Annotated in this window: 50 protein-coding genes (2 of these 50 running past the window's edge); 15 read left to right on the top strand and 35 right to left on the bottom strand. The window is 72.7% G+C overall.

What is annotated here, in order from left to right; all coding sequences use genetic code 11:
* Positions 1–243: the start of an RNase adapter RapZ gene (gene rapZ, locus AB0D28_RS01505; protein WP_262014426.1), read on the bottom strand. The gene continues 681 nt to the left of window position 1, outside the view; the window shows 243 of its 924 coding nt (coding positions 1–243); the start codon lies at positions 241–243; its stop codon lies off the left edge, out of view.
* Between the two features lie 172 nt (positions 244–415).
* On the opposite strand from rapZ, the gene recQ reads away from it, so the two are divergent.
* Positions 416–2,272, top strand: a complete 1,857-nt coding sequence (gene recQ / locus AB0D28_RS01500) for a DNA helicase RecQ (RefSeq protein ID WP_357381015.1) — start codon at positions 416–418, stop codon at positions 2,270–2,272.
* Positions 2,273–2,374: 102 nt separating this feature from the next.
* Here recQ and AB0D28_RS01495 read toward each other — a convergent pair whose 3' ends face one another.
* The 5 genes from AB0D28_RS01495 to rsgA form a co-directional block, all read right to left on the bottom strand.
* Positions 2,375–3,031 (bottom strand): C39 family peptidase, encoded by a 657-nt coding sequence (locus AB0D28_RS01495; protein ID WP_357381013.1) that lies wholly within the window; start codon positions 3,029–3,031, stop codon positions 2,375–2,377.
* A gap of 699 nt (positions 3,032–3,730) precedes the next feature.
* On the bottom strand, positions 3,731–5,674 hold the full coding sequence (gene uvrC / locus AB0D28_RS01490) for an excinuclease ABC subunit UvrC (RefSeq protein WP_357381011.1): 1,944 nt from the start codon (positions 5,672–5,674) through the stop codon (positions 3,731–3,733).
* Between the two features lie 83 nt (positions 5,675–5,757).
* The gene (locus AB0D28_RS01485; protein ID WP_357381009.1) at positions 5,758–6,246 is read right to left on the bottom strand and encodes a Rieske (2Fe-2S) protein; all 489 of its coding nucleotides are present in this window, start codon (positions 6,244–6,246) and stop codon (positions 5,758–5,760) included.
* Between the two features lie 100 nt (positions 6,247–6,346).
* A complete protein-coding gene (gene uvrA, locus AB0D28_RS01480; protein WP_357381007.1) occupies positions 6,347–9,289 on the bottom strand; it encodes an excinuclease ABC subunit UvrA in 2,943 nt (980 codons plus the stop codon).
* 209 nt (positions 9,290–9,498) lie between these two features.
* Complete coding sequence (gene rsgA, locus AB0D28_RS01475; protein ID WP_357381005.1) at positions 9,499–10,578, bottom strand: ribosome small subunit-dependent GTPase A; 1,080 nt, start codon at positions 10,576–10,578, stop codon at positions 9,499–9,501.
* A gap of 223 nt (positions 10,579–10,801) precedes the next feature.
* Here rsgA and AB0D28_RS01470 point away from each other — a divergent pair, with 223 nt between their 5' ends.
* Together AB0D28_RS01470 and AB0D28_RS01465 are read left to right on the top strand one after the other, a co-directional pair.
* Positions 10,802–11,518, top strand: a complete 717-nt coding sequence (locus tag AB0D28_RS01470) for a maleylpyruvate isomerase family mycothiol-dependent enzyme (protein WP_357381002.1) — start codon at positions 10,802–10,804, stop codon at positions 11,516–11,518.
* Between the two features lie 8 nt (positions 11,519–11,526).
* On the top strand, positions 11,527–12,180 hold the full coding sequence (locus AB0D28_RS01465; protein WP_357381001.1) for an MBL fold metallo-hydrolase: 654 nt from the start codon (positions 11,527–11,529) through the stop codon (positions 12,178–12,180).
* A 45-nt stretch (positions 12,181–12,225) separates the two neighbouring features.
* On the opposite strand, the gene AB0D28_RS01460 is transcribed toward AB0D28_RS01465, so the two are convergent.
* Entirely contained in the window at positions 12,226–12,834 is a 609-nt protein-coding gene (locus tag AB0D28_RS01460; RefSeq protein WP_357380998.1) for a VTT domain-containing protein, read from the bottom strand.
* Between the two features lie 89 nt (positions 12,835–12,923).
* Complete coding sequence (locus tag AB0D28_RS01455) at positions 12,924–13,598, bottom strand: 50S ribosomal protein L11 methyltransferase (RefSeq protein WP_357380996.1); 675 nt, start codon at positions 13,596–13,598, stop codon at positions 12,924–12,926.
* A 181-nt stretch (positions 13,599–13,779) separates the two neighbouring features.
* Between AB0D28_RS01455 and AB0D28_RS01450 the strand changes: the two genes are divergently transcribed.
* On the top strand, positions 13,780–13,983 hold the full coding sequence (locus tag AB0D28_RS01450; RefSeq protein WP_184686822.1) for a cold-shock protein: 204 nt from the start codon (positions 13,780–13,782) through the stop codon (positions 13,981–13,983).
* A gap of 50 nt (positions 13,984–14,033) precedes the next feature.
* On the opposite strand, the gene AB0D28_RS01445 is transcribed toward AB0D28_RS01450, so the two are convergent.
* The 5 genes from AB0D28_RS01445 to AB0D28_RS01425 form a co-directional block, all read right to left on the bottom strand.
* A complete protein-coding gene (locus AB0D28_RS01445) occupies positions 14,034–15,308 on the bottom strand; it encodes an MFS transporter (RefSeq protein WP_357380994.1) in 1,275 nt (424 codons plus the stop codon).
* A 22-nt stretch (positions 15,309–15,330) separates the two neighbouring features.
* Complete coding sequence (locus AB0D28_RS01440; protein ID WP_357380992.1) at positions 15,331–15,906, bottom strand: metalloregulator ArsR/SmtB family transcription factor; 576 nt, start codon at positions 15,904–15,906, stop codon at positions 15,331–15,333.
* Positions 15,907–16,003: 97 nt separating this feature from the next.
* Positions 16,004–16,912 carry a hypothetical protein gene (locus tag AB0D28_RS01435; protein ID WP_357380990.1) on the bottom strand — a complete coding sequence of 303 codons (909 nt, stop codon included), beginning with the start codon at positions 16,910–16,912 and terminating at the stop codon, positions 16,004–16,006.
* A gap of 169 nt (positions 16,913–17,081) precedes the next feature.
* Positions 17,082–18,737, bottom strand: a complete 1,656-nt coding sequence (locus tag AB0D28_RS01430) for a CocE/NonD family hydrolase (protein ID WP_357381180.1) — start codon at positions 18,735–18,737, stop codon at positions 17,082–17,084.
* Complete coding sequence (locus AB0D28_RS01425) at positions 18,734–19,249, bottom strand: MarR family transcriptional regulator (RefSeq protein WP_357381178.1); 516 nt, start codon at positions 19,247–19,249, stop codon at positions 18,734–18,736. Before AB0D28_RS01425 ends, AB0D28_RS01430 begins: the two co-directional genes overlap by 4 nt.
* 136 nt (positions 19,250–19,385) lie before the next feature.
* Here AB0D28_RS01425 and AB0D28_RS01420 point away from each other — a divergent pair, with 136 nt between their 5' ends.
* Positions 19,386–21,512, top strand: a complete 2,127-nt coding sequence (locus AB0D28_RS01420) for an MMPL family transporter (RefSeq protein WP_357380988.1) — start codon at positions 19,386–19,388, stop codon at positions 21,510–21,512.
* A 65-nt stretch (positions 21,513–21,577) separates the two neighbouring features.
* On the opposite strand, the gene AB0D28_RS01415 is transcribed toward AB0D28_RS01420, so the two are convergent.
* Together AB0D28_RS01415 and AB0D28_RS01410 are read right to left on the bottom strand one after the other, a co-directional pair.
* Positions 21,578–22,450 (bottom strand): transglycosylase SLT domain-containing protein, encoded by an 873-nt coding sequence (locus AB0D28_RS01415; RefSeq protein WP_357380986.1) that lies wholly within the window; start codon positions 22,448–22,450, stop codon positions 21,578–21,580.
* 31 nt (positions 22,451–22,481) lie between these two features.
* Positions 22,482–24,005: a DedA family protein gene (locus AB0D28_RS01410; RefSeq protein WP_357380984.1), complete on the bottom strand. Its 1,524-nt coding sequence runs from the start codon at positions 24,003–24,005 to the stop codon at positions 22,482–22,484.
* 131 nt (positions 24,006–24,136) lie between these two features.
* On the opposite strand from AB0D28_RS01410, the gene typA reads away from it, so the two are divergent.
* Positions 24,137–26,005 (top strand): translational GTPase TypA, encoded by a 1,869-nt coding sequence (gene typA / locus AB0D28_RS01405; RefSeq protein WP_357380982.1) that lies wholly within the window; start codon positions 24,137–24,139, stop codon positions 26,003–26,005.
* Positions 26,006–26,390: 385 nt separating this feature from the next.
* Here typA and AB0D28_RS01400 read toward each other — a convergent pair whose 3' ends face one another.
* On the bottom strand, positions 26,391–27,056 hold the full coding sequence (locus AB0D28_RS01400; protein ID WP_357380979.1) for a class I SAM-dependent methyltransferase: 666 nt from the start codon (positions 27,054–27,056) through the stop codon (positions 26,391–26,393).
* A gap of 73 nt (positions 27,057–27,129) precedes the next feature.
* On the opposite strand from AB0D28_RS01400, the gene AB0D28_RS01395 reads away from it, so the two are divergent.
* Positions 27,130–27,999, top strand: coding sequence for a serine hydrolase (locus AB0D28_RS01395; protein WP_357380977.1), 870 nt, complete (start codon positions 27,130–27,132; stop codon positions 27,997–27,999).
* 4 nt (positions 28,000–28,003) lie between these two features.
* Here AB0D28_RS01395 and AB0D28_RS01390 read toward each other — a convergent pair whose 3' ends face one another.
* Positions 28,004–28,801, bottom strand: a complete 798-nt coding sequence (locus AB0D28_RS01390; protein ID WP_357380975.1) for a tyrosine-protein phosphatase — start codon at positions 28,799–28,801, stop codon at positions 28,004–28,006.
* Between the two features lie 44 nt (positions 28,802–28,845).
* Here AB0D28_RS01390 and AB0D28_RS01385 point away from each other — a divergent pair, with 44 nt between their 5' ends.
* Positions 28,846–29,943 carry a dipeptide epimerase gene (locus AB0D28_RS01385; protein ID WP_357380973.1) on the top strand — a complete coding sequence of 366 codons (1,098 nt, stop codon included), beginning with the start codon at positions 28,846–28,848 and terminating at the stop codon, positions 29,941–29,943.
* A 99-nt stretch (positions 29,944–30,042) separates the two neighbouring features.
* On the top strand, positions 30,043–30,912 hold the full coding sequence (locus tag AB0D28_RS01380; RefSeq protein ID WP_357380971.1) for a C40 family peptidase: 870 nt from the start codon (positions 30,043–30,045) through the stop codon (positions 30,910–30,912).
* A gap of 57 nt (positions 30,913–30,969) precedes the next feature.
* On the opposite strand, the gene AB0D28_RS01375 is transcribed toward AB0D28_RS01380, so the two are convergent.
* Positions 30,970–31,968 (bottom strand): TerC family protein, encoded by a 999-nt coding sequence (locus tag AB0D28_RS01375; RefSeq protein ID WP_357380969.1) that lies wholly within the window; start codon positions 31,966–31,968, stop codon positions 30,970–30,972.
* Between the two features lie 394 nt (positions 31,969–32,362).
* Here AB0D28_RS01375 and AB0D28_RS01370 point away from each other — a divergent pair, with 394 nt between their 5' ends.
* On the top strand, positions 32,363–32,656 hold the full coding sequence (locus AB0D28_RS01370; RefSeq protein ID WP_357380967.1) for an antibiotic biosynthesis monooxygenase: 294 nt from the start codon (positions 32,363–32,365) through the stop codon (positions 32,654–32,656).
* A gap of 99 nt (positions 32,657–32,755) precedes the next feature.
* Here AB0D28_RS01370 and AB0D28_RS01365 read toward each other — a convergent pair whose 3' ends face one another.
* The 4 genes from AB0D28_RS01365 to uvrB form a co-directional block, all read right to left on the bottom strand.
* Positions 32,756–33,649 (bottom strand): DUF5753 domain-containing protein, encoded by an 894-nt coding sequence (locus AB0D28_RS01365; RefSeq protein WP_357380964.1) that lies wholly within the window; start codon positions 33,647–33,649, stop codon positions 32,756–32,758.
* A gap of 85 nt (positions 33,650–33,734) precedes the next feature.
* Positions 33,735–34,103: a VOC family protein gene (locus AB0D28_RS01360; protein ID WP_357380963.1), complete on the bottom strand. Its 369-nt coding sequence runs from the start codon at positions 34,101–34,103 to the stop codon at positions 33,735–33,737.
* Positions 34,104–34,128: 25 nt separating this feature from the next.
* Complete coding sequence (locus AB0D28_RS01355; protein ID WP_357380961.1) at positions 34,129–34,965, bottom strand: helix-turn-helix transcriptional regulator; 837 nt, start codon at positions 34,963–34,965, stop codon at positions 34,129–34,131.
* Between the two features lie 16 nt (positions 34,966–34,981).
* Positions 34,982–37,087: an excinuclease ABC subunit UvrB gene (uvrB, locus tag AB0D28_RS01350; protein ID WP_357380959.1), complete on the bottom strand. Its 2,106-nt coding sequence runs from the start codon at positions 37,085–37,087 to the stop codon at positions 34,982–34,984.
* 295 nt (positions 37,088–37,382) lie between these two features.
* Between uvrB and AB0D28_RS01345 the strand changes: the two genes are divergently transcribed.
* Positions 37,383–38,987, top strand: coding sequence for a hypothetical protein (locus AB0D28_RS01345; RefSeq protein ID WP_357380957.1), 1,605 nt, complete (start codon positions 37,383–37,385; stop codon positions 38,985–38,987).
* Positions 38,988–39,028: 41 nt separating this feature from the next.
* Here AB0D28_RS01345 and coaE read toward each other — a convergent pair whose 3' ends face one another.
* Both coaE and rpsA read right to left on the bottom strand, forming a co-directional pair.
* A complete protein-coding gene (gene coaE, locus AB0D28_RS01340) occupies positions 39,029–40,207 on the bottom strand; it encodes a dephospho-CoA kinase (RefSeq protein ID WP_357380955.1) in 1,179 nt (392 codons plus the stop codon).
* A 160-nt stretch (positions 40,208–40,367) separates the two neighbouring features.
* A complete protein-coding gene (gene rpsA / locus AB0D28_RS01335; RefSeq protein WP_357380953.1) occupies positions 40,368–41,897 on the bottom strand; it encodes a 30S ribosomal protein S1 in 1,530 nt (509 codons plus the stop codon).
* A gap of 312 nt (positions 41,898–42,209) precedes the next feature.
* Between rpsA and AB0D28_RS01330 the strand changes: the two genes are divergently transcribed.
* From AB0D28_RS01330 to AB0D28_RS01315, 4 genes are read left to right on the top strand one after another with little or no spacing between them, the layout of a single operon-like run.
* Positions 42,210–43,013 (top strand): methyltransferase domain-containing protein, encoded by an 804-nt coding sequence (locus tag AB0D28_RS01330; RefSeq protein WP_357380951.1) that lies wholly within the window; start codon positions 42,210–42,212, stop codon positions 43,011–43,013.
* 56 nt (positions 43,014–43,069) lie between these two features.
* Positions 43,070–43,672 (top strand): Uma2 family endonuclease, encoded by a 603-nt coding sequence (locus tag AB0D28_RS01325; RefSeq protein ID WP_357380949.1) that lies wholly within the window; start codon positions 43,070–43,072, stop codon positions 43,670–43,672.
* Positions 43,673–43,713: 41 nt separating this feature from the next.
* A complete protein-coding gene (locus AB0D28_RS01320) occupies positions 43,714–43,932 on the top strand; it encodes a DUF2945 domain-containing protein (RefSeq protein ID WP_135241212.1) in 219 nt (72 codons plus the stop codon).
* Positions 43,919–44,266: a DUF3140 domain-containing protein gene (locus AB0D28_RS01315; RefSeq protein WP_073830920.1), complete on the top strand. Its 348-nt coding sequence runs from the start codon at positions 43,919–43,921 to the stop codon at positions 44,264–44,266. The genes AB0D28_RS01320 and AB0D28_RS01315 overlap by 14 nt, the downstream gene beginning before the upstream one ends.
* A 458-nt stretch (positions 44,267–44,724) precedes the next feature.
* Here AB0D28_RS01315 and polA read toward each other — a convergent pair whose 3' ends face one another.
* The 11 genes from polA to AB0D28_RS01260 form a co-directional block, all read right to left on the bottom strand.
* Entirely contained in the window at positions 44,725–47,424 is a 2,700-nt protein-coding gene (polA, locus tag AB0D28_RS01310; protein WP_357380946.1) for a DNA polymerase I, read from the bottom strand.
* Between the two features lie 72 nt (positions 47,425–47,496).
* A complete protein-coding gene (locus AB0D28_RS01305) occupies positions 47,497–48,300 on the bottom strand; it encodes an amino acid ABC transporter ATP-binding protein (protein WP_357380944.1) in 804 nt (267 codons plus the stop codon).
* Positions 48,297–49,271 (bottom strand): amino acid ABC transporter permease, encoded by a 975-nt coding sequence (locus AB0D28_RS01300; RefSeq protein ID WP_357380942.1) that lies wholly within the window; start codon positions 49,269–49,271, stop codon positions 48,297–48,299. The genes AB0D28_RS01305 and AB0D28_RS01300 overlap by 4 nt, the downstream gene beginning before the upstream one ends.
* Positions 49,272–49,273: 2 nt before the next feature.
* A complete protein-coding gene (locus AB0D28_RS01295) occupies positions 49,274–50,185 on the bottom strand; it encodes an ABC transporter substrate-binding protein (RefSeq protein ID WP_357380940.1) in 912 nt (303 codons plus the stop codon).
* 32 nt (positions 50,186–50,217) lie between these two features.
* Complete coding sequence (locus AB0D28_RS01290) at positions 50,218–50,928, bottom strand: ABC transporter ATP-binding protein (protein ID WP_262014660.1); 711 nt, start codon at positions 50,926–50,928, stop codon at positions 50,218–50,220.
* On the bottom strand, positions 50,918–51,700 hold the full coding sequence (locus tag AB0D28_RS01285; protein WP_357381176.1) for an ABC transporter ATP-binding protein: 783 nt from the start codon (positions 51,698–51,700) through the stop codon (positions 50,918–50,920). The genes AB0D28_RS01290 and AB0D28_RS01285 overlap by 11 nt, the downstream gene beginning before the upstream one ends.
* 55 nt (positions 51,701–51,755) lie before the next feature.
* The gene (locus AB0D28_RS01280) at positions 51,756–52,895 is read right to left on the bottom strand and encodes a branched-chain amino acid ABC transporter permease (RefSeq protein ID WP_357380938.1); all 1,140 of its coding nucleotides are present in this window, start codon (positions 52,893–52,895) and stop codon (positions 51,756–51,758) included.
* Positions 52,892–53,842 (bottom strand): branched-chain amino acid ABC transporter permease, encoded by a 951-nt coding sequence (locus AB0D28_RS01275; RefSeq protein ID WP_135241219.1) that lies wholly within the window; start codon positions 53,840–53,842, stop codon positions 52,892–52,894. The genes AB0D28_RS01280 and AB0D28_RS01275 overlap by 4 nt, the downstream gene beginning before the upstream one ends.
* Before the next feature lie 105 nt (positions 53,843–53,947).
* Positions 53,948–55,108: a branched-chain amino acid ABC transporter substrate-binding protein gene (locus AB0D28_RS01270; RefSeq protein ID WP_357380935.1), complete on the bottom strand. Its 1,161-nt coding sequence runs from the start codon at positions 55,106–55,108 to the stop codon at positions 53,948–53,950.
* 257 nt (positions 55,109–55,365) lie between these two features.
* Positions 55,366–56,577 (bottom strand): hypothetical protein, encoded by a 1,212-nt coding sequence (locus AB0D28_RS01265; RefSeq protein ID WP_357380933.1) that lies wholly within the window; start codon positions 56,575–56,577, stop codon positions 55,366–55,368.
* A gap of 37 nt (positions 56,578–56,614) precedes the next feature.
* A protein-coding gene (locus tag AB0D28_RS01260) for a response regulator (protein WP_013287522.1) crosses the window boundary here: on the bottom strand, positions 56,615–56,663 show its end. The gene runs 572 nt beyond the window's last position; the window shows 49 of its 621 coding nt (coding positions 573–621); its start codon lies off the right edge, out of view; the stop codon is at positions 56,615–56,617.

Here is a 56,663-nt window from a genome sequence, read left to right as displayed (position 1 = left end):
CAGCACCATCGCCGTACGCCGGGCCGCGCCGCCGGCCTTGAACGCCAGCTCGGCCATGTCGAGAAGCAGTGCCTGCGGCAGGTTGTCGACCACGTAGTAGCCGACGTTCTCCAGTGCCCGGGCCACGGTGCTGCGCCCGCCGCCGGACAGGCCGGTCACCACCACCAGTGAGGTGTCCGACTCGGCCGGCGCCGTCTCCCCCTCGGTCCGTCCCAGGTCACCCGCTGTACGCGCCTCGCTCACCCGCTACCCCCAGCCGTGGCGCCGCGGCCGGTCGGCCGCGCATGGTCAATCAGCGACTCTAACGGCTGCGACCCGGCCCGGGATTCCACGGGGTGACGACCGGAACATGTCGGCGGCCCCAGCACGGCTCGCCGGGACGGGCGGTGTCGGGGGACGCTCGTAGACTGCGCGGATGGTCTCCCCCACCGACGAGCGGACCACCTCCGCACCGGCCGGCGACGCGCTCGACGTGTTGCGGCGGGTCTTCGGGTACGACGCCTTCCGCGGCTTCCAGCAGGAGGTCGTCGACCACGTGGTGGCCGGCGGCGACGCGCTGGTGCTCATGCCCACCGGTGGCGGCAAGTCGCTGTGCTACCAGATCCCCGCGCTGGTCCGCGACGGCGTGGCGGTGGTCGTCTCGCCGCTGATCGCGCTCATGCAGGACCAGGTCGACGCGCTGACAGCGGTCGGCGTCCGGGCCGGGTTCCTCAACTCGACCCAGGATCCCGCGCAGCGGCGCCGGGTCGAGGCGGCCTACCTCGCCGGTGAGCTGGACCTGCTCTACCTCGCCCCGGAAGGGCTCGCCGTGCGGTCCACGCTCGGCCTGCTGGAACGCGGCCGGATCGCGCTGTTCGCGATCGACGAGGCGCACTGCGTCTCGCAGTGGGGGCACGACTTCCGCCCCGACTACCTCAACCTGTCGATGCTGCACGAGCGCTGGCCGGACGTACCGCGCATCGCGCTGACCGCCACCGCGACCCGGGCGACGCGCACCGAGATCGCCACCCGGCTGCGGCTCACCGAGGCGCGGCACTTCGTGGCCAGCTTCGACCGGCCCAACATCCAGTACCGCATCGTGCCCAAGCGGGAACCGCGCCGCCAGCTGCTGAGCCTCCTGCGCGACGAGCACCCGGGCGACGCCGGCATCGTCTACTGCCTGTCCCGGGCCTCGGTGGACAAGACCGCCGAGTTCCTGGTCGCCAACGGCATCCCCGCGCTGCCCTACCACGCCGGGCTGGACGCCGCGACCCGCGCCGCCAACCAGCAGCGGTTCCTGCGCGAGGACGGCCTGGTCATGGTCGCCACCATCGCGTTCGGCATGGGCATCGACAAGCCCGACGTACGCTTCGTCGCCCACCTGGACCTGCCGAAGTCGGTCGAGGGCTACTACCAGGAGACCGGCCGCGCCGGGCGCGACGGGCTGCCGTCCACGGCCTGGCTGGCGTACGGGCTCCAGGACGTGGTGCAGCAGCGCAAGATGATCGAGACGTCCGAGGGCGACCTCGCGCACCGGCGCAACCTGGCCGCCCACCTGGACGCGATGCTGGCGCTCTGCGAGACGGTCCGCTGCCGCCGCGCCCAGCTGCTCGAATACTTCGGCGAGGCCGGGGTGGCCGACTGCGGCAACTGCGACACCTGCCTCGAACCGCCGGAGTCCTGGGACGGCACCGTCGCCGCGCAGAAGCTGCTGTCCACCGTCTACCGGCTCGACCGCGAGCGCAACCAGCGCTTCGGCGCCGGGCACAGCATCGACATCCTGCTCGGCAAGCACACCGACAAGATCGACCAGTACGGCCACGACGCGCTGAGCACCTTCGGCATCGGCACCGAGCTGCGCGAGGCCGAGTGGCGTGGCGTGGTGCGGCAACTGCTCGCCGAAGGGCTGCTCGCCGTCGAGGGCGACTACGGCACGTTGGCGCTGACCGAGGCCAGCGCGGACGTGCTCGGCCGCCGCCGTACCGTCACGCTGCGCAAGGAGCCCGAGCGTCAGGCGGCCGGCCGGTCCGCCAAGCCCCGGGGCGCGGCCACCGTTGTCGCCGACCTCTCCCCCGCCGCCGCGCCCGTCTTCGAGCGGCTCCGCGCCTGGCGCGCGGCCACCGCCAAGGAGCAGGGCGTCCCGGCGTACGTCATCTTCCACGACGCGACCCTGCGGCAGATCGCCGCCGAGCCGCCGGCCTCGCTTGCCGAGCTGTCCAGGGTCAACGGCGTCGGGGAGAACAAGCTCGCCAAGTATGGCGAGTCGATCCTGGCCGTGCTCGCCGAGTCCTGACACGCACGCGCGGAAGGGCCCGGCCCCCTGTGGTGGGGGTCGGGCCCTTCCGATGTGCGTGCTGCGTGTTCTTGCTCTGCGGCCATGGGTGCGGCGGATTGGTCAGCTGGTGCTGTAGCCGCGGGTGGCGATCCAGTCGGCGAGGTTGTCGATGCTCATGCGGTAGGTGGCGGTGTTCGGGTCGGCGCTGTCGGCGATGGTGACGGTCTTACCGTCGTCGCGGTAGCCGATGACGCTGATGTAGTGGCCGCCCTCGAAGGAGTGGGTGGTGCCGTCGGTGTCGGTGGCGGTGCCGGCGATGTTGGCGACCACGGCCCGGCCGGCGTCGACGGTCTTGACCACGTCGGCGCGCAGGGTGTCGGTCTGCTTGTCGTCGGCCTTGGGGGTGCTGATCTCGACGGACTTGTAGGCGTCCTTGGCGCCGGTCTCCTTGTTCAGCACCGGGGTGATGTCGTTGATGGAGTCGGTGCCGGACTCGGTGGTGCCCATCTCCTTGGCCATGGCGTGCACGTCGATGTTCTTGCCCTGCACGCTCAGCGCGTTACGCGCGGCGGCGGGGCCGCAGAAGTAGAAGTTGGGCTGGGCTTCGTAGCGCACGTCCAGCTCCCGCTCGCCGTGCTTGCGGTCGGTGGTGACGACCTGGGCGGCGCGCTCGGCCGGGGTGGCCTGGGCGGCGATGGCGGGGCCGGCGATGCCACCGGCGGTGGCGGCGATACCGGCAGCGGTCAGAGCGGTCTTGCGCAGCAGAGTGGTAGCCATGATGGTTGCCTCCCTGAAGTGGGGGATGACGCGGCGGGGGGTGCCGCGAAAGGGGGGAAAGTCTTCGGGGTGCCCGTCGAAGGGCTGGCACGCGGGCGGCCATGGGGGCCTGCTGTCCGCGGCTCGGGGATGTAACGACCGGCGGGCCGGGGCCATTCCCTGACCTGGCGATCCGCTCGACGCCCCGGTGGGCGTGTGCGCGGCGCTCGACCCGGTGCCTCGGCGGCCAGTCATGTACAACGCCCCGCGCCCGCCACCGATTCCACCCTCACGATGGCACCGACCACAGCCCGTCAGGGCCACCGCAGCCGAACCGGACACCACTTCCCAGACCACCCGCCCGGACGCGGACGGACCCGCGAAACACCGGCCTCGGAACAGCGGCCACCATGATCCACCCCGCCCGCCCGCGGGGCGCTCCGACCGCGATCCTGCACGTCGTGCCCGGCCAGCCCGCGATCTTGCACTTTGGTGCCCGGCAAACCTCGCGAATCCGGCATCCCCGGGGCACTAACTGCAAGATCGCGTGGGGCGTGGGGCGTGGGGCGGGTGCGGGTGCGGAGCGGGGGGCGGCGGTACTCGCGTCCGAGGAGTGAGCTTCCGTCTCACCACCCATCGGGGCACGGGCACCCACGGGTTCCTGACGGGGCTGACGGTGACGTGCCGGTAAGCCGGGCGGCGGACGAACCCAGGAAGAGGTCAGGAGCGGGGGGCGGCGTCCGCTGTCGAGCCGTCCAGCGCGGCCAGGATCGCCTCGGCCGTACGCCTGCCCACCCCGGGCACCTCGCTGATCTCCTCCACCGTGGCGGCGGACAGCCGCTTCAGTGAGCCGAAGTGCCGCAGCAGCGCCTTGCGGCGTACCTCGCCGAGGCCGGGGACGTTGTCCAGCGCGGATTCGGTCATCCGCTTGGAGCGCCGCTGCCTGTGGAACGTGATGGCGAAGCGGTGCGCCTCGTCGCGTACGCGTTGCAGCAGGTAGAGCGCCTCGGAGGTGCGCGGCAGGATCACCGGGAACTCGTCGTCGGGCAGCCACACCTCCTCCAGCCGCTTGGCCAGCCCGCACAACGCCACGTCGTCGATGCCCAGCTCGGCGAGCGCCTTCGCGGCGGCGGCGACCTGGGGCGGGCCGCCGTCGACCACGACGAGCTGCGGCGGGTACGCGAACTTGCGCGGCCGCCCGGTGGTCGGGTCGATGCCGGGGCGGTCGGGGTCGGAGGCGGTCTCCTCGCCGAGCTCACCGGTCTCGGCGCGGGCGTCGAGGTAGCGGGCGAAGCGCCGCCGCAGCACCTCGGACATGGCCGACAGGTCGTCGGTCGCGCCGCGCACGATGAACCGCCGGTATTCGCTCTTGCGGGGCAGCCCGTCCTCGAACACGACCATGCTGGCGACCACGTCGGTGCCCTGGATCTGGGAGACGTCGAAGCACTCGATGCGCAGCGGCGAGGTGTCCATGCCGAGCGAGTCGGCGATCTCGTCGAGCGCCTGGCTACGGGTGGTCAGGTCGCCGGCCCGCTTGAGCTTGTGCCGGGCCAGCGCGTCCTTGGCGTTGCGCTCGACGGTCTCCAGCAACGACCGCTTGTCGCCGCGCTGCGGGACGCGCAGCGACACCCGGCTGCCCCGCCGGGCGGTGAGCCAGTCGGCGAGCGCGTCGGCGTCGCCGGGCAGCTCGGGGACGAGCAGCTCGCGGGGCACGTCGGCCTCGCCCTGCTCGCCGCCGTACACCTGGGTGCAGAAGTGGTGCACGAGGTCGCCGGTGGTCAGTTCCTCGGTCTTCTCCACCACCCAGCCGCGCTGGCCCCGCACCCGGCCGCCGCGGACGTGGAAGACCTGCACGGCGGCTTCGAGCGGGTCGTCGGCGAAGGCGACCACGTCGGCGTCGGTGCCGTCGCCGAGCACCACAGTCTGCTTCTCCATCGCCCGCCGCAGCGCCGCGACGTCGTCGCGCAGCCGGGCGGCCCGCTCGAACTCCAGTTGCTCGCTGGCGTCGAGCATCTCCTTCTCCAGCCGGCGGACCATGGTGTCGGTGCGGCCGGCCATGAAGTCGCAGAAGCCGTCGACGATCTCCCGGTGCTGATGCGCGGTGACGCTGCCGACGCACGGCGCCGAGCACTTGCCGATGTAGCCGAGCAGGCAGGGCCGGCCGACCTGGCCGGCCCGCTTGAACACCCCGGACGAGCAGGTCCGCGCCGGGAAGACCCGCAGCAGCAGGTCGAGCGTCTCGCGGATCGCCCATGCGTGCGAGTAGGGCCCGAAGTAGCGCACGCCCTTGCGCTTGACCCCGCGCATCACCTGCAACCGCGGGTATTCCTCGTCGAGCGTGACAGCGAGATAGGGGTACGACTTGTCGTCGCGGTAGCGGACGTTGAACCGGGGGTCGTACTGCTTGATCCAGGTGTATTCCTGCTGGAGCGCCTCGACCTCGGTGGCGACGGTGATCCAGTCGACCGACTCGGCGGTGAAGACCATCTGCCGGGTGCGCTGGTGCAGGCCGACCGGGTCGGCGAAGTAGGAGTTGAGCCGGCTGCGCAGGTTGCGCGCCTTGCCGACGTAGATCACCCGGCCGGTGCCGTCGCGGAAGCGGTAGACCCCTGGCGACTCCGGGATGGTGCCGGGCGCGGGACGGTAGGTCGAGGGGTCAGCCACGGCGCCAAGCCTAGTCCGCACCCCTGACACCCGGCCGCCGCCGCGCCCCCGCCGGCCACCGGGCGACGGGGGCGCCGACGCGGTCAGGCCAGGCGGATCTGGTCGCCGTCGACCTTGATCTCCTTGGCCGCGAGCGGCTTGGTGGCCGGGCCGCCCTTCACCGAGCCGTCGGTGATGGAGAACCGGCTGTTGTGGCAGGTGCAGTTGATCGTGCCGCCGTCGACGTTCGACACCGGGCAGCGCTGGTGCGTGCAGATCGGGTCGAACGCCTTGAACTGGCCGGCCTCGGGCTGCGTGATCACCACGCCCTGGCTGGCGAAGACGGCGCCGCCACCGACCGGGATGTCCGAGGTGCGGGCCACGGCGTTGCTGCCGGCGCGGTCGCCGCCGCCGGCATCCCCGGTGGCGGTGGCACCGGGCGGGCCGCCGCTGGTCGGGGCGAGCCCGGGTGACGCGTCGTCGTCGCTGCCGCAGCCCGCGAGCACCACTGCCGCCCCCACCGCGCCGGCTCCGGCGAGCAGGGTACGGCGGCTCTGGGTGACCGGTCGGGTCAGCGCCTGATCATCACTCATCTCCGGCCTTTCTCTCGACTTACTGCGGAACACGCACAAGCTTGCGGCACGGTTCATATTGACGCGTCAACGAACCGGGCGCCGCGGTGGAGGACGCCGGTCAGCGCGCACCGGCGGGCACCTTGCGGGCCCGCTGCTTGGCGCTGCCGTTGGCCTTCGCCGCCCGGGTGGTGGCGGCCTTGGCGCCCTTGGCCTTGCCGTCGAGCTTGAGGATCGGCCGCAGGAACTCCCCGGTGTGGCTCTCCGGCACCTCGGCGACCTCCTCCGGCGTGCCGGTGGCGAGCACGGTGCCGCCCCGGTGGCCACCCTCGGGGCCCATGTCGATGAGCCAGTCGGCTGTCTTGATCACGTCGAGGTTGTGCTCGATGGTGATGACCGTGTTGCCCTTGTCGACAAGGCCCTCCAGCACCATCAGCAGCTTGCGGATGTCCTCGAAGTGCAGGCCGGTGGTGGGCTCGTCGAGCACGTAGACGGTGCGGCCGGTGGAGCGCTTCTGGAGCTCGGAGGCGAGCTTGACGCGCTGCGCCTCACCGCCGGACAGCGTCGGCGCGGGCTGGCCGAGCCGGACGTAGCCGAGGCCGACGTCGACGAGCGTCCTGAGGTGCCGGTGGATGGCCGGGATGGCGGAGAAGAACTCGGCCGCCTCCTCGATCGGCATGTCCAGCACCTCGGCGACCGTCTTGCCCTTGTAGTGCACCTCAAGGGTCTCGCGGTTGTAGCGCGCGCCCTTGCACACCTCGCAGGGGACGTAGACGTCCGGCAGGAAGTTCATCTCGATCTTGATGGTGCCGTCGCCGGAGCACGCCTCGCAGCGCCCGCCCTTGACGTTGAACGAGAACCGGCCCGGGCCGTACCCCCGGACCTTGGCCTCGGTGGTCTCGGCGAAGAGCTTGCGGACGTGGTCCCAGACCCCGGTGTAGGTCGCGGGGTTGGAGCGCGGGGTCCGCCCGATCGGTGACTGGTCCACGCCGACGACCTTGTCCACGTGCTCCAGGCCGGTGACCCGGGTGTGCCGGCCGGGCACCAGCCGGGCGCCGTTGATCTGGTTGGCCAGCACGGCGTAGAGGATGTCGTTCACCAGCGTCGACTTGCCCGAGCCGCTGACCCCGGTGACCGCGATGAGCTGGCCGAGCGGGAAGCTCACGGTGAGGTTGCGCAGGTTGTGCTCGCGTGCGCCGTGCACCACCAGCTCCCGGCCGGGCGTCTGGGGCCGGCGGGTGGCGGGCGTCGGGATGACCTTGCGGCCGGCCAGGTACGCCCCGGTGACCGACTCGGTGTTGTCGAGCAGCGCCGGCACCGACCCGCTGTGCACGATCTTGCCGCCGTGCTCGCCCGCGCCCGGGCCGATGTCGACGATCCAGTCGGCGACGCGGATGGTGTCCTCGTCGTGCTCGACCACGATCAGCGTGTTGCCCAGGCCGCGCAGCCGCAGCAGCGTCTCGATGAGCCGGTGGTTGTCCCGCTGGTGCAGGCCGATCGACGGCTCGTCGAGCACGTAGAGCACGCCGACCAGGCCGGAGCCGATCTGGGTGGCCAGCCGGATGCGCTGGGCCTCGCCGCCGGAGAGCGTGCCGGCCGGGCGGTCCAGCGAGAGGTAGTCCAGGCCGACGTCGAGCAGGAACTTCAGCCGGGCGTTGATCTCCTTGAGCACCCGCTCGGCGATCATCTTCTGCCGGTCGGTCAGCTCGATGCCGGCGAGCAGGTCGGCCGCCTCGCCGACGGAGAGGTTGCAGACCTCGGCGATGCTCTTACCGGCCAGGGTGACCGCGAGCACCTCGGGCTTGAGCCGGGTGCCGCCGCAGGCCGCGCAGGGCACGTCCCGCATGTAGCCCTCGTACTTGTCCCGGGACCACTCCGACTCGGTGTCGGTGTGCCGGCGCTCGATCCACTGCACCACGCCCTCGAAACCGGTGTAGTAGGAGCGCTCGCGGCCGTACTTGTTGCGGTAGCGCACGTGCACCTGGTCGTCGGAGCCGTGCAGGATCGTCTTCTGCGCCCGCGACGGCAGCGCCCGCCACGGCGTGTCGATGTCGAAGTGCTCGGCCTCGCCGAGCGCCTCCAGCAGCCGCAGGAAGTATTCGAGGTTGTGCCCGGTGGCCCAGGGCTGGATCGCGCCCTCGCGCAGCGTGCGCTCCGGGTCGGGGATGACCAGCTCCGGGTCCACCTCCTTCTTCGTGCCCAGGCCGGTGCACTCGGGACAGGCGCCGTACGGGGCGTTGAAGGAGAAGACCCGGGGTTCCAGGTCCTCGATCGCGAGCGGGTGGTCGTTCGGGCAGGCCAGGTGCTCGGAGTAGCGGCGCTCCCGGGCCGGGTCGTCCTCGGGCAGGTCGACGAAGTCGAGCAGCACCAGGCCGCCGGAGAGGCCGAGCGCGGCCTCGACCGAGTCGGTAAGCCGCTGCTTGGCGCTCGGCTTGACGCTGAGCCGGTCGATCACCACCTCGATGGTGTGCTTCTCCTGCTTCTTGAGCTTCGGCGGCTCGGTCAGCGGGTGCACCACGCCGTCGACCCGGGCACGGGCGTAGCCCTTGGCCTGGAGTTCGGCGAACAGGTCGACGTACTCGCCCTTGCGGCCGCGCACCACGGGCGCGAGCACCATGAACCGGGTGCCCTCGGCCATGGCCAGGACCCGGTCGACGATCTGCTGCGGGCTCTGCTTGGAGATCCGCTCGCCGCAGATCGGGCAGTGCGGCTCGCCGATGCGGGCGAAGAGCAGGCGGAGGTAGTCGTAGACCTCGGTGATGGTGCCGACGGTGGAGCGCGGGTTGCGCGAGGTGGACTTCTGGTCGATGGAGACGGCGGGACTGAGGCCCTCGATGAAGTCGACGTCGGGCTTGTCCATCTGGCCGAGGAACTGCCGGGCGTACGACGACAGCGACTCGACGTAGCGGCGCTGCCCCTCGGCGAAGATGGTGTCGAACGCCAGGCTCGACTTGCCCGAACCGGAGAGCCCGGTGAAGACGATCAGGGCGTCCCGGGGCAGGTCGAGACTGACGTCACGCAGGTTGTGCTCGCGCGCGCCACGGATGATCAGTCGGTCGGCCACGGTGCGTGTGCTCCCGGAAGAAGAATATGAGGCGGATCTGTGCACCAGACGCCGGGTCTGGATGGTTTTCACAGGTTGTCGGGGGCGCAGAGAAAACGCCCCGGCAACTCTAGCCCCGACGTATGACAACTTCCGTCGTGCGAACATTCCCCCAGCTCAGGACGGTCGGGTGCGAATCACGCAGCCCCACCCGACCGGCCCGGGCCGGCTCAGAATCCCCCTGGTGCGGGCGGGGTCGCCGGACGCCCGGTGCGTCGCCGCCCACCCCGCCGGCCGCCCCGCCGTTCGGCCGCGAGCCGGGCCGCGCGCCGGCCGCTCTCGTACTCGATCTCCCGCTGGAGCCGGCGCCAGCTCTCCCAGCGGCGCACCGGCAGCGCGCCGTCGTCCAGCGCGGCCCGCACCGCGCAGCCCGGCTCGGCGTCGTGGGCGCAGTCGCCGTACCGGCAGCCGGCGGCCAGCGCGGTGATGTCGGCGAACGCCCGGTCGAGGCCGGTCGCGCCGTCGAGCAGGCCGACCGCCCGTACGCCCGGGGTGTCCAGCACCGCTCCCCCACCCGGCAGCGGCACCAGCGACCGCCAGGTGGTGGTGTGCCGGCCCTTGCCGTCGACCCGGCGGATCGCCTGGGTGCGCATCACATCGGCCCCGGCCAGCGCGTTGACCAGGCTCGACTTGCCGGCCCCGGAGGGGCCGAGCAGGCCGAGCGTGCGGCCCGGGGCGACGTGCCGGCGCAGCGGCGCCAGGCCGGTGCCGTGCTCGGCGCTGACCGGCAGCACCGGCACCCCCGGCGCGAGGTCGGCCAGCTGCCGGGCGACCGCCGCCGGGTCGGCGGCCAGGTCCGCCTTGGTGAGCACGACCAGCGGCTCCGCGCCGGACTCGTGCACCAGGGACAGCAGCCGTTCGATCCGCGCGGCGTCCGGCTCCGGGTGCACCGGCTCGACCACCGCCGCGGCGTCGAGGTTGGCGGCCAGCACCTGGCCGCTGGCGTCCTTGCCGGCGGTACGCCGCACCAGCGCGGTACGCCGGGGCAGCACCGCCTCCACCGTGACCGGGCCGTCCGGCCAGGCGCACAGCAGCACCCAGTCACCCGCGCAGGGCAGCGCGGTCGCGTCGCGGGCGGCGGCGGACAGCACGCCGCCGCCGAGGCTGGCCCGCACCGGCCCCTGCGGGCACAGCACGGTGCAGACGCCCCGGTCCACCCGGGCGACCCGCCCGGGAGTACGGCCGGAGCGACGGTCGAGATGGGCCGCCCAGCCGGCGTCCCAGCCGAGGGCGGTCAGATCGAGAGTCATGGTGTCCTCATCGGTGTCGAGGGGAGATACGGCGGAACACACGCGTTGCGACCGGCATGCGCACCACCTCCCCTCCGACTCCCGGTGCCGCGTAGACGACGGCACGGACCAGGCGGTCCGAGGTCGTCGGCCCTGACGGTAGGGGCCGCGCCGACGCGCCGAAAGCGATTTCCCCGGCGGCACGGCCCGGTCCGGCCCGCTACTGTCGAACCGTGAGAACGCGATGACCGCCGACCCCCTGCTGCTGACCGGTGCGCTGGCCGAGGCGAACGACCGGCTGCTGCGTACCGTGTCCGGTCTGACCGCCGAGGACGTCGCGGCACCGTCGCTGCTGCCGGGCTGGTCCCGCGCGCACGTGCTCACCCACCTGGCCCGCAACGCCGACGGGTTCGTCAACCTGCTCACCTCCGCGCGCACCGGCGAGGACATCCCGATGTACGCCTCGGCGCAGGCCCGCGCCGACGACATCGACGCGGGCGCGAGCCGCGGCCCGGCCGACCTGCTGGACGACGTACGCCGCAGCGGCCAGCGCTTCGACGCGGCGGTGGCGGCGATGCCCGTCGACGCCTGGGGCGCCACGGTGCGGACCCGGCGTGGCCCGTGGCCGGCGGCGATGCTGGTCTGGGGCCGGTTGCGCGAGGTCGAGGTGCACCACGTCGACCTGGCCGCCGGTTACCGGCCCGCGGAGTGGCCGGAGGCGTTCGCCCAGCGGCTGCTGCACGAGGTGGTCACCGGGCTGGCCGCCAACCCGGCCGCGCCGTCCATGGTGCTGCGCTTCGACGGCGCCGCGTCCGAACTCGTCGTGGGCGACCCGGAGGGGGCGCCCACGGTCACCGGCCCCGCGCCGGAACTCGCCGCCTGGCTGACCGGCCGGGGCGCGGGCGAGATGCTCACCGTCGAACCCGACGGCCCCCTGCCGAACCCACCGGAATGGATCTGAACATCGTCATGACCTACACCGGAGACGTCACGCCCGGCGGCCCGCCGGCCGTACGCGAGCTCGACCGGCTCACCGTCACCAAGCTGTCGGTGGGCCCGATGGACAACAACGCCTATCTGCTGCGCTGCGGGGCCACCGGCGAGCAGGTGCTGATCGACGCCGCGAACGAGGCGCCTCGCCTGCTGGAGCTGGTCGGCGACGGCGGGCTGGCCGCCGTGGTGACCACCCACCAGCACATGGACCACTGGGTCGCGCTGGAGGAGGTGGTGGCCAAGACCGGTGCGCGCGCGCTGGTGCACGCCGACGACGCCGAGGGCCTGCCCATCGAGGCCGAGCGGCTCGCCGAGGGCGACACGGTGCCGGTCGGTGACTGCGCGCTGGAGGTCATCCACCTGCGCGGGCACACGCCGGGTTCGATCGCGCTGCTCTACCGCGACCCGGCCGGCACCCCGCATCTCTTCACCGGGGACTCGCTGTTTCCCGGTGGTGTGGGCAACACCGACCAGGACCCGGAGCGCTTCGGCCATCTCATCGACGACGTCGAGGCCAAGCTCTTCGACCGGCTGCCGGACGACACCTGGTTCTACCCCGGCCACGGCAAGGACAGCACCATCGGCGCCGAGCGGCCCGCGCTGCCGCAGTGGCGCGCCCGCGGCTGGTGAGCACGCCCGGCCCGGCCTCCCCCGTGGCGGCCGGGCCGGGCGCGGTCAGCCGGTGACCGCCCGCAACCGTCGCCGGGTGGCGAGCAGCACCGGGCCGGCCAGCAGCAGCCCGACCGCCATGGTCAGCACGGTGGGGTTGAGCGCCGCGGGCAACAAGCCCGTCAGCGCCCGCGCGGCCAGCCCCAGCGCCACGTAGAGCCCGGCCCACGCGGTCGCCCCGGCCGCCGCGCAGGCCAGGAACCGCCGGTACGACATCCGCAGCCCGCCGGCGGCCAGCGGCAGCAACGCGTTGAACACCGGCAGGAACGGCGCCACCAGCACGATCCGGCCGCCGCCGCGGTGCAGCAGCGTCTCGGCGGCGGCCCAGCGGGACTCGCCGATCCAGCCGCCCACCCGGCTGTCCCGCAGCCACCCGCCCCAGCGCCGGCCGGCGAGGAAACTCAGCGACCACCCGGCCAGGCAGCCGGCGACCACCGCCGCGACGGTGAGCGCTCCGCCGGCCGGGCGGCCCGCGCCGACCGCCGCGAGGACCGCGGCGTCGCCGGGCACCAGCACCCCGATCAGGGGTACGGCGTCAGCGAGCATGACCACGCCGAGCAGCCCCATCAGCAGGGTGGTGGGCAGCTCACCGGCGGCGGCCACGAGTTCGTTCATGAGCTGCACGCTATGTCCCGGCGGCACGCCGGCACATGGGGCATGAACCCCCAGTGGTCCCCGACACCCGACCCGGAGATCCCTGAGGGTCAGCGGGGGCGCAGCACCTGCACCCGGCGTACCGGGGAGTCGACAAAGGGTTCGGTGGTCGGCACCAGGTAGCTGGCCACCGGTTCCAGCCCGTCCGGCGGCAGGTGGCCCCGGTCCGGGTCGCCGACCAGCACCTGCACCCCGTGCGCGGCGCAGCGCCGCAGGTAGGGCAGGACCCGGGCGGCCAGGCCCGCGTCGTAGAGCGCGTCGCCGGCCACCAGCAGGTCGGCGTCCGCCACCCCGTCGAGCAGGTCGGCGCCGTCGACGCTCACCCGGACCCGGTTGGCGCGGGCGTTGACCGTGACGGCGGCCACCGCGTACGGGTCGATGTCGTTGGCGACCACCTCGTCGGCCCCGGCGAGCGCGGCGGCGATGGCGACCAGCCCCGATCCGGCGCCCAGGTCGAGCACCCGTCGCCCGGCGGCCAGCTCGGGATGGTCCAGCAGGTGCCGGGCCAGCGCCTGGCCACCGGCCCAGACCGACGCCCAGTACGGCGGCGGCAGCGACCGCCCGGCGGCGGCCTCCATCCGGGCCCACCACAGGATGGCGTCCTCGGCCAGGTGCAGGCGCACCTCGGGGACGAACGGCGTGCCGACCAGGCGCAGGCGGTCCGGGCCCGCGCCGGGCGCCGCGATCTCCTGTTCCAGGTCGGCCAGAGCCGTCTGCGTGCTCATCGGGGCAAGCATGCCGCGCCCCGCCCGGCGGTGGGGTCTTTTTCCCGCCGCGCGCGTATTCACGGGCGCGCCGCGCGCTTCCGGCAGCGGAATGCCGTCCGGGCGGTTACTGTCGGGGGTGGTAGAGGGCGATCATCGGTCGAGGGACAGGTGCTCGCCCGCATTGAACAGGGAGAGACGCATGGCAACCGGCACGGTCAAGTGGTTCAACTCGGAAAAGGGCTTCGGCTTCATCGAGCAGGACGGCGGAGGCCCGGACGTGTTCGTCCACTACTCGGCCATTCAGAGCAATGGCTACCGCGAGCTGAACGAGGGCCAGAAGGTCGAGTTCGAGGTGACGCAGGGCCAGAAGGGCCCGCAGGCGGACAACGTCCGTCCCATGTAGTGACGTGCCGGTGACGGCGGTCGGAACCCGACCGCCGTCGCAGCGCATCATCAGGACGGCGCGACCGGCAGGTCGCGCCGTTTCCGTAGTGGCCCGGCCAGCAGGATCAGCGGGGTCAGCGCCAGCCAGGCGGTCATCGCCCGGATCGCGCCGCCCGGCCCCCAGGCCGCGCCCAGCGCCCCGGCGAGCAGCGCGGCCAGCGGAATGGTGCCGTAGTTGAGCAGGTGCATGCTCACAGTCACCCGGCCGAGCAGCCGGTGCGGCGTGTACGTCTGCCGGAAGCTGCCCTTCACCACGTTGCCGATCGCCACGCCCAGGCTCACCAGTACGCCGCCGAGCACCAGCCACGCCGTACGCGCGCCGGGCCCGGCCAGTGGGATGAGCAGCGCGGGCGGGCCGGTCAGGGCGCCGGCGACCAGCAGTGTGCGGGCACTGCCGAGCCGGCGGGCCAGGCGCGCGGCGAGCGCGGCGCCGATCACGCCGCCGAGGCTGGCGAGCCCGATCAGGAGGCCGACGAGGCCCGCCGGAAGGTCGGCCGTCCGGACCAGGAACACCACGAGCACCGCCTGGTAGCCGGTGAGCCCGATGTTGCTCGCCGCCCCGAACACCGTCAGGACCCGCAGGTACGGGTCGCGGGCGACGAATCGCAGCCCGGCGGCGACCTCGCGGCGCAGCGACGTCGACCCGTCCGGACGGTGCGGTCGGGGCTCGACCGCGCGGATGCGCCGCAGGCACAGCGCGGACAGCAGGAAGCTGAACGCGTCCACTGCCACAGCGGTCACCGCGCCGACCAGCTGGGCGACGAGACCGGCCAGTCCCGGCCCGACCAGGTAGCTCGCCGTCTGCGTGGCGTGCAGCCGCGCGTTGGCCTCGGGCACCTGCGCCGGACGCAACAGCGTGGGCAGGTAGACCTGGTCGGCGGTCTCGAAGAAGACCCGGGCCAGGCCGGCGCCGAGCGCCACGATCAGCAGATGCCCGACGGTGAGCAGTCCGGCCAGGGCGGCCACCGGCACGCTCGCGAACAGCGCCGCTGCGGCGAGGTCGGCGGCGATCATCACCGGGCGGCGGCGGACCCGGTCGACCCACGCCCCGACCGGCAGGCCGGCGAGCAGCCAGGGCAGCCAGGCGGCGGCGGTGAGCACCGCCACCTGGAAGGTGGTCGCGTCGAGCACCGCGACCGCCACCAGTGGCAGCGCCACTGTGGTCATGTTGCTGCCCACGGCGCTGACCGTGTGACCGGTCCAGAGCAGCCGGAAGTCGTGGTGCCGGAACAGCGGGCCGGGTGCGGCGTCGACCGGCCCTGAGGTGTGCGCGGGGGCGGTCACGACCGCCGCCCCGCTGCGGCGGTCACGGCCGGCCCGGAACGCCGTGGGCGAACACGAAGACCGGCTCGCGGCGCTGCCCGTCGTCCGGCACCGGCCGGTCGGCCCACCGGGCGAACAGCGCGATCACCTCACGGCCGAGCGTGTCCAGCTCCTCCGGGGTCAGGTGCAGCCAGTGGTCGGTGCTGAACGGCGCGTCGATCCAGGCGGCGTACGTCTCGTCCGACGCGGCATGCCAGGCCCGTACCAGTTCGGCGTGCCGCTCCAGGTTGAGCGAGCCGGCGGCCTCGACGACGACCCGGGTGGACGGGTCGTCGCCGAAGTCGGACTCGGACCAGCGCACGCCCCGGTTGCGCGGCTTCCACCAGCGTTCCCGGCGGTCCCGGGCCAGCTCGGGCGCCTCGACCAGCAGGTCGGCGGCGGCGAGCACCTTGAGGTGGTGGCTCACGTTCGCCGGTGCCTGGTCGGTGCGCTCGGCGAGCATGCCGACGGTGCACGGGCCGTACACCTTCAGCACGTCCATGAGCCGGCGGCGCAGCGGATGGGCGAGCGCGGCGAGCACTCGCGAGTCGGTGATCTGCCGGACGGAGGGCTGTTCCATGCGGCGAGCCTGGCATCCGCAAGAACCATTGCGCAACACATATTGCGGATTACGAGGAACCGGGGCGCCGCGATGTGACGGTCGCGGCGCCGGACGGTCAGGCGGTCAGCCGCCGGGACAGCTCGTCGGCGACGTCCCGGGCGATCTGCGGCGGGATGGCCTCGGCGATCTTCTCCGGCGGCAGCCCGGCCAGCACCCCGGAGACGATCTGCTCTTCGTCGGTGAAGTCCTTGCCGGACAGCTCGTTCACCTGCGCCACCAGCGCCGGCCAGGCCCGCAGCATCGCCAGCATCTGCTGCAACGGCGAGTTCGCCATGGGCGGGTTGACCAGCCCGGTGGTGTTGGCCGGCGAGATGAGCCAGTTGCGCAGGTTCTGCAGGTCGGCCAGGACGTCGCCGACGGTACGGTTCTTGGCTCCGGTGTCGTTGATGAGCTTGTCGGTCTGTTCCATGTCGTCCTCCGGGTTCGCGATGGCGATCATCCCGATCGCGGTCAGGTAGCGGCGGAACAGCGGGGTCTGGTCCCGGCCCGCCTTCGTGGAGTCGCGGAAGAAGCTGAAGTGGGTGTGGAACAGGTGGCTGCTGTCGCCGCCGGTGCGCCGTCCCAGCCGGTCCCAGCGGCGTACGGTCCGCCCGTCCGGGGAGTAGACGATCTCCCGGATGTCCCGGGTGTCGGCCGCGTTCGCCACGCACTGCGCCACCATCCAGGTGGAGAACGTCCGCAGGTTGTGCGTACCGCCGCCGGAGCGGACGGAGAACGTGCCGACGTCCAGCGCCGACGCGTAGAGCGTGAGCCCGGACCGGTCCCGGCTGGACTCCACCACGGAGTAGTCGTTCGTGACGACCCGGTCGGAGCCGCAGTGGTAGCCGCCGCGGTGGTTGACGTCGCCGACGATGCCGACCTCCGCCGGCTCCAGGTCGTCGGCGCGTACGGCGTTCTTGTCGACGTTGAGGTAGGTGAGTAACAGATTCCGGACGGCCAGCAGGTTCGCCGGGGCCGACGTCATGGCAGATCCCCTTCCGATCGATGACCGGCGAGGACACGACAATCACACCGCGCGATGACATGAGATCCGCGGACGCGCCCCGCCGGAGAACTGCACGGCACCGGGCACTTGCTCCGAGCTTAACCGCGGTTAGGCAGAAATGCCCAGCTCAGGGGCGCTTTTTGAACTATCAGCCCGCTGTGGACGGTGCCGGCACGAGCGGCAGCACCAGCGCCGAGGGATGCTCGCGATCGTGGAGGATCTCCCGCCATCCAGCACGGAGGGTCACGGCGGTGCCGAGCGGCTCGCCGGTGCCGGGGTTGCGCGCGTACCGGGGGTGGGCGCCGCCGGAGACCTGCACCCGCAGCCGGTGCCCGGGCGCGAAGCGGTACGCGGCCGGCCAGAGCGGGACCGGCACGGTGACCACGCCGGACGCATCCCCCGGGAACCGGCCCGGCTCGACGCGCACCAGGCCGTCGCAGACGTTCCACGAGCGCCCGCGCCGGTCCACGTCGCACAGACGCACGAACACGTCCAGGTACGACAGTTCGCTGCGCAGGTGGATCTCGGCGCGTACCGGCCCGGCCACCTCGACCGGCTCCCGCAACGGCTCGCTGGTGTACGTGAGCACGTCCGGGCGTGCCTCCACCGGCCGGTTGTCCACCGGGCCGGCCCGCTGGGCCACCAGCAGCGGCCCGCCCAGCGACGGGGTCGGGTCGGCCGGGTCGTACCGGATGCGGTCCGGTGTGCCGTGCTCCTGCGGTTGCGGGGCGAGCCCGCCACCGGACCGCAGGTACCACCGGACCGGCGTGGCGGGCGGCGGCCAGTCCGGCAGGTCGCGCCAGCCGCCGCCGACGCCGCCGACGTGCACCCGCACCGGCGCCCGCTGTGGCGCGGGCCGCCCGGCCAGGTGCGCGTCGAGCCAGTCCAGCCCCTCCCGCAGCGACGCCAGGAGCAGCCCGGGACTGCCGTGCGTCCACGGCCCGACGACGAGGCGGGGACGCGCCCCGGCGGCCCGCAGGCGGGCGAAGTCGTCGAGCTGGGCGGGCAGGAAGATGTCCTGCCAGCCGCTGACCATGACGACCGGCGCGCGGACCTCGGTGATCCGGTCGCCGAAGACCCGGGTACGCCAGTAGTCGGCGCCGGGGGTGTGGTGGCGCAGCCACTCCTGGAAGAACGGCACCGTCACGCCGGTGGCGATCCGGTCGGCCTCGGCCAGCGGCAGGTGCGTCAGGGCGCGGGCGAGCCGGGGCTGGCCGCGTTTGAGTTCCCACTGCCGGGCCAGCCAGGGCACCGTCTGCGCCTCGATCAGCTCGGCCCAGGTGAGCACCGTGTCCAGGGCGAACGACCCGCCCGCGTACGTGGAGTCGCGGGTGGCCGACGCGGTCACCACGGCGACCATCGCGCGCAGTTCCCCGCCCGCCTCGGCGGCGAGCGCCCACTGCACGAAACCCTGGTAGCTGGCGCCGAACATGCCGAACGCGCCGGTCCACCACCGCTGGCGGCGCAGCCAGTCGAGCGTGTCCAGGCCGTCGTCGCGCTCGTGCACGAACGGCGCGAACTCGCCGCCGGAGCCGAACGTGCCGCGGCACGACTGGATCACCACGTGGAAGCCCCGCTCGGCGATCAGGCGGCCCAGCAGCCGGACCGGCCCGCCCCGCCCGTACGGGGTGCGGATCAGCACGCACGGCGCGGCGGGCAGGTCGGGCGCGTAGTGGTCGGTGCGCAGCGTCACTCCGTCGCGTACCCGCACCGGGATGTCCCGGCGGACCGCGACCCGCCCGGTGCGGGCGGCGGGCAGTCGCAGCGCCGCGGCGGCGGCCCGGGTGACCAGCCGCACGGTCAGGCGTCCCCGGACCCGGCGCCGCGGCGCGGGGCGGCGCGGATCTCGTCCCGGTGGGTACGCATGGAGTGCACCATCTCGGCCATGAACCGCCGCACCACGGCCAGCTCGTCGTCGCTGAAGCGGTCCATCACCTCGTCGGTACGGCGGCCGAGCGGCCCGAAGAAGCTCTGCGCCAGCGTGGCGCCCCGGTCGGCGTAGTGCAGCAGGATCTTGCGTCGGTCGGTGGTGTCCCGGTCGCGCCGGATGTGGCCGCCGCGCTCGAGCCGGTCGACGAGCGCGGTCACCGAGCCGGAGGAGAGGTTGAGCGCCTCGCCGAGCCGGCCGGGAGTGATCGGGTCGCCCACCAGCTCGGCCTCCATGACCGCGATCAGGGCGTACAGGTCGGTGGCGTTGAGCCCGTGCAGCCCGGCGAACGCGTGCCCGATGTGCTGGGCGTCGACCGAGTAACGGCGCAGGTCGTTTGTGATCTCGGCGACCATCCGACCGCGCGGGTCGTCGCGTCGCCGATACATCCTGTGCGCCGCCACCGCTCGTCGCCTCCCCTGTCCGAACCGGTTCGGTTGCAGCATAGAGCCACCCCGGATAATCTCGCTTATCAAGATACTCGCTCAGAGAGAATCCTCCGCGACCAATATGTGAGGGCATCCGATGTCACTGTTCTCCCGCGTCGTCCGGGGCCGGCTCGCCGCCTGGCTCACCCTGGCCGTCGCGCTCGTCGTCGGCGTGGTCGCCTTCGGGCTGCCGAAGCCGGACAACCCCGACCCGGTGTCCGGCACCGGCCTGTCCGTGGAATGGCAGTCGACGCAGGTCGAACGGCTCCAGGACCAGTTGCCCTCCAAGGACGCCCAGACCGCCCTCGTGGTGGTCAGCCGCGCCGACCAGGCACCGCTGAGCGGCACGGACCGCAGCACGCTCGACGGCATCGCCGGCGAGCTGAACTCGCTCGCCGCCGGCGGGCGGGTCTCCCCCGCCCAGGTCTCCCCCGACGGCACCGTGGCGCTGGTCGCGGTGCCGCTGTCCACCGAGGGCGGCCCGTCGGCGGTGGTCGACGAGGTGGAGAAGCTCCGCGAGGCGGTCGGTGACCTGCCCGGCGAGCTGACCGTCGAGGTCACCGGCGGCCCGGCGTTCACCGCCGACCTGGGCAAGGTCTTCGAGGGCGCCGACACCACGCTGCTGCTGTTCACCGCCGCCGTGGTGGCGGTGCTGCTGCTCATCACCTACCGCAGCCCGTTCCTGTGGCTGGTGCCGCTGCTCGTGGTGGGCGCCACCGAGCAGATCACGCTGCGCGTGGTGGAGTCCCTCGTCCCCGCGTTCGGCATCTACCTGCCCAGCGGGCAGGTGACGGGCATCGCCAGCGTGCTGGTCTTCGGCGCCGCCACCAACTACGCGCTGCTGCTCATCGCCCGCTACCGGGAGGAACTGCGCCGCGAGGAGGACCGGTTCGCCGCCATGCGCGCCGCGCTGCGCCGTACCGCCGAGCCGATCCTGGCCAGCGGCAGCACCGTCGTCCTCGGCGTGCTCACGCTGCTGCTCTCCGAGCAGGAGACCAACCGGGCGCTGGCCCTGGCCTGCGCCACCGGCGTGATCCTCGCCATGCTCTCCGCGCTGTTCGTGCTTCCGGCCGCGCTGCTGCTGTTCGGCCGGGGCCTGTTCTGGCCGTTCATCCCCCGGGTCGGCAGCGCCGCCCGCGAGGGCCGGATCTGGGGCCGCCTCGGCGAGCTGGTGGTCCGCCGCCCGCTGCCGGTCGCCGCGCTCGCCGTCCTGCTGCTCGCCGGCCTCGCACTCGGCGGCCTGGGCATCCGTACCGGGCTGTCCGAGACCGAGCAGTTCAGCGAGAAGCCCGAGGCGGTCGCCGGGGCGGAGACGCTCGCCCGGGCCTTCCCGGCCGGCAGCACCCAGCCGGTCGCGGTCATCACCAACCCACAGGCCGCCCCGGCGGTCCTCGCCGCCGCCTCCGACGTCGACGGGGTCGCCTCGGCCCGCCCCGGCACCGCCGGGGACCGGGTCGCCCAGATCGACGTGGTGCTCACCGCCGAGCCGGGCAGCGCCGCCTCCGACCGGGCCGTGGTGGCGCTGCGCGACGCCGTGGCCGCCGTACCGGATTCGGCGCCGCCCGCTGTGGACGGAGCGGACGCCCCCGACGGCGCGCTGGTCGGTGGTTCGGTGGCCGCCACGTACGACTCGAACGAGGCGAACACCAAGGACCTCCAGCTGATCCTGCCGCTCATCCTGCTGCTGGTCGGCGCGGTGCTGGTGCTGCTGCTGCGCGGGATCCTGGCGCCGCTGCTGCTGGTGCTCACCGTCATCGGCTCGTTCTTCGCCAGCCTCGGCGCGGCCTGGCTGCTCTTCGACCACGTGCTGGACTTCCCGGCGCTGGACAGCGGGGTGCTGCTGCTCGCGTTCGTGTTCCTGGTGGCGCTCGGCGTCGACTACAACATCTTCCTGGTCACCCGGGCCCGGGAGGACGCGCGGCGCAGCGGCACCCGCGACGGCATGCTGTCCGCGCTGCGCGTCACCGGCGGCGTGATCACCAGTGCGGGTGTGCTGCTCGCGGCGGTGTTCGCGGTGCTCGGCGTGCTGCCGCTGATCACGCTCACCCAGATCGGCATCATCGTCTGCCTCGGCGTGCTGCTGGACACGCTGCTGGTCCGTACCGTGCTGGTGCCGGCGCTGGCGTTCCTGCTCGGCGACCGGTTCTGGTGGCCCGGGCGGATCGCCCGGGACGCCGACGCGCCCGCCGTGGCGCCGGCCGAGCCGGTTCCCGCACGGGACTGAGCCGAACAGACGGGCGGGGGCCGGGCGCGTACGCGCCCGGCCCTCGCCCGTTCGTCCGCCCGCTTCTAGAAGCTCAGGCACTCGCACTCGGTCATCAGCGCCCGCACGTTGCGCACGTACTGCGGGTTGGGGATGGCCAGCGGCTGATCCTCACGCGCCACCGCCCCGTGCCCGTAGTTGTAGGCCGCGATCACGGCGTTGAGCAGGCAGGAGTTCAGCTCGGCAGTGCACAGCGAGGCGTCCAGCCGGTAGTCGGACTCGAAGTACATGTCGCCGATGTACTTGGTGAGCCAGGCCAGGTAGGTGCCGCCCAGGTAGGCGTTGTCCCGGTAGGCGTCGATGTCGTACGACTGGCCGAACCGCTGGTTCATCCACTCCGCCGTGGCCGGCATGACCTGCATCAGCCCGACCCCGCCGTCACAGGCGACGATGTTCGACTGCCACCCGCTCTCCTGCCAGGCGGTGGCCTTCAACAGCGCCGGCGGGATGCGGATGTCCGGCGCCGAGGTCGGCCAGTAGGTGCGCGCCGCGGCGTCGGCGAGCGCCGCCTTCACCTGGCTCTGGCTGGCCTTGGTGCCCCGGTAGCTCGGCTTGCAGCCGTTCTCCACCGGCTTCGGCGGCGCCGGCGGCACCTGGGTCTCGGTCGGCGGCTTCGGCCGGGCCAGGGGTGCGGTCGACGTACGTGACGGCTTGACCCGCGGCTTCGCGCTCGCCGACGCGCTCGGGCTGGGCCGGCCGCCCATCGCCGCCACCGCCGGTGGTTCCTCACTCGGCGCGTCGGCCGGCGCCGCCTGCGGCTCGTCGACCGGCACCTCCGTGCTGGGCAGCGCCACGGCTACCTCACGGACCGGCCGTTCCCCCTCGCCGCACGCCGTCAGCGTGCCCGCCGCCAGCAGCGCCACCACTGCCACGGCCCACCGGCCGAATCCTCGCCGCATCGGACCTCCCCGTCGTCCTCGTCGGCGCACCCTAACAAGGATCGACAGGTCCGCGGGGTACCCGAAACGCGGACCGGCGGCGCCGGGGCCGGGGCGGCGGCTCCGCCACCGCGCCGGCCGGCCGCTCGCCCGGGTCCCCGTCGGCGGACGACTCCTCCCGGTCCGCGCCGGCCGGCCGCCCGTCCGGGTCCGCGTCGGGCCGCCGCTCGTCCGCGTCCGCCAGGCGGTCCCGGGTCGCCCACGCCACCACGAACACGGTGGTCCAGGCGAGGCCCAGCAGGACCGCGGTGACGGTGCCGCTCGCCGTGCTGAAGCCCAGATAGAGCCGCGCGCCGGTGACCGTGACCACGCCCGCCGACGCGACGGTCCACACCGCCGCGCCCACCGGCCACCGGGCGCCCCGCGACAGCAGCCAGGCGAGCGTGCCGAAGCTCGCCGTCACCACCGCGTTCTGCGTCGGGAACAGGTCACCGGGACGGTCCGGGCCGCCCGGGCCGGTCAGGTCCGCGACCACCACGAGCAACACCAGCGGCACGGCCGCGCCGACAGTGCCCAGCACCCCGAGCGGGTCGGCCCGCCACGCCCGCCCGCGCCGCGCCACCACCACGGCCACCACCGCCACCGCGGCGATCAGCACCCAGCCCCGCAGCACCGACACCGCGAGCAAGGCCGTGTCGACCACCCCAGGGGTACGCCGGGCGGCGAACCAGTCGGCGGCCAGCCCGTCGAGCACACCCAGCCCGCTGTGCGCGACGACCGCCTCCAGCAGCACCGCCACGGCCAGCCCGGCGACGAACAGCAGCGCCAGCCCCAGCGCCAGGTTGATCAGCAGCGTCCAGGCCGGGCCGACGCGCATGGCGACCAGGAAGAACAGCACCCCGTACCGGGCTCGCAGCCAGCGCAGCGGCGGCAGCGCGGCGGCCCGCGCCGCCAGCGCGCGTACCGGGTCCGGGTTGCGTCCCAGCCAGCGGCCGGCCAGCACCACGGCGAGCAGGCACAGCAGCAGGACGAGCACCGCCCCGGTGGCCCGGCCGAGCAGCTTCGACACCCGCTCGTACGACTCACCGGCCAGGTAACCGGCCAGCACCGAGGCACCGACCCAGCTCGCCACCCCGGCCAGGTTCCACGGCGCGAACCGCCGGTACGGCATCCCGGCCGACCCGGCCAGCCGGGGCGCCAGCGTGCGGGCGAACGCGATCCAGCGGGCGGCCAGCACACCCCGGCCGCCGAGGCGTTCCAGCAGCGAGTCGGCCCGCCGCCACCGGTGCGCCCCGATCCGGGCGCCCACTCCCGAGGCGCGCAGACGCGGCCCGTACCGGCGTCCCGCCCGCCACGCGAGTGTGTCTCCGATCACGGCGGCGGCGGTCATCGCCACCAGCACGGGCGCGAGGCGCAGCGTCCCCGCGTACGCTAGGAAGCCGACCAGAAGCAGGGTCGCCTCGCCGGGCATCAGCAGCCCGACGATCACCGCGGTCTCCGCCGCGACGATCGCCGCGGCGGCCACGTAGATCAGCAGGGGCGGCAGCTCCTGCAGCCAGCTCAGCAGGTCAGGCATCGGGCACCCCGCACGGGTGTCAGCATGCCAGTCGCTGGAACGGTCGGCACAGCACTTTCGACGCAGATCCGGGCGATCTCGGGGTGACCCCGAGGCGTGCCCGGGCAACCGCAGACAGGAGTATGGAGGGTATGCAGCTACGCACCGACCTCCGCAACGTCGCCATCATCGCCCACGTCGACCACGGCAAGACGACCCTGGTCGACGCCATGTTGCGGCAGGCCGGCGCCTACGGCGCCCGTGGTGAGAACACCGAGCGGGTCATGGACTCGATGGACCTCGAGCGCGAGAAGGGCATCACCATCCTCGCCAAGAACACCGGCGTGCGGTACCTGCCGGCGGACGGCTCGGAGCCCGTCACCATCAACATCATCGACACCCCCGGCCACGCCGACTTCGGCGGCGAGGTCGAGCGGGGCCTGACCATGGTCGACGGTGTGGTGTTGCTCGTCGACGCCAGCGAGGGCCCCCTGCCGCAGACCCGGTTCGTGCTCCGCAAGGCGCTGCGCGCCCGGCTGCCGATCATCCTGGTGATCAACAAGGTGGACCGTCCGGACGCCCGGATCAAGGAGGTCGTGGACGACACCTACGAGCTGTTCCTCGACCTGGACGCCGATGAGGAGCAGATCGACTTCCCGATCGTCTACGCCTGCGCCCGCGACGGCATCGCCTCGCTGACCCAGCCCGCCGACGGCGCGGTGCCGGACGACAGCAGCAGCCTGGAGCCGCTGTTCCGCACGCTGCTCGACACCATCCCCGCGCCCGCGTACGACGAGGGCGCGCCGCTGCAGGCGCACGTCACCAACCTCGACGCCTCGCCGTTCCTGGGCCGGCTCGCGCTGTGCCGGGTCCGCCAGGGCACCATCAGCAAGGGCCAGAGCGTGGCCTGGTGCCGCACCGACGGCAGCACCCAGCGGGTACGCATCTCCGAGCTGCTGATGACCGAGGGCCTGGAGCGCAAGCCCGCCGAGTCCGCCGGACCGGGCGACATCATCGCCGTCGCCGGCATCCCGGAGATCATGATCGGTGAGACGCTCGCCGACGCCGAGAACCCGGTGCCGCTGCCGCTGATCACCGTGGACGAGCCGGCCATCTCGATGACCATCGGCACCAACACCTCGCCGCTCGTCGGCCGGGTCAAGGGCGCGAAGGTCACCGCCCGGATGGTCAAGGACCGGCTCGACAAGGAGCTCATCGGCAACGTCTCGCTGCGGGTGCTGCCCACCGAGCGGCCGGACGCCTGGGAGGTGCAGGGCCGCGGCGAGCTGGCCCTGGCCATCCTGGTCGAGCAGATGCGCCGCGAGTCCTTCGAGCTCACCGTCGGCAAGCCGCAGGTCGTCACCCGGGAGATCGACGGGAAGACCTGCGAGCCGGTCGAGCGGCTGACCATCGACGCCCCGGAGGAGTACCTCGGCGCCATCACCCAGCTCCTGGCCACCCGCAAGGGCCGGATGGAGCAGCTGGTCAACCACGGCACCGGCTGGATCCGGATGGAGTGGCTGGTCCCGGCGCGCGGCCTGATCGGCTTCCGCACCGAGTTCCTCACCGAGACCCGCGGCACCGGCATCCTGCACCACGTCTTCGAGTCGTACGAGCCGTGGTTCGGCGAGCTGCGCACCCGCAACAACGGTTCGCTGGTCGCCGACCGGGCCGGTTCGGTCACCGCGTTCGCCATGACCAACCTCCAGGAGCGCGGCCAGCTCTTCGTCGAGCCGGGCACCGAGGTGTACGAGGGCATGATCGTCGGCGAGAACTCCCGCTCCGACGACATGGACGTCAACATCACCAAGGAGAAGAAGCTCACCAACATGCGCTCGTCGACCGCCGACGAGACCGAGAAGCTGATCCCGCCGCGCAAGCTGTCCCTGGAGCAGGCCCTGGAGTTCTGCCGCGAGGACGAGTGCGTCGAGGTCACCCCGGCCGCGGTGCGCATCCGCAAGGTGGTGCTGGACCAGACCCAGCGTGGCCGGATGGCCGCCCGCCGCAAGCACGCCGGCTGACCTCAGCCCGTCACCAGCACCACCCGGAGCCCGGCCCGCCCTACGGCGGACCGGGCTCCGCCCTTTCCCGCTCCCCCGCTCCCGCCGCACCCGCTCGCCACCACCGCCCCCACAAGTCGGCACGCCGGCGCTAGCTCGCCGCGGGGCGAGACACGGCGCGCAGGGTGGGAGGGCGGCGCGACTTCCACGTCGGTGGAATGTGCATCTCAAGGACGGCCGCGAGGCGACAGGACCAACTCGGCATGCGCAAAGGGCACGAGACGCCGGAACGGGCAACAGGCACGGGCTGAGGGACGAGCGCAGACGCCGCAACGAGCAACGGGCACGAGACGCCGGGACCAACACGAGACGCCGGAAGCAGCACCGACGCGGGACGGCGGCGGAGTCAGCGGGGCTTGGTGGCCTCCAGGGCCAGGACGTCGGGGACGGGTCCGGAGCCGGACTCGACCACCCGGGCCAGCCGCAGGCCGGCGTCCGTCACGGCGCCCAGCAGGCCGGCCAGGGGCAGGTGCCAGGCGCCGACCCGGGCGCGGACGCCGACCGAGTTCCAGGACCGGAGCGTGTGCTCCCGGGAGGCGTACCCGCCGTCGATCACGATCCGCTCCGGCTCGGACCGGTCGGCGAACGCGCCGACGAAACACGGGTGCACGCCGACGTGCACCAGCCGCCCGCCGGGTGCCAGCACGCGTGCCGCCTCGGCGATCGCCGCCGGATAGTCCGGCATGTCGGTGTGCGCCAGCACGCAGACCACCGCCGGTACGGCACCGGTGGCCAGCGGCAACGCTGTGGCGTCGGCACGGGCCACCGGCAGCCGGGCGCGGGCGTGGCGCAACTGCCCGCCGGACAGGTCCACCCCGACCGGCGTCCATCCGAGACGGCGCAGCTCGGCCGCGTGCGCGCCGGTGCCGCAGCACAGGTCCACACAGCGCCCCGGGCCGTCGCCCAGCAGGCCGGCCAGCACCGACCGGACGCGGTGCATGTAGACCGACGAGGTCTCGCTGGCGTACTCCTCGTACCAGTCGGCGATGCCGTCGTACAACGGGGTCGTCATCTCCGTACGCTAGCCCCGCCCCCACGGCCACCGCTGCCCCGCGAGCGCCGGGAAGATCGGCTACGGTGCGGGCATGACCTGGCAGGACGAGCTCGACGCGCACCTGGACAAGGTGCCCGGCACCGTCTCCGCGTACGTGTGCCGCCCCGGCGCGCGGCAGGCGTGGGCGCGGCGGGCCGACACCACCCACTACGCGGCGAGCACCATGAAGCTGGCGGTGCTGGTGGCGCTGTTCCGCGCCGCCGAGGCCGGCCGGCTCGACCTGGACGCGCCGGTGCCGGTGCGTAACTCGTTCGACTCCGCGCTGCCGGGGGCACCCCGCTTCGCCAACGACCGCGACTACGACAACGACGAGGCGGTCTGGGACCGCGTCGGCGGCGAGGCGCCGCTGCGCTGGCTCGCCGAACGGATGATCGTCCGGTCCAGCAACCTGGCCACGAACATCTGCATCGGCCAGGTGGGGCTGCCCGCCGTGGCGCAGGCGTGGGCGCTCGCCGGAGCCCGGCACAGCGTCACCGGCCGCGGCATCGAGGACTTCGCCGCCCGCGACTCGGGCGTCGACAACCTGGTCACCGCCGCTGACCTGGCCGCCCTGCTCGGCGAGCTGGCGCTCGGCGCGACCCGGCCGGGTCCGCTCGCCTCGCCGGCCGCCTGCGCCGCCATGCTCGACGTGCTCGTCGCGCAGGAACACCGCGAGGACCTGGCCGCCGGGCTGCCCGACGGCACCCGCATCGCGCACAAGAACGGCTGGGTACGCGGCGTGCGCCACGGCGCGGGCGTGGTGTTCCCGGACGACGCGCCGCCGTACACGATCGTCGTCTGCACCACCACCGACCTGGCCGACGGCGGCGCGGACGGCGACGAGGCCGAGGACGACGCGTGCCGGCTGATCGCGCACGTCTCCGCGCGGGTCTGGGCCGCGCGGCACGACCTGGCCGGCTGACCCGCTACTCCAGCAGCCGCTCGCGCAGCGCCGCGCGGTGCGCGTCGGTCACCCCCAGACCGTCGCGCAGGTACGCGTCGAACGAGCCGTGCGCGCGGCGCACCTCGTCGTAGGCGGCGTCCAGGTACTCCGGGCGCACCTCCAGCAGCGGCCGGGCCACCGCCGGGTCGAGGTCCGGCCGGCGCTGGACCATCGCGGACAGCAGCACCTCGCGCAGGCTCTCGGTCAGCTCGTTGTGCACCAGGTAGTCGGCGCGGATCGCCTCCTCCTGGACGCCCAGCACGGTCAGCAGCACCACCGACAGCCAGCCGGTGCGGTCCTTGCCGGCCGAGCAGTGGAACAGCAGCGGCAGGTTCGCGCCCTCGGCGGCGAGCCGCACCGCCGCGCCGAACCCGGCCCGCGCCGACTCCCCGGTGACGAACCAGCGGTAGATCGCCGTCATCGCCCCCGGCATGCCCTCGCGGGCCAGCGCCGCGTACGCGTCCAGGTCGTGGCCCTGCAACACTGCCGAGACGTACGTGAACACCGGGTGCGCCGCGTCGTAGACCGGCAGGTGCACGGTGCGGGGCTCGCCCACGAGCCGGTCCGGCGGGGCCACCGCCTGCTCGTGCGCGTCACGCAGGTCCACCACGCAGGCCGGGCCGAGCTTGCCCAGCACCGGCAGGTCCTCGTCGGTGAGCCGGCCCAGCGCGGGCGTGCGGATGAGCCGCCCCGCGCGCACCCGACGTCCATCGACCGTCGGCAGTCCACCCAGGTCACGCGCGTTCGGCGCGCCCACCAGCTCCCATTCCCGCCCGGACATCGGCCCTCCCCTGCTCGCCGCCAGTTGGCTATAGGGTGCCCCACATGACGATCGCCGCGGTACGCACCCACCGCCTTTCGGCCCCCTTACACACGCCGTTCGTCACCGCGCTGCGCCGTACCACCACCGTGGACACGCTGGTCGTGGAGGTCATCGACAGCGACGGCCGACCGGGTTTCGGGGAGGCGCCGCAGGTCTGGCAGGTCACCGGCGCGTCGGTGGCGGGCGCCGAGGCGTGCGTACGCGAACTGCTCGCGCCGCTGTTGATCGGCCGCGACGCCGACGACCTCCAGGCGGCCTGCGCGCTGGTGCGCGGTGCCGTGGTGGGCAACGAGTCGGCGAAGGCGGCGCTCGACGTGGCGCTGCACGACCTGGCCGCGCGGCGGCTCGGCGTACCCCTGGTGCGTCTGCTCGGAGGCACGGCGCTGCGCGTGCCGACCGACGTCACGCTGGCCGCCGGTGACGCGGTCGACCTGGCCGCGACGGCGGCCCGGCGCGGGGCCGAGGGATTCACGGTGCTCAAGCTCAAGGTCGGCACCGACGCCCGCGGCGACCTGGACCGGGTCCGCGCGGTGCGCGCGGCGGTGGGCCCGGACGTGCGGATCCGGCTGGACGCCAACCAGGGCTGGACGCCCCGGGAGGCGGTCCGGGTGATCCGCGCGATCGAGGACGCGGGACTCGACGTGGAGCTGGTCGAGCAGCCGGTGCACCGCCGTGACCTGGACGGGCTGGCCTGGGTCAGCGACCGGGTCGACCTGCCGGTGCTGGCCGACGAGTCCGTCTTCGACGTGCGTGACCTGGTCGAGGTGATCCGGCGCCGGGCGGCCGACATGGTCAATGTGAAGCTGGCCAAGTGCGGCGGCCTGCAACCGGCGCGCACGCTGCTCGACCTGGCCGCCGCGCACGGCATGGGCACCATCGTCGGCTCGATGATGGAGGGCCCGGTGGGGGTCGGCGCCGCGGCCAGCCTGGTCGCCGCCTACGGCACCACGGCCGTGTCGGACCTCGACGCCGCCTGGTGGCTGGCCTGGTCGCCGGTCACCGGTGGCATCCGGTACGAGGACGCGAGCGTGCTGCTGCCCGACGCGCCGGGTCTGGGCGTCACCGGACTGCGTGAAGCTAAAATTCAGACAGTTGGTTGAGCAACGTCAGAATTTTTCATATGGTCGCCCCGACGACCACCGGAGAGAGGGGTACGCGTGGCGCCTCAGCCCGGCCGGCGAGCCGTCGTACGAGTGCCGGTGGCGACCCTGTGGACCGCCCCCGAGGCGGTACGCCCGGTCGACCGTCCCGCCCTCGCCGGCTCCCCCGACGTCGCTGCCTGGATCGCCGGCATGGACCGCGACCAGCGCGTCGGCGACTGTGTCCTGACCCAGCTGCTGCTCGGCGAGCCGGTGCGTGTCATCGAGACCCGCCCGGACGGCTGGGTCCGGGCGGTGGCCCTGGGCCAGCCCGCCGCGAAGCTCGGCACCGACGGCTATCCGGGCTGGCTGCGGGCCGCCCACCTGGCCGACGCCGACCCGGCCGCTGACGGCCCGCTGACCGTCGACGCCGCCCGCACCGCGTTGCGCGCCGGGTCGGAGGGCGACGCGGCGCTCACCGGCGTGGTCCTCGGCACCCGGCTCACACCGGCCGGGCCGGCGGTGGACGGCAGGCGTCCGGTCCGCGTACCCGGGCGGCCCGATCCGCTCTGGGCCCCGGAGGACGATCTGGTGCCACTGCCCGCCGAGCGTCCCGAGGCCGAGAAGGTGCTCGCGGTCGCCGAGCGGCTGCGCGACCTGGCCTACGTCTGGGGCGGCATGTCCACCGACGGCATCGACTGCTCCGGGCTGGTGCACCTGGCCTGGCGTCGGTACGGCATCACACTGCCCCGCGACGCCGACGACCAGGCGGCGGCGACCTCGCAGGTGCCGCTGGACTCCGAACGCCCCGGCGACCTCTACTTCTTCGCCCGGCCCGGCCGGCGCATCCACCACGTCGGGATCGTGTCGGCCGAGCCGCACGGCGGCCGGCGCCGGATGCTGCACGCCTGCTACCTGACGCGGCGGGTGATCGAGGAGGAGCTGCCGGCCGACCGGAGGGCCACCCTCGTCGGCGCGCACCGCGTCTGACCCCTGACACGCCTCGGGGCGCCCCCGGCACGGGAGCGCCCCGACGGTACGGACGGATCAGCGGCGGGCCTGGGCCAGTTCCCGGCGCCGGTCCCGCGACGACTTCGCCAGGCTGGCCACAGTCGCCACGGCCAGGGTGCCGAGGATGACGGTGAGCGAGAGCCAGATCGGAATGTGCGGGGCCCACGCCACGTGCTCGCCGCCGTTGATGAACGGCAGGTTGTTCTCGGCCAGCGCCTCCAGCATCAGCTTCACGCCGATGAAGCCGAGCACCACCGCCAGGCCGTAGCTGAGGTAGATGAGCCGGTCCAGCAGGCCGCCCAGCAGGAAGTAGAGCTGCCGCAGCCCCATCAGCGCGAAGACGTTCGCGGTGAAGACCAGGTACGGCTCCTGGGTGATGCCGAAGATCGCCGGGATCGAGTCCAGCGCGAAGATCAGGTCGGTGGTGCCGATCGCGATCATCACGATCAGCATCGGCGTGAACAGCCGCCGGCCGTTCTCCCGGGTGGTCACCTTCGCGCCGTCGTAGTCCCGGGACAGCGGCAGCGCCCTGCGGCTCCACCGGATCAGCACGTTCTCGCTGAACTCGTCCTCGTCCGGCTCGCCCTGCCGGGCCAGGTTGACGGCGGTGTAGATGAGGAACGCGCCGAAGATGTAGAACACCCAGGAGAACTGGGAGATCAGCGCCGCACCGGCCGCGATGAAGCCACCGCGCATGACCAGCGCCAGAATGATGCCGATGAGCAGCACCTTCTGCTGGTACTGCCGGGGCACCCCGAACCGCGCCATGATGATCACGAAGACGAAGAGATTGTCCACCGAGAGGCTGTACTCGGTGAGCCAGCCCGTGTAGAACTCACCGGCGACGCGGCCACCGGCGGTCAGCCAGAGCACCACCCCGAAGACCAGCGCCAGGCCGACGTAGAAGCCCACCCACAGGCTGGACTCGCGGACGCTCGGCTCGTGCGGCCGCCGGCCGATGATGAACAGGTCGGCGAGCAGGATCGCGGTCATCGCGATCAGCGTTACCGCCCACACCAATGCGGACACGTTCAAATCCATCCTCCGGCAGACACGCTGCGCCGAGGCACACCGTACGCCCGGGTGTGGTCGCGGGGTGCGTCGACGCTGACTGGGGTGACTGTCGGAGGTCTCTTCCGCCGGGGCCCGGGGCCGGGTTCCGACCGACGGAGCCGGGTCGGGCGCCTGGGGGTACGGGCGCTCTTCCGTGCTGACGACTCCGTCGCGGGGGAATACTCCCCTCCTCGGCCGCCATTGTTCACCATCGCACCCGCATGGCGCATCTCCGGGCCGCTGCCTGATCTCCCGAGGTGCCGCGGCTCACGTCGCGCAATGCGTCCTAGGAGGCTAGCCCTGCGCCTCTACGCAGCACGCCGGCACATTCACCCCGGGACGCGCCGGCGGGCGGCCGGCATGGCAGGCTGCCAGCATGGTTCTTGAGGTTGCGCTCATCGATGTGACTCCCGGACACGAGGACGAGTTCGCCGCCGCCTACGCGCAGGCGCGGCCGATCCTCGCCGGCGCCGACGGCTGCCGCTCCGTGCGGATGACCCGCGGCGTGGAGTCGCCCACCCGGTTCGTGCTGCTCGTCGAGTGGGACTCGGTCGAGGCCCACGACGTGAACTTCCGCCAGACCGAACGGTTCGCGCAGTGGCGTGGGCTGATCGGCCCGCACTTCGCCGGACCGCCCCTGGTCGAGCACTTCATCGACGTTCCGGCCTGAACTGTCGTACCCCCGCCGTAGCCTGCGCGCTGCGCGGTCACCGATCCCGACGGGCAACGGGGGCGCCGGGCCCGGTGGCCGCGCCCAGCCGACGAGCCGTTACTCGTGCGGGCCGCGCGGCCGGGGCACCGGCGCCGCGCCGAGCCGCCGGGCCACCAGTTCGGCGGAGGCGTCCCGCGGCAGCGCCGCCGCCAGCAGCCGCTCGATCACCCGCTCATAGTGGGCCACCTCCGCCTCGGCAACCAGCCGCAGGTCGGTGGTGAGCGTCTCCACCAGCACGGTGCGCGGGTCCTCCGGGTCGGGGTAGGCGTAGTAGGAGAACGGTGCCAGCGGGTGCGGCCCGTCGCCGCCCGACGCCGCCGACGGCAGCACCCGGACGCTGACCCGGGGCCGCTCGGCGAGCGCGAGCAGGTGCCGCATCTGGTCGCGCCACACGTCCGCGGGCAGGCCGTCCGGGTCGCAGACGCGCTCGTCGACAAGCGCGGTGTAGTGCGGCGGGTCCGGCCGGATCAACAGCTCCTGGCGTGCCACCCGGGCGCGCACGTCCGCCTCCACGTCCACCTCCCCGGTCAGCGCCGCGCCGGCCGACACCCGCAGCCGGGCGTACGCCGGGGTCTGGAGCAGCCCGGGCACGAGCACGCACTGGTACTCCACGATGCGCTCCGCGCCCGCCTCCAGCTCGGCGTACGCCCGCTGACGCTCCCCCATCTCGCCGAGCGCCTTGGACCAGCCCCGGCCGGTGGCGGCGTCGCGGGCGATGACGATCAGCTCGTCGCGCTGCGGCGACGGCACCGCGTAGACGTCGAGCAGGTCGAGCACGTCGGCCAGGTCGGGCCGGCTCTGCCCCAGCTCGATGCGGGACAGCTTCGACGTGGACGCCCAGCCCAACCGGGCGCAGACCTGCTCGAGCGTGAGCGACTCGCGACGGCGCAGCCGGCGCAGCTCCACACCGAGCCTCGCCCTCCGGACCACAGGACTTGCTGACAACGGCATGCGCGCCTCCCGGGAGGGAGCGTACGCATCGCCGTCACGCTCGGCAATACCTCCCCCACAGAGCGCAACCGCGCGGACGGCGTGCTCAGGGGCGGTAGGTACCGAACGACCAGACCAGCCCGGCCACGTCGCGGGCGGCGTAGTCACGCGAGCCGTAGTCGGTGTCGAACGGCGCCCGGACGATCTCCGCCCCGGCCGCCCGGGCGCGCTCGTGGTGCGCGTCCACGTCGTCGAGCGCCACGTAGACGCGGTAGTCGTCGTCCGCCGGCCGGGACTGCGGCGCCGGCCCCGGGCCGAGCATCACCAGGTCGTCGCCGTACGCCAGCTCGGCGTGGCCGATGGTGCCGTCGGGCAGCTCGTGGGCCTCGCGCACGGTGAGGCCGAACGCCGAACAGAGGAAGTCGACGGCGGCTCGCACGTCGGGATACCGCAGGACCGGATAGATGCTTCGCATGGCGGTCAGTCTGCCGCCGGGGCGGTCAGGCCGGATTGGACGAATGCGATCCGGGCCCGGTCAGCGCGGCCGGGGTGGTGCCGGCGAACTCGCGGAACTCCCGGATCAGGTGCGACTGGTCGTAGTAGCCCCACCGGGCCGCCCGCTCCGCCCAGCCGGCGTCGTCCGGCACCGCGACCGGCGCGGTGAGCAGGGTACGGCCCAGGCTCGCGTACGCCCGCTCGAAGCGCAGCAGCCGGGCGACAGTCTTCGGCGGCAGGCCGAACTCCTGCCGGAACCGGACCGACAGGTGGCGCCGGGACCAGCCCAGCTCCCCTGCGAGCGCGGCCACGCCGACCGCTCCCCCGCTGCCGTCCAGACGCCGCCAGGCGGCCAGCAGGTGCGGGTCCACCGGCGCGGTCGCCGCCAGCCGCGCGGCCAGGGCGGCGTCGAGCCGGGCGAAGCGCTCCGGCCAGCCCGGCTCGCCGGCCAGCTCGTCGCGCAGCCGGGCCAGCCAGCCCGCCACCGCGCCGACCGGCACCGCCCGGTTGGCCAGCTCGGCCAGCGGCAGCCCGAGCAGGCGGCGGGCCGCCGGGGCGGTCAGCAGCACCTGCACCCCGGTGCCGGTCCCGGCCGTCCGGGTGACGCACCAGCCGTCGAACGGACCGGCCAGGAAGGCGTTCGCGGCGGACCCGCCCCGGCCGGCGGCACGCGGATCGGTCACGTCGAGGGGGTCGCCCCAGCCGAGGATCAGCACCACGAAGGCGCCCGCCACCTCCCGGCGTACCAGCGGGACGGGCGCGTCCTCGCGGTAGCCGAGGTAGCTGCCCACCCACCGGCGCAGCCGAGGGTCGGGGTGCCCGACGACGGCCTCGGTCAGCATCGCGCCGCCGCGCCGGTCACCGGACCCCTGCGGCGTCCATCCCGCGCAGCTCCTTCTTGAGGTCGGCGACCTCGTCGCGGATCCGCGCGGCCAGCTCGAACTGCAGCTCCCGCGCGGCGGCGAGCATCTGGTCGTTCAGCTCCTGGATGAGGTTGGCCAGGTCGGCCCGGGCCATCCCCTCCCGCGACGGGGTCGCCGCCGCGCCCCGGCGGCTGCGCGTCTCCTTGACCGGCGCCTTGCCCCGGGACAACTGCCGCGCCGCGCCGCCGACGTTGCTGTTCTCGGTGTCCTCCGCCTCACGGTAGATGTCGTCGAGGATGTCGTGGATCTTCTTGCGCAGCGGCTCCGGGCTGATGCCGTTCGCCTCGTTGTGCGCGATCTGCTTGGCCCGGCGCCGGTTGGTCTCGTCGATCGCGCTCGCCATCGACGGCGTGATCTTGTCGGCGTACATGTGGACCTGACCGGAGACGTTACGGGCCGCGCGGCCGATGGTCTGGATCAGCGACCGGCCGCTGCGCAGGAAACCCTCCTTGTCGGCGTCGAGGATCGCCACCAGCGACACCTCGGGCAGGTCGAGACCCTCCCGGAGCAGGTTGATGCCCACCAGCACGTCGTAGTCGCCCTTGCGCAGCTCGCGCAGCAGCTCGACGCGGCGCAGCGTGTCGACCTCGGAGTGCAGGTAGCGCACCCGGATGCCGTTCTCCAGCAGGTAGTCGGAGAGGTCCTCGGCCATTTTCTTGGTGAGCGTCGTGACCAGCACCCGCTCGTCCCGCTCGGTACGCAGCTTGATCTCGTGCATGAGGTCGTCGATCTGCCCCTTCGTCGGCTTGACCACCACCTCGGGGTCGATCAGGCCGGTCGGCCGGATCACCTGCTCGACGAACTCGCCCTGCGCCTGCTCCAGCTCCCACGGGCCGGGGGTCGCCGAGAGGTAGACCATCTGGCCGACCCGCTCCAGGAACTCGTCGAAGCGCAGCGGCCGGTTGTCGGCGGCGCTGGGCAGCCGGAAGCCGTGGTCGATGAGCATCCGCTTGCGGGAGGCGTCGCCCTCGTACATGCCGCCGATCTGCGGGATGGTCACGTGCGACTCGTCGACCACGGTGAGGAAGTCGTCGGGGAAGTAGTCGAGCAGGCAGTGCGGCGGGCTGCCGGGCAGCCGGCCGTCGATGTGCATCGAGTAGTTCTCGATGCCGGAGCAGAACCCCACCTGGCGCATCATCTCGATGTCGTAGGTGGTGCGCATGCGCAGCCGCTGGGCCTCCAGCAGCTTGCCCTGCCGGTCCAGCTCGGCCAGCCGCTCGCCCAGCTCGGCCTCGATGTCGCGGATCGCCCGTTCCATCCGCTCCGGGCCGGCGGCGTAGTGCGTGGCCGGGAAGATCATCAGGCTGTCGACCTCGCGGACCACGTCACCGGTCAGCGGGTTGAGGTAGTAGAGCTTCTCGATCTCGTCACCGAACAGCTCGATCCGGACCGCCAGCTCCTCGTACGCCGGGATGATCTCCAGCGTGTCGCCGCGCACCCGGAACGTGCCGCGCTGGAAGGCCATGTCGTTGCGCGTGTACTGAATGTCGACGAGCCGGCGCAGCAACTGGTCGCGATCCAGCTCCTGGCCGACCTTGACCCGCACGGCCCGGTCGAGGTATTCCTCCGGCGTGCCCAGGCCGTAGATCGCCGAGACGGTGGCCACCACGATGACGTCACGCCGGGTGAGCAGCGACATGGTGGCCGAGTGCCGCAGCCGCTCGACCTCCTCGTTGATCGAGGAGTCCTTCTCGATGTAGGTGTCGGTCTGCGGGATGTACGCCTCGGGCTGGTAGTAATCGTAGTAGGAGACGAAGTATTCGACAGCGTTGCCCGGCAGCAGCTCGCCGAACTCCTTCGCGAGCTGGGCGGCGAGCGTCTTGTTGGGGGCGAGCACCAGGGTCGGCCGCTGGAGCCGCTCGACCAGCCACGCCGTGGTGGCGCTCTTGCCCGTGCCGGTCGCGCCGAGCAGCACCGTGTTGCGGTCGCCGCGCCGCACGCGGCGCTCAAGCTCGTCGATGGCAGCCGGCTGGTCACCGGCCGGCTGGAACTCACTGACGACCTGGAAGCGGCCGTCGAGCCGGGGAATGTCGAGCGCCATGACACCAACCGTACGCCCGGGGTCCGACACTTCGGCCACGACCACTGACCGTCCCTGATCCGCTTCGATATTCGCATTGTGTGGCTCATCTCACCGGCCTATCCTCGTACCGTAGGCCGCTCGCGGCGGCCGACCGGGCCGGTGATCGCCCCTCGCGGGCCGGTCGCCCCCGGCGCCAGGGCCGCAGCACCCGGGACGACCGGCGTGCGCGCCGACGGTGGTCGCGCGCAGCGCTGACCGGCCGCCGCGAGCGCCCCTGCTCGTCACCGAAACCCCGCTCTCGCGTTCTCCACTCGTGGGGACCTCTCCCGAGCGCCGGCCGCGACGCGAGCCCGACACCGGCACGCCCCCGCCCGCCGACGAGCCGGGCCGCCCGCGCGGGGTGAGCCGTCCCCACCGGTCCTCCGCGCGTGGCGGCGGCGACCAGGCCGTACCCCGTGAACCGGGCCGTGGCCACCGGCGTGGCCGCACCAGCACACCGACCCGGCCCGCCACAGTGGCCGGCCGTCGCCGCCGCGCCGGCCTGCTCGCCGGCCACCACCCCACGCTCGTCACCCGGCCGGCCGGCGAACCGGAACTGGACGGCGCCGACGATCCGCCGGACGGGCCGGGCCGGCGCCGGCTCGCGCTCGCCGCGCTCGTGGCGGCGGCTGCGATATCCGCCGCGACGCTCGTCGCCGCCCTGCCGGCGTGGGTACCCGGCCGCACCGACAAGGCGGCAGCCGAACGCCCGCTCACCGCCGCCCAGGCCGACCGGGTGGCAGCGCTGCGGGTCACCAACCTGCGCGACGTGCGCGCCGGCGTCCGGGTCACCGTCGGCGCGGACGCCGCCCGTACCGAACTGGTCGGCTGGGTCGACTGGGCCCGCCCCCTGGTCTACCTGGACGTCGGCGGCCCGGGCGCAGGTGCCGACCGGGGCCTGGTGCAGGCCGTCGCGTCCGCGCTGCTGGTACGTCCCGACCCCGCCGCGCTCCCCACCTCGGCCCGGCCGCCGCTGGTGCCACCGGCGGACCGGTGGCGGCTGCGCGATCCGGTCGGCAGCCACGGCCTCGGCGCGGTACGCGACCTGCTGATCGGGCTCGGGGCCGACCGGGTCGACAGGCCCGCCGCCGACGGGCGGTGGCTGCGCCGCGACCAGGTCGACGGCGTCCCGGTGGACGTGCTCCAGGCGCCCCTGGCCCCGCTCGGCGGCCGGCCGGCGCTGTGGGTGGACGCGGACGCCCGGCTGCACCGGCTCACCGGCCGGCTGGCCGACGGCACGCCCGTCACCGTCGACCTGATCCGTGCCGACCGGCCCGCCCTGCGCGCGGTGGACGCCCTCGGCGGCCGGCCGGGGCAGCCCCGGGCGCTCACCGACGACGAGGCCGCCCGGCTGGCCACGCTGCCCGCCCGGCTACGGGCACTGCGCGGCGCGTCGGTGGACGTGGCCGCCCCGCTCGGCCCGTCCGCCGACCTGCGGGCCACCGGCACGGTGAACTGGACGAGCCCGTCGGCGTACCTCGTCGTGGTCGAGGAGGGCAGCGGCCGGCGTACCCTGCGGTGGGTCCGGCCGGACCGGGTGGCCGAGGTGCGGCACCCCCCCGACGGGCCCGCGTCCCTCCCGACGCCGATGCCGCCCGCGCTGCTCGCCGCCCCCACGCGACCGCCCGGCGATGACCTGGACCGGCTGCTCGACGCGGCCCTGCGGGCGGCCCGGCACGCGCCCGGCGCCACCGCCCGGGTCCGGGAGGACCGGCTGGGCGACCGGACGGTCGACGTGTTCGAGCTGCCCGGCAACCGCCGCCTGTGGCTGGACCGCGGCGGCCTGCCGCGCCGGATGGAACTGCGCACCCGGCCGGGCGTGTGGATCCGGCTCGACCTCACGCCGGGCAGCGGCGGGCCGTCCGCGCCGCCCCGCTGAACCGGCGGGGCCTCCACCGCCCGCTGAGCCGGAGCGCACGGTCAGGGCCGCCAGCCGGTCTGCGCCGCCCACTCCTCGGCGCGCAGGTGCTCCTCGTCGAACCAGGGATCGGTCACCGTGCCCCACGCGGCGTGCTCCGGCGCGGCCGCCGCCAGTTCCCGCTTCACCTGGAGGTAGTCGGCTCGCCGAGCCGGGTCGGCGCGCAGGTGGTCGCGCGTGAGCAGCGCGTACCGCCAGCCGGGCGAACCGGCCTGCCGCAGGTGCAGGCGCACCGGACGCCCCGGGTCCGCGCTCCCGTGCAGCCGCTTGGGCCAGCGCACCTCCTCCGGCTGACGCGGGGTGTCCCACCACTCGCCCGGCAGCCGCGGGAACCCCGCCTCGGCCAGCCGCCGCGTCAGCGGCCCGTCCGCCTCGGCCAGCGAGGAGACCGTCACCTGGATGTCGATCACGTCCGGGGCGGCGAGGCCCGGCACGGCCGTGGAGCCGACGTGGTCGACGCGGATGTCGCCGCCGGCCGCGTGGCGGATCCGGGCGGCCAGCCGGGCGTACTGCTCGGGCCAGGTCGGGTCCGGCTCGGCCGGCGCCGCCGGGTCGGGCGGGACGGCGCGGCGCTCGCGGACGTTGCGCTCGTAGGGCAGCAGGCGGTCCCGCCAGAGGACGTCCACCGCGGCGTGCAGCTCGGCGAGTGTGCCGTCGTTCGTGAGCAGCACGTCGGCGACCGCGCGGCGGGTGGCGTCGTCGGCCTGCGCGGCGATGCGCCGCTGGGCCTCCGCCGGGGCCATGCCCCGGTCGCGGGTCAGCCGGGCCATCCGGATCGGCACGGCCGTCCGCACCACGACCACCAGGTGGTACGTCGGCGCGAGTCCCACCTCGGCCAGCAGCGGTACGTCGTTGACGACAATCGCGTCGGCGGGGGCGGCGGCGACCAGTTCGGCGCTGCGCGCGCGTACCCGGGGATGGGTGATCCCTTCGAGCGTGCGGCGGGCGGCCTCGTCGCCGAAGACCAGCGCGCCGAGGGCGGCCCGGTCCAGCGCCCCGTCGGCGTCCAGGACCCGGTCGGAGAAGGCGGCGACCACCTCGGCCAGCCCGTCGGTGCCGGGCGCGACGATCTCGCGGGCGATGCGGTCCGAGTCGACGATCACCGCGCCCAGCGCGGCGAGCCGGCTCGCCACCGCGCTCTTGCCCGATCCGATTCCGCCGGTCAGCCCCACTTTCAGCACCCGGACAGTCAACCGGATCCTTCGTCCGCATGCCAAACCGCCCGGCCACACGACGCGGGCCCCGCCCCCGCGCTCCGCTGGTGCGGAACGCGGGGACGGGGCCCGTTGTCAGAGGCAGTCGGCGGTCCGTCCGGTGGGACGGAGCCGCGTCAGCGTCCGGTCACTTGCCGCCGGCGAGCTTCTCCCGCAGCGCGGCGAGCGCCTCGTCGGTCGCGAGCGTGCCGGCCGGCTCCTCGGCCTGACGGCTCGGGGCCGAGGTCGAGGTCGAGGTGGTGCCGGTGGTGGCCGGAGCCGGGTTGGCGGCAGCCTCGGCGTCGGCGGCGCGGGAGGTCTGCACCTGCTTGGTGTGGGCCTCCCAGCGCTGACGGGCCTCGGCGTACTGGTTCTCCCAGGTCTCCCGCTGCTTGTCGTAACCCTCGAGCCACTCGCCCGTCTCCGGGTCGAAGCCCTCCGGGTAGATGTAGTTGCCCTCGTTGTCGTACGTGGCAGCCATGCCGTAGAGGGTCGGGTCGAAGTGCTCCTCGCCCTCGACGAAGCCCTCGTTGGCCTGCTTGAGCGACAGCGAGATCCGGCGGCGCTCCAGGTCGATGTCGATGACCTTGACCATGACCTCGGAGCCGACCTGCACGACCTGCTCCGGGATCTCCACGTGGCGCTCGGCCAGCTCGGAGATGTGGACCAGGCCCTCGATGCCGTCGTCCACCCGGACGAACGCGCCGAACGGCACCAGCTTGGTGACCTTACCCGGCACGATCTGCTGGATCGCGTGGGTGCGGGCGAACTGACGCCACGGGTCCTCCTGCGTCGCCTTCAGCGACAGCGAGACCCGCTCGCGGTCCAGGTCGACGTCCAGGACCTCGACCTCGACCTCCTGGCCCACCTCGACGACCTCGGACGGGTGGTCGATGTGCTTCCAGGACAGCTCGGAGACGTGCACGAGGCCGTCCACGCCGCCCAGGTCGACGAACGCGCCGAAGTTGACGATCGAGGAGACGACGCCCTTGCGGACCTGCCCCTTCTGGAGCTTGTTGAGGAACTCGGTGCGCACCTCGGACTGCGTCTGCTCCAGCCAGGCACGGCGGGACAGCACCACGTTGTTGCGGTTCTTGTCCAGCTCGATGATCTTGGCTTCGAGCTCGCGGCCGACGTACGGCTGCAGGTCACGCACACGCCGCATCTCGACGAGCGACGCGGGCAGGAAGCCACGCAGGCCGATGTCGAGGATGAGACCACCCTTGACGACCTCGATGACCGAACCGCGGACGACGCCGTCCTCGTCCTTGATCTTCTCGATCGTGCCCCAGGCCCGCTCGTACTGCGCCCGCTTCTTGGAGAGGATCAGCCGACCCTCCTTGTCCTCCTTCTGGAGGACGAGGGCCTCGATGTGGTCACCCACCGAAACGACCTCGGCCGGGTCCACGTCGTGCTTGATCGACAACTCCCGAGAGGGGATGACACCCTCGGTCTTGTAGCCGATGTCGAGCAGGACCTCGTCCCGATCGACCTTGACGACGGTGCCTTCGACAATGTCGCCGTCGTTGAAGTACTTGATGGTCTCGTCGATCGCGGCGAGGAAAGCTTCCTCAGAGCCGAGGTCGTCGTGGGTGACCTTGTTGGCGCTCGAGGTGGCCTCGATGCTGCTCGTCATGTGGGCGGTTGCTCCGGTCGGATGGGTTGTCACAGCGGGCATGGGTGTCGCGGTGACTCTTCCGCGCCAACGGATCCGTCGCCGGGCACACCGAACGATCGACGCGAGAAGATCATTAGTGGCTCCGGTGACCGCGCACCTGCTCCCTGCCGAGGCACACGATCCGCGAGCGCATCGTCTAGCCTACCCGCTGCATTACCACAGCGTGCAAGCCCTCCCGGGTCCGTGCGAACTCATCCCCTGCGAAAGCGGAGATTTTGCTCGGTAAGGTGCCATCGCTGTCTCGTCCGTCACATCCGCCCCAGCCGCCACCCCACCGCACCGGGTCCGCGCCGCCGGACCTAGCGTGAACCTGTGGACGACGACAGGGTGACCCGCCGACGGGTCGACGCCGGGGAGATCCGCCGCGCCAACCGCGGCTGGTGGGACACCGACGCCGACGCGTACCAGGACGAGCACGGCGCGTTCCTCGGCGAGGTCGACTTCGTCTGGTGCCCGGAGGGGCTGCGCGAGTCCGACGCCCGGCTGCTCGGCGACGTCACCGGCCGGCGGGTCCTCGAACTCGGCGCCGGGGCGGCCGCCGCCGCCCGCTGGCTCGCCGCCCAGGGCGCCCGGCCGGTCGCACTCGACCTGTCCGCCGGCATGTTGCGGCACGCCGCCGAGGCCGCCGGGCGCACCGGGGTACGCGTGCCGCTGGTGCAGGCCGACGCGCTCGCGCTGCCGTTCGCCGACGCCGCGTTCGACACCGTCTGCACCGCGTTCGGCGCGATCCCGTTCGTGGACGACTCGGCGGCGGCGATGCGCGAGGTGGCGAGGGTGCTGCGGCCGGGCGGCCGGTGGGTCTTCTCGGTCACCCACCCGATGCGCTGGATCTTCCTGGACGACCCGGGCGAGGGCGGGCTGACCGCCGTGCACTCGTACTTCGACCGTTCCCCGTACGTCGAGCAGGACGAGAACGGCGTGGCCACGTACGTCGAGCAGCACCGCACCCTGGGCGACCGGATCCGGGAACTGGTCGGGGCGGGCTTCCGCCTGCTGGACCTGGTGGAACCGGAGTGGCCGGCCGGGCACGAGGGGGTCTGGGGGCAGTGGAGCCCGCTGCGCGGCCGGCTGTTCCCCGGCACCGCGATCTTCGTCGCGGAGAAGCCGGCCGGCTGACGCCAACGGACCCGCTGTGCGATCGACCCTCCCGTGGCACGCGGCACGCTGTCCCCATGAGCGTCGGCCCGGCCCCCACCTCAGCCTTTCCCTGGCGCCCTGACCCCATTCGGCAACTGCTGACCGACTACAGGCTGGACGACCTACTGACGCTGCCGCCCGAAGCACCGAGCGTCGAACTCGTCGATGGCATCATCCACCTGACGCCCTTCCCCACTCTCGGCCACCAAGGCATCGCCAGCCTGCTGGCGATATGGCTGCGATCCCGCGTTCCAGCCCATCTGCGCGCGGCCCAGGCGGTGAGCATCGGTCTGGACGTCGACTCCAGTCGCCGTCCGGACGTGCTGCTCCACCACGCCGGGCTGCCGAGCGACAGGTCCCTCCTGCGACCGGCGGACGTCGTCCTGGCCGTCGAGATCGTCTCCCCCGGCACCCGGCGCGTCGACCGGTTCGCCAAGCCGGGCGAGTACGCCGCCGCGCGGATCCCGTTCTACTGGCGGATCGAGCAGGACCCGGTGCACCTCTACGCGTACCGCCTCGGTGACCGGATCGGCCCCGGCGGCGAGCGGCAGTACGAGCTGGTGGACGACAGCAGCGAGGTGATCGAGCTGTCCGAGCCCTTCGCGATCAAGCTGCCGATCGCGGAGATCCGGCCCTGACCACACCGTTACTCGGTGTCCGGCACGGGTAACCGGGCCGCATGGCCGAGAAGGAGTTCCGCGCCGGCGACCACGTCTCCTGGGCCAGCCACAGCGGCCGGGCGTACGGCGTCGTCAAGGAGAAGCTGACCGAGCGCACCCACGTACGCGGGCACACCGTGAACGCCTCGCCCGCGCAGCCGCAGTACCGGATCACCAACGACGACTCGGGCCGCGACGTCGCCCATCGGCCGGAGGTGCTTCGCCATGAGTCGCGCTGAGGACCCGCAGCAGACGTACCGGGAGTTCACCGACGCGGTGAACATGAAGCCGGGCGAGCTGACCCGCTGGCTGGAGACCGAGGAGTCCAAGCACGTCGGCTGGCACAAGAAGGGCACCCAGGGCGGTGAGTCGGTCGGCCACGACTCCGGCCGGCGCATCGTCGACCTGCTGCGCCGCAAGCGCGCCGACCTCACCGCCGCCGACTACAAGCACATGCGCAAGGTCATCGGGTACGTCCACCGCCACCTGGCCCAGCGGCCGTCCGGAGACGTCCGGGACACCCGCTGGCGCTGGTCGCTGATGAACTGGGGACACGACCCGCTCAAGAGCTGAGCCGCCCGGTCCGTTCGCCGCGCGTTGGTAGCGTGCCGGCGATGACGACGGACGTCTCGACCGCCGGCCGTCATCCCCGCGCCGGACGGGTGACCCTCCTGGCGGGCCTCGGGCTCGTCGCCGTCGCGGCGCTCCTCCTGATGCTGACCGGCGGCACCGGCATCAGGTACAGCGCCGACCACGACGGCACCGTACCGACGTGGCACCGGTGGATCCCGGCGCTGGCCGGGATCGTGCTGATCCGCCTGATCCCGCCCGCGCCCGACCCGAGGTGGCCGGACCCGGTCGCGCCGTATCGCGAGGCGGTGCCGCCGCTGCTGGCCGGGGTCGCGCTCGCCGCCGTCTCTTCCCCAGTGATCAAGGAGTTCGTGTCCCCGAACGGGCTCGGGCGTGACACAAACTCCTTGATCACCGGGGCCTGCGGGCCGGGTGGAGGCCGGCGTCGGGGGGGGACGGGGTCAGTGGTCGGCGCTGTTCCAGTCGTGGCCCTCGCCGACCGACACCTCCAGCGGCACCGACAGCGGGTACGCCTCGCCCATCTCCTTGCGCACCAGCGCCTCCAGCACCTCGCGCTCGCCCGGCGCGACCTCGAAGACCAGCTCGTCGTGCACCTGCAACAGCATCCGGGAGCGCAGACCGGCGTCGCGCAGCGCGCCGTCGACGTGCAGCATGGCGACCTTGATGATGTCGGCCGCCGAACCCTGGATCGGGGCGTTGAGCGCCATCCGCTCGGCCATCTCCCGGCGCTGCCGGTTGTCGCTGACCAGGTCGGGCAGGTAGCGGCGGCGGCCCAGGATGGTGGAGGTGTAGCCGTCCTGGCGGGCCCGGGCCACGACCTCCTGGAGGTAGTCGCGGACCCCGCCGAACCCGGCGAAGTAGTTCTCCATCAGCCCGCGCGCCTCCTCGGCGCTGATGCCGAGCTGCTGGGACAGGCCGAACGCGCTGAGCCCGTACGCCAGGCCGTAGTTCATCGCCTTGATCTTGCGGCGCTGGTCGGCGGTGACGTCACCGACCTCGACGGCGAAGACCGACGAGGCCGTGGCGGCGTGGAAGTCGTGCCCGGAGTTGAACGCCTCGATCAGCGCGTCGTCCGAGGACAGGTGCGCCATGATCCGCATCTCGATCTGGCTGTAGTCGGCGGTGAGCAGGCACTCGTAGCCCTCGCCGACGACGAACGCGCGGCGGATCCGCCGCCCCTCCTCGGTGCGGATCGGGATGTTCTGGAGGTTCGGCTCGGTGGAGGACAGCCGCCCGGTCGCCGCCACGGTCTGGTTGAACGTGGTGTGGATCCGGCCGTCGTCGGAGACGGACTTGAGCAGCCCGTCGACAGTCGACTTGAGCTTCGCGACGTCGCGGTGGCGCAGCAGGTGATGCAGCAGCGGGTGCTCGGTCTGCGCGAACAGCCACTGGAGCGCGTCGGCGTCAGTGGTGTAGCCGGTCTTGATCCGCTTGGTCTTGGGCAGGCCCAGCTCGGTGAAGAGGATCTCCTGCAACTGCTTCGGCGAACCCAGGTTGAACTCCCGGCCGACCACCTCGTACGCGCCCTGGGCGGCGGCCTTCACCTCGGCGGCGAAGTGCGCCTCCAGCTCCGAGAGGTAGTCGGTGTCGGCGGCGATGCCGGTGCGCTCCATCGTGGCGAGCACCCGCATCAGCGGCAGCTCCACACCGGCCATCAGCCGGGCCGACTGCTCGCCGTCGCGGGACAGCTCGGCGTCGATCGCGTCGGCCAGGTCGAGCGTGGCGCGGGCCTGGAGCATGAGGTTCTGCTCGGCCACGCCCTCGTCGCCGAGCCCGTCGAGGGTGAGCTGCCCGGTCTCCGGCGCGTCGACGCGTAGCTCCCGGTGCAGGTAGCGCAGCGCCAGGTCGGTCAGGTCGTACGAGCGCTGGTCGGGGCGGGCCAGGTAGGCGGCGATCTGGGTGTCGCGGGCGATGCCCCGCAGCTCCCAGCCGTGCGCGGCGAACGCCAGCACGGCCGGCTTGCTGTCGTGCAGCACCTTCGGGCGCTCGGCGTCGGCCAGCCACCCGGCCAGCGCGGCCTCGTCACCGGCGTCCAGGCGGCTCGGGTCGAACCAGGCGCCGGCGCCGGCCGCGGTGGCCAGCGCCATCGCTGTGACCGTGGCGGTGTGCCGGCGGTTGGGACCGGTGTCGAGCGTGACCGCCAGGCCGACCGGCGCGTCCGCCGGGGCGTGCGTGTCGAGCCAGCCGGCGAGCGCGCCCGGCTCGGTGAGCACCTCGCCGGCCAGCTCGAAGCCCGCCTCGGCCTCGGGCTCGACCGCCTCCAGGTATTGGTAGAGCCGGTCGCGCAGGATGCGGAACTGGAGCGTGTCGAAGACCTGGTGCACCGCCTCGCGGTCCCAGCCCTGCCAGCGGGCGTCCTCGGGGCGGACCGGCAGCTCCAGGTCGGAGACCAGGCAGTTGATCTCGTAGTTGCGGATCACGTCGGCGAGCCGCTCGCGCAGGCTGTCACCGGCCTTGCCCTTGATCTCGTCGGCCCGGGCCACCACGCCCTCGACGCCGCCGTACAGGTTGATCCACTTGGCGGCGGTCTTCGGGCCGACGCCGGGCACACCGGGCAGGTTGTCGCTGGTCTCGCCGACCAGCGCGGCCAGGTCGCGGTAGCGGTCCGGGGTGACGCCGTACTTCGCCTCGATGGCGGCCGGGTCCATCCGGGCCAGGTCGGAGACGCCCTTGCGCGGGTAGAGCACGGTCACGTGCTCGCCGACGAGCTGGAACGCGTCCCGGTCGCCGGTGGAGATCAGCACGTCCATGCCCTGGTCGCGGGCCTGGCAGGCGAGCGTGGCGATGACGTCGTCCGCCTCGTAGCCCTCCTTCTCGACCACCGGCACGCGCAGCGCGGCCAGGACCTCCTTGACCAGGCTGACCTGGCCCTTGAAGTCGGTCGGGGTCTCGCTGCGGCCGGCCTTGTACTCGGAGTACTTCTCGGTGCGGAAGGAGCGGCGGGAGACGTCGAATGCCACCACGATGTGCGTCGGCTGCTCGTCGCGCAGCACGTTGATCAGCATCGAGGTGAAGCCGTAGACGGCGTTCGTCGGCTGCCCCGTGGTGGTGGAGAAGTTCTCCACCGGCAGGGCGAAGAACGCCCGGTATGCCAGGGAATGTCCGTCGACGAGGAGCAGGCGCGGCGTCGTAGCTGTCACGGCTGCGACTCTAGTCCGTACGCCCGACAACTCCGGCCTCCGGTGCGGCGCGCGCCGCACCGGAGGCCGAGGTCAGAGAACCTTGGCCAGGAACGCCTTGGTCCGCTCGTGCTGCGGCGCCGAGATCACCTCGCGCGGGTCGCCCTGCTCGACCACCACCCCGCCGTCCATGAACACGAGGTGGTCGCCCACCTCCCGGGCGAAGCCGATCTCGTGGGTCACCACGATCATCGTCATGCCGTCGCGGGCCAGGTCCTTCATCGTGTCCAGCACCTCGCCCACCAGCTCCGGGTCGAGCGCGCTGGTCGGCTCGTCGAACAGCATCAGCTTCGGCCGCATGGCCAGCGCCCGGGCGATCGCCACCCGCTGCTGCTGGCCGCCGGAGAGCTGACCGGGGTACGCGCCGAGCTTGTCGCCCAGCCCCACCCGGTCCAGCAGTTGCGCGGCGTGCTCCCGGGCCTCCGCCTTCTTGGCCTGGCGCAGCAGCACCGGCGCCTCCATGACGTTCTGGAGCACCGTCATGTGCGGGAACAGGTTGAACCGCTGGAACACCATGCCGATGGCCCGGCGCTGCGCGGCCACGTCCTTGTCCCGCATCTCGTACAGCTTGCCGCCGCGCTCCCGGTAGCCGATCAGGTCGCCGTCCACCCAGATCCGGCCGGCGTCGATCTTCTCCAGGTGGTTGATGCAGCGCAGGAACGTCGACTTGCCGGAGCCGGAGGGCCCGAGCAGGCAGCACACCTCACCGGAGCGGACCTCCAGGTCGATGCCCTTGAGCACCTCCAGCGGCCCGAACGACTTGTGCACCTGCTCGGCCCGCACCATCAGCCCGGACTCCGCGGTCGGCGTCTGCGGGGAAACCGTCGCCTCGGTCATGATTCCGCCGTCCCACTCGTGGTGCCGCCGCTCTCGGCGGCCAGACCCCGTAGCCGCTGCCGGGCTCGCCCGCTGCGTCCGACACCCTTGGAGTAGTGGCGCTCCAGGTAGTACTGCCCGACCAGCAGGACGCTGGTCAGGAGCAGGTACCACAACGTCGCGGCGACGTACATCGGGAAGGGCTGGAAGGTCCGGGAACCGACGGCCTTGAGCTGGAAGAACAGCTCCATCGACACCGGCACGAAGGCCACCAGCGAGGTGTCCTTCAGCATCGCGATGGTCTCGTTCCCGGTCGGCGGGATGATCACCCGCATCGCCTGCGGCAGCACGATCCGCCGCAGGATCTGCGCCCGGCTCATGCCCAGCGCCTGAGCCGCCTCGGTCTGCCCCTCGTCCACCGACTGGATGCCGGCCCGGACGATCTCGGCCATGTACGCGGCCTCGGACAGACCCAGCGCCAGCATGCCGGCGACGAAACCGGTCAGGATGTCGACCGCGCTGAACCCGAACAGCCGGGCCTCGAAGTCGTGCAGCCCGAACAGGGCGCCGATCTGCCTGTCGAACGGCAGACCGAACTCCAGCCGCGCCCAGAGGATGCCGAGATTGCCGAAGAGGATCGCCAGCACGAGCCGGGGTACCGCGCGGAAGAACCAGGTGTAGACCCAGGACACGCCGCGCAGCACCGGGTTGGGCGACAGCCGCATGATCGCGATGACGACGCCCAGGACGATGCCGATCGCCATCGAGGTGATCAGCAGCAGGATGGTGCCGCGCAGGCCTTCGACGATCGGCGGGCGGAACATCTCGTCCACCATGAACGACCACTGGAACGCGGAGTTCGTGACCAGCATGTGCACGAACATCGCGACCAGCACGGCGATGACCGCCACGCCCACCCAGCGCCCGGGGTGCCGCACGGGCACGGCCTTGATCGGTTCAGGCCGTGCCCGTCCGGATGTGTCGACCGACATGGTCAGACCGACGGGTTCAGTTCAGCGTTGGTGATGGCGCCGCCCTCGACACCCCACTTGGCGAGCGCGGCCTTGTAGCTGCCGTCGGCGATGACCGCCTGCACGGCCTCCTTGAGCACCTCGGCGAACGCCTGCTGGTCCTTGTTCACCGCGTAGCCGTACGGCGCCGACTCGTAGATGTCGCCGAGCACCTCGAGCTGGCCGTTGCTCTGCTTGACCGCGTACGCCCCGACCGGGGAGTCGGCCAGCATGGCGTCGTTCTTGCCGCTGCCCACGGCGGCGGTGGCGTCGCTCTGCGCCTGGTACTGGTCGATCTTGATGGCCGGCTTGCCGGCGTCGGTGCACTTCTTCGACCGGGCGGTGATGTCGTCGAGCTGCACGGTACCGACCTGCACGGCGATCTTCTTGCCGCAGGCGTTCTCCGGGTCGACCCCGGCCGGGTTGCCCTTCTTGGTCGCCCACTGGGTGCCCGCCGAGTAGTAGCTCACCATGTTGACGCTCTTGAGCCGGTCGGGGTTGATGGTGAACGACGAGACGCCGACCTCGTACTTGCCCGAACCCACACCGGGCAGGATCGCGTCGAATGGTGCCGACTCGTACTCGGCCTTGAGGCCGAGCTTCTGCGCCACCGCGTTGAACAGCTCCACGTCGAAGCCGACCACGGTCTTACCGTCCTGGTCGAGGAACTCGGCCGGGGCGTACGTCGAGTCGGTGCCGACCTTGATCACGCCGTCGGCCTTGATGGCGTCCGGCACCTTCGCGGCCAGGTTGGAGTCGGCCGTGGCGGACACCGCCGGGCCGTCGCCCGGCTCGGCCGAGTTCTCCTTCTCGCCGCACGCGGCGAGGGAGAGCAGCAGGACGGCCGCACCGGCGACGCCGAGCGCCGCCCGCCGTCCGGGGTTGGGGTGGAACATGGCTGTACTCCTTATAGCGAGGGGTCGGTCGGTCAGGCCACGCCGAGGTAGGCCTCTTTGACCGAGGGGTCGTGCAGCAGGTCCGCGCCGGTACCGCTCTTGACGATCCGGCCGGTCTCCAGCACGTACGCCCGGTGGGCGCGCGCCAGCGCCTGCTGGGCGTTCTGCTCCACCAGCAGGATCGTGGTGCCCTGCTGGTTGATCTCCGTGATGATCGTGAAGATCTGCTGGATCAGCATCGGCGCGAGACCCATCGACGGCTCGTCGAGCAGCAGCAGCTTCGGCCGGCTCATCAGCGCCCGGCCGACCGCGAGCATCTGCTGCTCGCCGCCGGAGAGCGTGCCGCCGGCCTGCTTGCGCCGCTCGGCCAGCCGCGGGAACAGGTCCAGCACCCGGGCCAGGTCCTGCGCGATGCCGGCCTTGTCCCGCCGGGTGTACGCGCCCATGTCCAGGTTCTCCAGCACCGACATGCCGGGGAAGATGCCCCGGCCCTCGGGCGCCTGGCACAGGCCGCGCCGCACCCGCAGGTCGGCCCGCAGCTTGGTGATGTCCTCACCGGCGAACTTGATCGTGCCGGAGGCGACCGGCCGGATGCCGGAGATCGCCCGCATGGTGGTGGACTTGCCGGCGCCGTTCGCGCCGATCAGCGCGACGATCTCCCCCTCGTCCACGGTCAGGCTGATGCCGTGCAGCGCCTGGATCCGCCCGTAGAGCAGGCTCACGTCCTCGATCTCAAGCAGCATCGTCCGGCACCCCCAGGTACGCCGCGACCACCTTCGGGTTGTCCCGCACCTCGGCGGGCAGCCCTTCGGCGATCTTCTTTCCGAACTCCAGGACCACGATCCGGTCGGTCACGCCCATCACCAGGCGCATGTCGTGCTCGATCAGCAGCACCGTCACGCCCTGGTCCCGGATCTGCCGGATGAGCTGGAGCAGCTCCTCCTTCTCCGCCGGGTTGAAGCCGGCGGCCGGCTCGTCCAGGCAGAGCAGCTTCGGGTCGGTGGCGAGCGCGCGGGCGATCTCCAGCCGGCGCTGCTCGCCGTAGGACAGGTTGCGGGCGAACTCGTGCCTGCGGTTGCGGATCCCGACGAAGTCCAGCAGGCGCTCGGCCTTCTCCCGGCCCTCGCGCTCCTCCTTCCAGTGCCGCGGCAGGCGCAGCAGGGCGGAGATCACGCTGGTCTTGTGGTGCGCGTCCGCGCCGACCTGGACGTTCTCCAGCGCGGTCATCTCCGGGAAGAGCCGGATGTTCTGGAACGTACGGGCCATGCCCATCCGGGTGATCTGGTGGCGCTTCTTGCCACTGATCTTCTGGCCCAGGAACCGGATCTGCCCCTCGGTGGGCTGGTAGATGCCGGTCATCGCGTTGAAGCAGGTGGTCTTGCCGGCGCCGTTCGGGCCGATCAGGCCGAGGATCTCCCCCTTGTAGAGGGTGAAGTCCACGTCGTTGAGGGCCACCACGCCGCCGAAGCGCAGCGTGACGTGGTCGACCTCCAGCAACGGCTCGCGCTCGCTCACCGTCTCGACGGCGGGGGCCGCCGCCTGGGCCGGAACGGCCGGGGTCTGCTCGGTGTCACTCACCGACGATCACCTCCTTGCGGCGGTCCTTGAACTCCGCCGCTCGTCGCCGGTTCGGGATCAGGCCCTGCGGCCGGAAGATCATCATCACCACGAGCACCAGGCCGAAGAAGAGGAACCGGTACTCGTACAGCTCGATGCCGAACAGCTCGATGCCACGGAACCGCTCGATCATGTACGCCACCAGGCCACCGCCGACGATCGCGCCGACGATGTTGCCCGAGCCGCCGAAGATGACAGCGGCCAGGATGATGATCGAGTTGAGCAGCTCGAAGTTCTGCGAGTTGACGAAGTTCTGCTTACCGGCGAACAGCGCGCCGGCCAGGCCGGCGATGGCCGCGCCGGAGGCGAACGCCCACAGCTTGAACTTGAACGTCGGCACGCCCATGAGCTGGGCCGCGTCCTCGTCCTCGCGGATCGAGATCCAGGCCCGGCCGACCCGGCTGTGGGTCAGGTTCCGCACCCCGATCACCACCAGGATGATCAGCGTGAGCACCAGCCAGTAGTACGGGCGGGCGTCGAGCACGCCGAACCACGGCCGGCCGTCGGCGTACTCGCCGGGCGGGTGCGGGATCTGGTTGAAGCCGCGCTGTCCCTTGAGGAACTCGGAGCTGACCGCCGCGATCCGGATCATCTCGGCGAAGCCGAGCGTCACCAGCGCCAGGTAGTCGCCGCGCAGGCGCAGCGTCGGCGTGCCGAGCATGACGCCGGAGACCATGGTCAGGCCGATCGCGATCGGCACCACCGCCAGCCACGGCCACAGCGTCTTGAGGTCGCTGCTCGGCGAGGTCAGCACCGCGACCGTGTACGCGCCGACGGCGAAGAAGCCGAAGTAGCCCAGGTCGAGCAGGCCGGCGAAGCCGACCACGATGTTGAGCCCGACCGCCAGCAGCACGTAGATCGAGACCGTGAACATCACCTGGGTGAAGTTCGCTCCCGGGGTCGGGATCGGCCCGAGGTACTGGTAGAACTCCTTGTTCGGCAGCGCGTAGAAGAACGCGATCACCGCCGCGAGCAGCACCCAGCGCACCCAGCGGGGCGCGTGGTGCCAGCGCTCCGAGATCGCGTGCCGGCCCTGCCGCAGCTTGTCCGCCGCCGTCTCCCGCCGCTCCGGCGGGTCGATGGTGGTCGTCATGCGCGTGCCCTCCCCAGTGATTCGCCGAGCAGACCGGTCGGCCGGAACATCAGCAGCACGACGAGCACCGCGAACGCGGCGAAGTCCTTCCACTGACTGCCGAACAGGCCCGCGGCGTAGTTCTCCACGACGCCGAGCAGCAACCCGCCGACGAGCGCGCCGCGCAGGTTGCCGATACCGCCGAGCACCGCCGCGGTGAACGCCTTGAGGCCCAGCAGGAAGCCGACGCTGTAGGTGAGCGTCTGGATCCGCACGTCGTAGAGCAGGCCCGCGACGCCGGCCATGGTGCCACCGGCGATGAAGACCATCAGGATGATGCGGTCCTTGTTGACGCCCATCAGCGCCGCCGTGTTGGCGTCCTGGGCCACCGCCCGGATGCCGCGGCCGGTACGGCTGCGGTTGATGAACTGGTCCAGCGCGAACATCATCACCAGCGCGGAACCGATCGTGAGCAGCTGCACCGCGTCGATCGGCACCCCGGCGACGTGGAACAGCGGCTCCGAGCTGACCAGGATGGGTGCGCCCTCCGGACGGCGCCGGGTGTAGACGCCGAACGCCTCGGAGATGGCGATCGAGGCGCCGATGGCGGTGATGAGGAACGCCAGCGGCGGCGCGTTGCGCTTACGCAGTGGCCGGTACGCCACCCGTTCGATCACCGTCGCGGTGCCCGCCGAGGCGATGGCCGCCACGATCATCGCCACCAGCAGGTAGAACAGGATCGAGCCGATGCCGCTGACCTGGGAGTTCTGGTCGAGTCCGAAGCCGTTCCAGGTCCAGATCGCGGCGAACGCACCGGCGATGAAGACCTCGGAGTGGGCGAAGTTGATGAGCCTTAGCACGCCGTACACAAGCGTGTAGCCGAGCGCGACCAGGGCGTAGATGGCGCCCTGCGTCAAGCCGGTCGTGGTGAGTTCCCCGAAGTTGGAGAACAGTCCGTCGAAGTCCAAGGGAGGGACGCTCCGTCGCTCAAGAGAAAAAGAGGGTGCGGCCGGGAGCCAGCTCCCGGCCGCACCCGCGATCACTACTCAATCGCCAGTCCAGCGATCGAACGATCAGGACTTGGGGATCTCCTGGTCCGGGACGACCTTGCCGCCCTGCACCTTGAACGCCCAGACCTTGACCTGCGCCGGGTCGAGCTCGCCACCCTCGACGAACTTGTAGCTGGCGGCAACGCCCTCGCCGCTGTAGCCCTTCACGAACTCCAGCAGGCCGGGACGGGTGGTCTTGCCGGCCTTGATGCCCGCCAGCAGGATGCTCGCCGCGTCGTAGGCGGTGTCGCTGTAGGTGCCCGGGTCGGTGCCGTTGAGCGCCTTGTAGTCGGCGATGAAGGTGCCACGCGCCTCGGTGGACGGAGCGCAGGGGCAGGTGAGGATGGTGCCCTCGGCTGCGGCGGCACCGGCGGAGGTGATGTAGGCGCCGTCGTTCACGCCGTCACCGGCGACCAGCGGGGCGGTGACGCCGGCAGCGGTGAGCTGCTTGCGGATCAGGCCGGCCTCCTGGTAGTAGCCGCCGTAGAAGATCGCCTTGACGTTGGCGGCCTTGACCTTGGTGACCACGCCGGAGAACTCGGTCTGCTTGCCCTCGCCCTGGACCTTGTCGCTGCCCACGACCGAGGAGCCGAGAACCTTCTTGACCTCGTCGGCCAGGCCGGCGCCGTACGCGGACTGGTCGTCGATGACGTAGACCCGGTCGGCCTTGATCACGTTCTTGATGTAGTTGCCGGCGCCGGGACCCTGGCTCAGGTCGTTGCCGACCGCGCGGAAGAACGTCTTCCAGCCCTGCTCGGCGAGGCTCGGACGGGTCGCGGAGGGGGTGATGGTGACCAGGCCGGCCTCGTTGAACAGCGGGCCCGCGGCCTCGGACTCGCCCGAGTAGGCCGGGCCCACGACGCCGAGGATCTTGGGGTCGTCGATCGCCTTCTGGGCCAGACCCGGCGCCTGGTCCGGGCTGCCCTGCGAGTCGAGCTCGGCCAGCTCGACCTTGCAGTCCGGGTTCTCCTTGTTGTACTTGTCGACGGCCACCTTGACGCCGTTCTTCTCATTGATGCCCAGCGCGGCCGAGCTACCGGTCAGCGCGCCGAAGAAAGCGATCTTGCTCCCGCAGGCGCTGCCCCCGGAACCCTCATCGTCGCTGCCGCTGGAACAAGCGGTACCGCCGGCGACGAGCGCCAGCATGGCGACCCCGCCGATCACGCGTGCGAGCTTCTGCCTCAAGGCCCGAACCCTCCTCCGTCCATGATCCGAACCACCCGCCGCTGATTGGCCCTTGCGGGGTGGACGAACCAAGACCGTCGTCGCCGGTCTGGGCCGGGACGTTATCCCACCGTGGGCGGTGGCGTAAGACCTGGAAAGCGGGGTTGACCGAACCGTTACACGCGGTGGCGGATTCAAGCCGATCGCCGTAAGAACCGTAGGCGCGGCAAGGCTTTTACCGACTATTCCTTGGTAACGGGCCAACATCACTTCACCCGCTACCGATCGACGGCTGGCAACGCCCCCCACCAGGCACGGGATGATTTCCCGTCGTCGGCGACCACGAGCAGCCCGTCGTCGCGGACGGCCACCGCCAGCGCGGCGTCGCCCCCGTCCGGCACCGGCACCGGCGTGATCACCGGAAGCCACGACGCGCCCCCGTCACGCGACATCCAGAGCCGTCGCTCGGCCCCGTCACCGGTCACCGCGACCAGCCGGCCGGCCGACGCCGCGAGCGCGTCCACCGACGAAACCCCCGGGCCCGGCGCGCCGAACCCGCCGACCCGCCGCCACCCCAGCCCCACACCCGCCGGCCCGGCGGAGCGCGAACCACAGTCGTCGCACGCCCGCCACACCGCGAAGCGGTCCCCCACCGGGCCGAGGACCACCGGCCCGCCGTTGGCCGACGCCACCCGCTCCGCCGCCCCGGCCGCCCCCGCCGGCACCGGCAGGAGCACCCGCCGCCACACCCGGCCGTCCACCGAGGACCACACCAGCGGCGTCCGGGCCGCCCCGCCGGGCGGTAGCAACGACCCCACCACCAGCCAACCCGGCCCCACCGCTGTCACGTCGTACGCCGCCGTCCGGCCCCGGCCGTCACCGGCGAGCTCCGCGACCCCCGCACGCAGGGCGAACCCCTCGGCGTCCGGCGACGTCCACACGGCCGCACCGTCCGCGCGGGCACCGGCGACCAGCCAACCGGCCGACCCCGCCGCCAGCCGCGACGCGCTCACCGCGCGCGGGCCGCCGAACAACTCGAACGCCGCCGGCACCTCCCGCAACGGCCCGCCCGGGCGCCACACCCACGTTCCGGTACGCGGATTGCCGTGCACGCCACCGGTCTTCGCGCCCAGGGCCGCCATCCCGTCGGCGCGGCACGCCACCGCGTAGAGCACATGCTGCCGGCCGTAGAACGTCTGCCCGCGCACCGAAATCGGCGACCAGGTCACGCCGTCCGGTGAGGACCACGCCGCCGGCCGGGTCTCCCCCGCCGGATCGACCAGCCCGCCCACGACGTACCACCGGCCGGCGCACCGCGCGACGTCGCGCGGCACCGGACGGCCCACGCCACCGGCGGGAAGGACCAGCTCGACCGGCTGCCACAGCGGGCGCACGGGCTCGGGCCCGGGCAGCGGACGCGGGGTGGCGTGGCAGGCCGCCAGGAGCAGCGCGGCGGCGACGAGGACCGGCCGGACGCGCGCGGAAAGCATGGATCCGATCCTATCGATCGGACGCCTTCCGGGGAGGTCAGGAGGCGGGCTGCTCCACCTCGCCGCCGGCGGTCTCGGCGAGGATC

Source organism: Micromonospora sp. NPDC048169, assembly GCF_040652815.1.
Taxonomy (GTDB): domain Bacteria; phylum Actinomycetota; class Actinomycetes; order Mycobacteriales; family Micromonosporaceae; genus Micromonospora.
The sequence above is the reverse complement of the archived record's forward strand: the minus strand, read 5'-3'. Positions and strand labels throughout refer to the sequence as shown.

What these genes read in the sequence shown, in the direction of transcription:
- recQ (WP_357381015.1), top strand. Translation starts at nt 416, where the DNA reads ATGGTCTCCCCCACCGACGAGCGGACCACCTCCGCACCGGCCGGCGAC.
- AB0D28_RS01495 (WP_357381013.1), bottom strand. Translation starts at nt 3,031, where the DNA reads ATGGCTACCACTCTGCTGCGCAAGACCGCTCTGACCGCTGCCGGTATC.
- AB0D28_RS01485 (WP_357381009.1), bottom strand. Translation starts at nt 6,246, where the DNA reads ATGAGTGATGATCAGGCGCTGACCCGACCGGTCACCCAGAGCCGCCGT.
- rsgA (WP_357381005.1), bottom strand. Translation starts at nt 10,578, where the DNA reads ATGACTCTCGATCTGACCGCCCTCGGCTGGGACGCCGGCTGGGCGGCC.
- AB0D28_RS01470 (WP_357381002.1), top strand. Translation starts at nt 10,802, where the DNA reads ATGACCGCCGACCCCCTGCTGCTGACCGGTGCGCTGGCCGAGGCGAAC.
- AB0D28_RS01465 (WP_357381001.1), top strand. Translation starts at nt 11,527, where the DNA reads ATGACCTACACCGGAGACGTCACGCCCGGCGGCCCGCCGGCCGTACGC.
- AB0D28_RS01460 (WP_357380998.1), bottom strand. Translation starts at nt 12,834, where the DNA reads ATGAACGAACTCGTGGCCGCCGCCGGTGAGCTGCCCACCACCCTGCTG.
- AB0D28_RS01455 (WP_357380996.1), bottom strand. Translation starts at nt 13,598, where the DNA reads ATGAGCACGCAGACGGCTCTGGCCGACCTGGAACAGGAGATCGCGGCG.
- AB0D28_RS01450 (WP_184686822.1), top strand. Translation starts at nt 13,780, where the DNA reads ATGGCAACCGGCACGGTCAAGTGGTTCAACTCGGAAAAGGGCTTCGGC.
- AB0D28_RS01440 (WP_357380992.1), bottom strand. Translation starts at nt 15,906, where the DNA reads ATGGAACAGCCCTCCGTCCGGCAGATCACCGACTCGCGAGTGCTCGCC.
- AB0D28_RS01435 (WP_357380990.1), bottom strand. Translation starts at nt 16,912, where the DNA reads ATGACGTCGGCCCCGGCGAACCTGCTGGCCGTCCGGAATCTGTTACTC.
- AB0D28_RS01425 (WP_357381178.1), bottom strand. Translation starts at nt 19,249, where the DNA reads ATGTATCGGCGACGCGACGACCCGCGCGGTCGGATGGTCGCCGAGATC.
- AB0D28_RS01420 (WP_357380988.1), top strand. Translation starts at nt 19,386, where the DNA reads ATGTCACTGTTCTCCCGCGTCGTCCGGGGCCGGCTCGCCGCCTGGCTC.
- AB0D28_RS01415 (WP_357380986.1), bottom strand. Translation starts at nt 22,450, where the DNA reads ATGCGGCGAGGATTCGGCCGGTGGGCCGTGGCAGTGGTGGCGCTGCTG.
- AB0D28_RS01410 (WP_357380984.1), bottom strand. Translation starts at nt 24,005, where the DNA reads ATGCCTGACCTGCTGAGCTGGCTGCAGGAGCTGCCGCCCCTGCTGATC.
- typA (WP_357380982.1), top strand. Translation starts at nt 24,137, where the DNA reads ATGCAGCTACGCACCGACCTCCGCAACGTCGCCATCATCGCCCACGTC.
- AB0D28_RS01400 (WP_357380979.1), bottom strand. Translation starts at nt 27,056, where the DNA reads ATGACGACCCCGTTGTACGACGGCATCGCCGACTGGTACGAGGAGTAC.
- AB0D28_RS01395 (WP_357380977.1), top strand. Translation starts at nt 27,130, where the DNA reads ATGACCTGGCAGGACGAGCTCGACGCGCACCTGGACAAGGTGCCCGGC.
- AB0D28_RS01390 (WP_357380975.1), bottom strand. Translation starts at nt 28,801, where the DNA reads ATGTCCGGGCGGGAATGGGAGCTGGTGGGCGCGCCGAACGCGCGTGAC.
- AB0D28_RS01385 (WP_357380973.1), top strand. Translation starts at nt 28,846, where the DNA reads ATGACGATCGCCGCGGTACGCACCCACCGCCTTTCGGCCCCCTTACAC.
- AB0D28_RS01370 (WP_357380967.1), top strand. Translation starts at nt 32,363, where the DNA reads ATGGTTCTTGAGGTTGCGCTCATCGATGTGACTCCCGGACACGAGGAC.
- AB0D28_RS01365 (WP_357380964.1), bottom strand. Translation starts at nt 33,649, where the DNA reads ATGCCGTTGTCAGCAAGTCCTGTGGTCCGGAGGGCGAGGCTCGGTGTG.
- AB0D28_RS01360 (WP_357380963.1), bottom strand. Translation starts at nt 34,103, where the DNA reads ATGCGAAGCATCTATCCGGTCCTGCGGTATCCCGACGTGCGAGCCGCC.
- AB0D28_RS01355 (WP_357380961.1), bottom strand. Translation starts at nt 34,965, where the DNA reads ATGCTGACCGAGGCCGTCGTCGGGCACCCCGACCCTCGGCTGCGCCGG.
- uvrB (WP_357380959.1), bottom strand. Translation starts at nt 37,087, where the DNA reads ATGGCGCTCGACATTCCCCGGCTCGACGGCCGCTTCCAGGTCGTCAGT.
- rpsA (WP_357380953.1), bottom strand. Translation starts at nt 41,897, where the DNA reads ATGCCCGCTGTGACAACCCATCCGACCGGAGCAACCGCCCACATGACG.
- AB0D28_RS01325 (WP_357380949.1), top strand. Translation starts at nt 43,070, where the DNA reads ATGAGCGTCGGCCCGGCCCCCACCTCAGCCTTTCCCTGGCGCCCTGAC.
- AB0D28_RS01320 (WP_135241212.1), top strand. Translation starts at nt 43,714, where the DNA reads ATGGCCGAGAAGGAGTTCCGCGCCGGCGACCACGTCTCCTGGGCCAGC.
- AB0D28_RS01315 (WP_073830920.1), top strand. Translation starts at nt 43,919, where the DNA reads ATGAGTCGCGCTGAGGACCCGCAGCAGACGTACCGGGAGTTCACCGAC.
- AB0D28_RS01305 (WP_357380944.1), bottom strand. Translation starts at nt 48,300, where the DNA reads ATGACCGAGGCGACGGTTTCCCCGCAGACGCCGACCGCGGAGTCCGGG.
- AB0D28_RS01300 (WP_357380942.1), bottom strand. Translation starts at nt 49,271, where the DNA reads ATGTCGGTCGACACATCCGGACGGGCACGGCCTGAACCGATCAAGGCC.
- AB0D28_RS01295 (WP_357380940.1), bottom strand. Translation starts at nt 50,185, where the DNA reads ATGTTCCACCCCAACCCCGGACGGCGGGCGGCGCTCGGCGTCGCCGGT.
- AB0D28_RS01290 (WP_262014660.1), bottom strand. Translation starts at nt 50,928, where the DNA reads ATGCTGCTTGAGATCGAGGACGTGAGCCTGCTCTACGGGCGGATCCAG.
- AB0D28_RS01280 (WP_357380938.1), bottom strand. Translation starts at nt 52,895, where the DNA reads ATGACGACCACCATCGACCCGCCGGAGCGGCGGGAGACGGCGGCGGAC.
- AB0D28_RS01265 (WP_357380933.1), bottom strand. Translation starts at nt 56,577, where the DNA reads ATGCTTTCCGCGCGCGTCCGGCCGGTCCTCGTCGCCGCCGCGCTGCTC.